At 70.8% G+C, this 56,092-nt stretch carries 55 protein-coding genes and 1 tRNA gene (1 of these 56 cut by a window edge); 28 read left to right on the top strand and 28 right to left on the bottom strand.

The features are described from left to right. From AC1Q49_RS04610 to AC1Q49_RS04595, 4 genes are all read left to right on the top strand, one after another. Positions 1-134, top strand: the 3' end of a protein-coding gene (locus AC1Q49_RS04610) for a VOC family protein (RefSeq protein WP_492491087.1). Its footprint begins 328 nt before the window's first position; the window shows 134 of its 462 coding nt (coding positions 329-462); the start codon falls outside the window, past its left edge; it ends in the stop codon at positions 132-134. A 40-nt stretch (positions 135-174) separates the two neighbouring features. After that, on the top strand, positions 175-1,071 hold the full coding sequence (locus AC1Q49_RS04605; RefSeq protein ID WP_060959925.1) for a LysR family transcriptional regulator: 897 nt from the start codon (positions 175-177) through the stop codon (positions 1,069-1,071). A gap of 147 nt (positions 1,072-1,218) precedes the next feature. Next, positions 1,219-2,628 carry an MFS transporter gene (locus AC1Q49_RS04600; RefSeq protein WP_082734171.1) on the top strand — a complete coding sequence of 470 codons (1,410 nt, stop codon included), beginning with the start codon at positions 1,219-1,221 and terminating at the stop codon, positions 2,626-2,628. Positions 2,629-2,701: 73 nt separating this feature from the next. Further along, the gene (locus AC1Q49_RS04595; RefSeq protein ID WP_492491086.1) at positions 2,702-3,565 is read left to right on the top strand and encodes a shikimate dehydrogenase; all 864 of its coding nucleotides are present in this window, start codon (positions 2,702-2,704) and stop codon (positions 3,563-3,565) included. On the opposite strand, the gene AC1Q49_RS04590 is transcribed toward AC1Q49_RS04595, so the two are convergent. Then, positions 3,559-4,299, bottom strand: a complete 741-nt coding sequence (locus tag AC1Q49_RS04590) for an SDR family NAD(P)-dependent oxidoreductase (protein WP_060959865.1) — start codon at positions 4,297-4,299, stop codon at positions 3,559-3,561. The genes AC1Q49_RS04595 and AC1Q49_RS04590 overlap by 7 nt on opposite strands. 122 nt (positions 4,300-4,421) lie before the next feature. On the opposite strand from AC1Q49_RS04590, the gene AC1Q49_RS04585 reads away from it, so the two are divergent. Genes AC1Q49_RS04585 through AC1Q49_RS04570 form a run of 4 tightly spaced genes read left to right on the top strand, consistent with a single transcriptional unit; the run spans position 4,422 to position 8,441 of the window. Next, positions 4,422-4,715 (top strand): YciI family protein, encoded by a 294-nt coding sequence (locus tag AC1Q49_RS04585; protein WP_492491085.1) that lies wholly within the window; start codon positions 4,422-4,424, stop codon positions 4,713-4,715. Beyond that, complete coding sequence (locus AC1Q49_RS04580) at positions 4,715-5,758, top strand: alcohol dehydrogenase catalytic domain-containing protein (RefSeq protein WP_492491084.1); 1,044 nt, start codon at positions 4,715-4,717, stop codon at positions 5,756-5,758. The genes AC1Q49_RS04585 and AC1Q49_RS04580 overlap by 1 nt, the downstream gene beginning before the upstream one ends. Further along, positions 5,755-7,398 carry an FAD-dependent oxidoreductase gene (locus AC1Q49_RS04575; protein WP_492491083.1) on the top strand — a complete coding sequence of 548 codons (1,644 nt, stop codon included), beginning with the start codon at positions 5,755-5,757 and terminating at the stop codon, positions 7,396-7,398. The genes AC1Q49_RS04580 and AC1Q49_RS04575 overlap by 4 nt, the downstream gene beginning before the upstream one ends. 11 nt (positions 7,399-7,409) lie before the next feature. After that, complete coding sequence (locus tag AC1Q49_RS04570) at positions 7,410-8,441, top strand: Gfo/Idh/MocA family protein (protein ID WP_492491082.1); 1,032 nt, start codon at positions 7,410-7,412, stop codon at positions 8,439-8,441. A gap of 10 nt (positions 8,442-8,451) precedes the next feature. Here AC1Q49_RS04570 and AC1Q49_RS04565 read toward each other — a convergent pair whose 3' ends face one another. Genes AC1Q49_RS04565 through AC1Q49_RS04535 form a run of 7 tightly spaced genes read right to left on the bottom strand, consistent with a single transcriptional unit; the run spans position 8,452 to position 15,137 of the window. Then, positions 8,452-9,159, bottom strand: a complete 708-nt coding sequence (locus tag AC1Q49_RS04565) for a molybdate ABC transporter substrate-binding protein (protein WP_492491081.1) — start codon at positions 9,157-9,159, stop codon at positions 8,452-8,454. Then, on the bottom strand, positions 9,156-10,130 hold the full coding sequence (locus tag AC1Q49_RS04560; RefSeq protein WP_223848869.1) for an aldo/keto reductase: 975 nt from the start codon (positions 10,128-10,130) through the stop codon (positions 9,156-9,158). The genes AC1Q49_RS04565 and AC1Q49_RS04560 overlap by 4 nt, the downstream gene beginning before the upstream one ends. Then, on the bottom strand, positions 10,127-11,083 hold the full coding sequence (locus AC1Q49_RS04555) for a Gfo/Idh/MocA family oxidoreductase (RefSeq protein ID WP_492491080.1): 957 nt from the start codon (positions 11,081-11,083) through the stop codon (positions 10,127-10,129). The genes AC1Q49_RS04560 and AC1Q49_RS04555 overlap by 4 nt, the downstream gene beginning before the upstream one ends. Next, entirely contained in the window at positions 11,080-12,432 is a 1,353-nt protein-coding gene (locus AC1Q49_RS04550; protein WP_060959871.1) for a protocatechuate 4,5-dioxygenase subunit alpha/beta, read from the bottom strand. Before AC1Q49_RS04550 ends, AC1Q49_RS04555 begins: the two co-directional genes overlap by 4 nt. A 1-nt stretch (position 12,433) precedes the next feature. After that, positions 12,434-13,402, bottom strand: a complete 969-nt coding sequence (locus AC1Q49_RS04545) for an amidohydrolase family protein (protein ID WP_492491079.1) — start codon at positions 13,400-13,402, stop codon at positions 12,434-12,436. Between the two features lie 3 nt (positions 13,403-13,405). Continuing rightward, positions 13,406-14,098, bottom strand: a complete 693-nt coding sequence (gene ligK, locus AC1Q49_RS04540; protein WP_060959873.1) for a 4-carboxy-4-hydroxy-2-oxoadipate aldolase/oxaloacetate decarboxylase — start codon at positions 14,096-14,098, stop codon at positions 13,406-13,408. A gap of 10 nt (positions 14,099-14,108) precedes the next feature. Beyond that, the gene (locus AC1Q49_RS04535; protein WP_492491078.1) at positions 14,109-15,137 is read right to left on the bottom strand and encodes an amidohydrolase family protein; all 1,029 of its coding nucleotides are present in this window, start codon (positions 15,135-15,137) and stop codon (positions 14,109-14,111) included. Between the two features lie 104 nt (positions 15,138-15,241). Between AC1Q49_RS04535 and AC1Q49_RS04530 the strand changes: the two genes are divergently transcribed. Continuing rightward, positions 15,242-16,186: a LysR family transcriptional regulator gene (locus AC1Q49_RS04530; RefSeq protein ID WP_191008198.1), complete on the top strand. Its 945-nt coding sequence runs from the start codon at positions 15,242-15,244 to the stop codon at positions 16,184-16,186. Here AC1Q49_RS04530 and AC1Q49_RS04525 read toward each other — a convergent pair. After that, a complete protein-coding gene (locus AC1Q49_RS04525; protein ID WP_061782267.1) occupies positions 16,183-16,839 on the bottom strand; it encodes a nucleotidyltransferase domain-containing protein in 657 nt (218 codons plus the stop codon). The genes AC1Q49_RS04530 and AC1Q49_RS04525 overlap by 4 nt on opposite strands. 398 nt (positions 16,840-17,237) lie before the next feature. Here AC1Q49_RS04525 and AC1Q49_RS04520 point away from each other — a divergent pair, with 398 nt between their 5' ends. The 4 genes from AC1Q49_RS04520 (at position 17,238) to AC1Q49_RS04505 (ending at position 20,703) form a co-directional block, all read left to right on the top strand. After that, complete coding sequence (locus AC1Q49_RS04520) at positions 17,238-18,497, top strand: calcium:cation antiporter family protein (protein ID WP_492491077.1); 1,260 nt, start codon at positions 17,238-17,240, stop codon at positions 18,495-18,497. Between the two features lie 10 nt (positions 18,498-18,507). Next, entirely contained in the window at positions 18,508-19,212 is a 705-nt protein-coding gene (locus tag AC1Q49_RS04515; protein WP_197425771.1) for a metal-dependent transcriptional regulator, read from the top strand. 319 nt (positions 19,213-19,531) lie between these two features. Next, positions 19,532-20,452: a hypothetical protein gene (locus AC1Q49_RS04510; protein ID WP_492491076.1), complete on the top strand. Its 921-nt coding sequence runs from the start codon at positions 19,532-19,534 to the stop codon at positions 20,450-20,452. 8 nt (positions 20,453-20,460) lie between these two features. Then, entirely contained in the window at positions 20,461-20,703 is a 243-nt protein-coding gene (locus tag AC1Q49_RS04505; protein WP_492491075.1) for a hypothetical protein, read from the top strand. A gap of 115 nt (positions 20,704-20,818) precedes the next feature. Here AC1Q49_RS04505 and AC1Q49_RS04500 read toward each other — a convergent pair whose 3' ends face one another. From AC1Q49_RS04500 to AC1Q49_RS04485, 4 genes are all read right to left on the bottom strand, one after another. Next, positions 20,819-21,361: a barstar family protein gene (locus AC1Q49_RS04500; protein ID WP_492491074.1), complete on the bottom strand. Its 543-nt coding sequence runs from the start codon at positions 21,359-21,361 to the stop codon at positions 20,819-20,821. 378 nt (positions 21,362-21,739) lie between these two features. Further along, a complete protein-coding gene (locus AC1Q49_RS04495; RefSeq protein ID WP_492491073.1) occupies positions 21,740-21,955 on the bottom strand; it encodes a hypothetical protein in 216 nt (71 codons plus the stop codon). A 104-nt stretch (positions 21,956-22,059) separates the two neighbouring features. Then, positions 22,060-22,132, bottom strand: a tRNA-Thr gene (locus tag AC1Q49_RS04490). 35 nt (positions 22,133-22,167) lie between these two features. Continuing rightward, on the bottom strand, positions 22,168-23,112 hold the full coding sequence (locus AC1Q49_RS04485; RefSeq protein WP_060959901.1) for a DsbA family protein: 945 nt from the start codon (positions 23,110-23,112) through the stop codon (positions 22,168-22,170). A gap of 246 nt (positions 23,113-23,358) precedes the next feature. On the opposite strand from AC1Q49_RS04485, the gene AC1Q49_RS04480 reads away from it, so the two are divergent. Together AC1Q49_RS04480 and AC1Q49_RS04475 are read left to right on the top strand one after the other, a co-directional pair. Continuing rightward, positions 23,359-24,459: an ABC transporter ATP-binding protein gene (locus tag AC1Q49_RS04480; protein ID WP_060959902.1), complete on the top strand. Its 1,101-nt coding sequence runs from the start codon at positions 23,359-23,361 to the stop codon at positions 24,457-24,459. Positions 24,460-24,546: 87 nt separating this feature from the next. Next, the gene (locus AC1Q49_RS04475; RefSeq protein WP_060959903.1) at positions 24,547-25,857 is read left to right on the top strand and encodes a DUF4032 domain-containing protein; all 1,311 of its coding nucleotides are present in this window, start codon (positions 24,547-24,549) and stop codon (positions 25,855-25,857) included. An 83-nt stretch (positions 25,858-25,940) separates the two neighbouring features. Here AC1Q49_RS04475 and AC1Q49_RS04470 read toward each other — a convergent pair whose 3' ends face one another. The 3 genes from AC1Q49_RS04470 to cysS are packed head-to-tail and all read right to left on the bottom strand — an operon-like array spanning position 25,941 to position 28,997. Further along, a complete protein-coding gene (locus tag AC1Q49_RS04470) occupies positions 25,941-26,579 on the bottom strand; it encodes an NAD(P)-dependent oxidoreductase (RefSeq protein WP_060959904.1) in 639 nt (212 codons plus the stop codon). 29 nt (positions 26,580-26,608) lie between these two features. Then, positions 26,609-27,601, bottom strand: a complete 993-nt coding sequence (gene rlmB, locus AC1Q49_RS04465) for a 23S rRNA (guanosine(2251)-2'-O)-methyltransferase RlmB (protein WP_060959905.1) — start codon at positions 27,599-27,601, stop codon at positions 26,609-26,611. Continuing rightward, complete coding sequence (gene cysS, locus AC1Q49_RS04460) at positions 27,594-28,997, bottom strand: cysteine--tRNA ligase (protein ID WP_492491072.1); 1,404 nt, start codon at positions 28,995-28,997, stop codon at positions 27,594-27,596. Before cysS ends, rlmB begins: the two co-directional genes overlap by 8 nt. A gap of 57 nt (positions 28,998-29,054) precedes the next feature. Between cysS and AC1Q49_RS04455 the strand changes: the two genes are divergently transcribed. Next, positions 29,055-29,528: a GNAT family N-acetyltransferase gene (locus AC1Q49_RS04455; RefSeq protein ID WP_492491071.1), complete on the top strand. Its 474-nt coding sequence runs from the start codon at positions 29,055-29,057 to the stop codon at positions 29,526-29,528. 28 nt (positions 29,529-29,556) lie between these two features. On the opposite strand, the gene ispD is transcribed toward AC1Q49_RS04455, so the two are convergent. Both ispD and AC1Q49_RS04445 read right to left on the bottom strand, forming a co-directional pair. Then, positions 29,557-30,747: a 2-C-methyl-D-erythritol 4-phosphate cytidylyltransferase gene (ispD, locus tag AC1Q49_RS04450; protein WP_492491070.1), complete on the bottom strand. Its 1,191-nt coding sequence runs from the start codon at positions 30,745-30,747 to the stop codon at positions 29,557-29,559. A 48-nt stretch (positions 30,748-30,795) separates the two neighbouring features. Continuing rightward, entirely contained in the window at positions 30,796-31,278 is a 483-nt protein-coding gene (locus AC1Q49_RS04445) for a CarD family transcriptional regulator (protein ID WP_023954865.1), read from the bottom strand. A gap of 145 nt (positions 31,279-31,423) precedes the next feature. On the opposite strand from AC1Q49_RS04445, the gene AC1Q49_RS04440 reads away from it, so the two are divergent. Then, on the top strand, positions 31,424-31,891 hold the full coding sequence (locus AC1Q49_RS04440) for a hypothetical protein (RefSeq protein ID WP_060959908.1): 468 nt from the start codon (positions 31,424-31,426) through the stop codon (positions 31,889-31,891). 28 nt (positions 31,892-31,919) lie between these two features. On the opposite strand, the gene AC1Q49_RS04435 is transcribed toward AC1Q49_RS04440, so the two are convergent. Continuing rightward, positions 31,920-32,603, bottom strand: a complete 684-nt coding sequence (locus tag AC1Q49_RS04435; protein ID WP_060959909.1) for a response regulator — start codon at positions 32,601-32,603, stop codon at positions 31,920-31,922. Then, entirely contained in the window at positions 32,600-33,793 is a 1,194-nt protein-coding gene (locus tag AC1Q49_RS04430) for a sensor histidine kinase (protein WP_223848862.1), read from the bottom strand. The genes AC1Q49_RS04435 and AC1Q49_RS04430 overlap by 4 nt, the downstream gene beginning before the upstream one ends. Positions 33,794-33,961: 168 nt before the next feature. On the opposite strand from AC1Q49_RS04430, the gene phoU reads away from it, so the two are divergent. Further along, entirely contained in the window at positions 33,962-34,663 is a 702-nt protein-coding gene (gene phoU / locus AC1Q49_RS04425) for a phosphate signaling complex protein PhoU (protein ID WP_060959911.1), read from the top strand. 84 nt (positions 34,664-34,747) lie between these two features. Here phoU and AC1Q49_RS04420 read toward each other — a convergent pair whose 3' ends face one another. Beyond that, positions 34,748-35,497: a phosphoglyceromutase gene (locus AC1Q49_RS04420; protein WP_492491069.1), complete on the bottom strand. Its 750-nt coding sequence runs from the start codon at positions 35,495-35,497 to the stop codon at positions 34,748-34,750. Positions 35,498-35,538: 41 nt separating this feature from the next. Here AC1Q49_RS04420 and AC1Q49_RS04415 point away from each other — a divergent pair, with 41 nt between their 5' ends. Further along, entirely contained in the window at positions 35,539-36,378 is an 840-nt protein-coding gene (locus AC1Q49_RS04415) for a class I SAM-dependent methyltransferase (RefSeq protein ID WP_492491068.1), read from the top strand. A 21-nt stretch (positions 36,379-36,399) separates the two neighbouring features. Here the strand turns inward: AC1Q49_RS04415 and AC1Q49_RS04410 are convergent, their stop codons facing one another. The 4 genes from AC1Q49_RS04410 to AC1Q49_RS04395 form a co-directional block, all read right to left on the bottom strand. After that, complete coding sequence (locus tag AC1Q49_RS04410; RefSeq protein ID WP_492491067.1) at positions 36,400-37,542, bottom strand: FUSC family protein; 1,143 nt, start codon at positions 37,540-37,542, stop codon at positions 36,400-36,402. Between the two features lie 5 nt (positions 37,543-37,547). Continuing rightward, a complete protein-coding gene (gene ygfZ / locus AC1Q49_RS04405; protein WP_492491066.1) occupies positions 37,548-38,645 on the bottom strand; it encodes a CAF17-like 4Fe-4S cluster assembly/insertion protein YgfZ in 1,098 nt (365 codons plus the stop codon). Between the two features lie 7 nt (positions 38,646-38,652). After that, positions 38,653-39,258, bottom strand: coding sequence for a nitrobindin family protein (locus AC1Q49_RS04400; RefSeq protein WP_061782263.1), 606 nt, complete (start codon positions 39,256-39,258; stop codon positions 38,653-38,655). 134 nt (positions 39,259-39,392) lie between these two features. Further along, positions 39,393-39,680 carry a hypothetical protein gene (locus tag AC1Q49_RS04395; RefSeq protein ID WP_061782262.1) on the bottom strand — a complete coding sequence of 96 codons (288 nt, stop codon included), beginning with the start codon at positions 39,678-39,680 and terminating at the stop codon, positions 39,393-39,395. Positions 39,681-39,804: 124 nt separating this feature from the next. On the opposite strand from AC1Q49_RS04395, the gene AC1Q49_RS04390 reads away from it, so the two are divergent. The 4 genes from AC1Q49_RS04390 (at position 39,805) to AC1Q49_RS04375 (ending at position 44,221) form a co-directional block, all read left to right on the top strand. Next, entirely contained in the window at positions 39,805-40,503 is a 699-nt protein-coding gene (locus tag AC1Q49_RS04390; RefSeq protein WP_060959915.1) for a response regulator transcription factor, read from the top strand. Positions 40,504-40,572: 69 nt separating this feature from the next. Continuing rightward, positions 40,573-42,741, top strand: a complete 2,169-nt coding sequence (locus tag AC1Q49_RS04385; RefSeq protein ID WP_492491065.1) for an RNA degradosome polyphosphate kinase — start codon at positions 40,573-40,575, stop codon at positions 42,739-42,741. Continuing rightward, positions 42,738-43,676, top strand: coding sequence for an NUDIX hydrolase (locus AC1Q49_RS04380; RefSeq protein ID WP_060959917.1), 939 nt, complete (start codon positions 42,738-42,740; stop codon positions 43,674-43,676). The genes AC1Q49_RS04385 and AC1Q49_RS04380 overlap by 4 nt, the downstream gene beginning before the upstream one ends. A 2-nt stretch (positions 43,677-43,678) precedes the next feature. Continuing rightward, entirely contained in the window at positions 43,679-44,221 is a 543-nt protein-coding gene (locus AC1Q49_RS04375) for a 4'-phosphopantetheinyl transferase family protein (protein WP_492491064.1), read from the top strand. A gap of 130 nt (positions 44,222-44,351) precedes the next feature. On the opposite strand, the gene AC1Q49_RS04370 is transcribed toward AC1Q49_RS04375, so the two are convergent. From AC1Q49_RS04370 to AC1Q49_RS04360, 3 genes are read right to left on the bottom strand one after another with little or no spacing between them, the layout of a single operon-like run. After that, positions 44,352-45,653, bottom strand: a complete 1,302-nt coding sequence (locus tag AC1Q49_RS04370; protein ID WP_492491063.1) for a M1 family metallopeptidase — start codon at positions 45,651-45,653, stop codon at positions 44,352-44,354. Further along, complete coding sequence (locus tag AC1Q49_RS04365) at positions 45,650-49,579, bottom strand: Pls/PosA family non-ribosomal peptide synthetase (RefSeq protein WP_492491062.1); 3,930 nt, start codon at positions 49,577-49,579, stop codon at positions 45,650-45,652. The genes AC1Q49_RS04370 and AC1Q49_RS04365 overlap by 4 nt, the downstream gene beginning before the upstream one ends. Before the next feature lies 1 nt (position 49,580). Next, positions 49,581-50,198, bottom strand: coding sequence for a hypothetical protein (locus AC1Q49_RS04360; protein ID WP_492491061.1), 618 nt, complete (start codon positions 50,196-50,198; stop codon positions 49,581-49,583). 192 nt (positions 50,199-50,390) lie between these two features. Here AC1Q49_RS04360 and AC1Q49_RS04355 point away from each other — a divergent pair, with 192 nt between their 5' ends. From AC1Q49_RS04355 to AC1Q49_RS04335, 5 genes are all read left to right on the top strand, one after another. Beyond that, on the top strand, positions 50,391-51,518 hold the full coding sequence (locus tag AC1Q49_RS04355) for a phosphate ABC transporter substrate-binding protein PstS (RefSeq protein ID WP_060960444.1): 1,128 nt from the start codon (positions 50,391-50,393) through the stop codon (positions 51,516-51,518). Between the two features lie 171 nt (positions 51,519-51,689). Next, entirely contained in the window at positions 51,690-52,691 is a 1,002-nt protein-coding gene (pstC, locus tag AC1Q49_RS04350; RefSeq protein WP_060960445.1) for a phosphate ABC transporter permease subunit PstC, read from the top strand. Continuing rightward, positions 52,688-53,788: a phosphate ABC transporter permease PstA gene (gene pstA, locus AC1Q49_RS04345; RefSeq protein WP_060960446.1), complete on the top strand. Its 1,101-nt coding sequence runs from the start codon at positions 52,688-52,690 to the stop codon at positions 53,786-53,788. The genes pstC and pstA overlap by 4 nt, the downstream gene beginning before the upstream one ends. Positions 53,789-53,803: 15 nt before the next feature. Continuing rightward, a complete protein-coding gene (gene pstB, locus AC1Q49_RS04340) occupies positions 53,804-54,583 on the top strand; it encodes a phosphate ABC transporter ATP-binding protein PstB (protein WP_060960447.1) in 780 nt (259 codons plus the stop codon). A gap of 632 nt (positions 54,584-55,215) precedes the next feature. Continuing rightward, a complete protein-coding gene (locus tag AC1Q49_RS04335; RefSeq protein ID WP_492491060.1) occupies positions 55,216-56,052 on the top strand; it encodes a type IV toxin-antitoxin system AbiEi family antitoxin domain-containing protein in 837 nt (278 codons plus the stop codon). Positions 56,053-56,092 lie beyond the last annotated feature (40 nt).

The following is a 56,092-nucleotide window of genomic DNA, read 5'->3' as shown; positions in this document are numbered from 1 at the left end:
CGGCGATGGCCGCGGCGGGCATGCCCGTCCATCAGGAGGGGGACTCGGTGCGCGGCGGCGGCGTCCGCTACGCCTACTTCGACGCGCGCCCGACGCTGGGCTTCTTCCTCGAGATCCTGTCCACGCCCGGGTGAGCGCTCCGACATGGACATCGGCAGCCGTTATGCTCGCGAGGTGGAGATCCGCTGGCTCGAAGCCTTCGTCGTCGTCGCCGAGGAGCTGCACTTCGGACGCGCGGCCCAACGCCTGCACGTCGCGCAGTCGCCGCTGAGTCAGACCATCCGCCGACTCGAGGCGAGCATCGGCACCGAGCTCTTCGAGCGCAACACGCGCAGCGTCGCGCTGACGCCGGCCGGGCGGGCGCTGCTGCCGATGGCCTACCGCGTGATCCAGGATCTCGCCCTGGCCACCGAGGCCGCGCGCGCGGCCTCCGGCGCCATCCGCGGCACCGTGCGCATCGGGTTCTCGGGCGCGTTCAACCACTTGACCCTGCCGGCGCTGGCGCGCGCGGCCCGGCGGGAGCTGCCGGAGGTGGACCTGCAGCTGGTCAGTCGCGTCCGCACCCGCGATGGGCTCGCCAAGCTGCGCAGCGGCACCCTCGACCTGGCGTTCGTCGGGCTGCCGGTCGCCGCCGAGGGCATCGACTCCCGCATGATCGCCCGCACGCGTCTGGGCGCGGCCCTGCCGATCGATCATCCCCTGGCCGATGAGCCGGCACTCCACGCGCGTCAGCTGGCCGAGGACGACTTCCTCTCGATGCCGACGGACGGCTCGTCCGCCATGGCCGAGGGGCTCATCCGCTGCTGCGTCGCCGCGGGATTCCGCCCGAACATCGTGCAGGAGGTGGCGGACCCCTACATGATGCTGACCCTCGTCGCGGCGGGCATCGGCGTGACGATCACCGCCGAGGATCTGGCGCCGATCATGCCGCAGGGGGCCCGCTGGGTGGAGCTTCTCGACGAGCCGCAGTACATGCGGCACGGCATCGCCTGGCTCAAGGACGACCAGAGCGCCGCCCTCCGGGCGGTGCTCGACCTCGCGGAGCGCATCCTGCCGACACCGGAGGATTAAGCGCAGAATCCTCTTTGTTTCAGACAAACCTAGTTCTGGACGCGACACAATAGGGATGCCACGCTGTCGGGAGCGCATCGCACACGCGACCGCACCCCACAGAACAACGGCGTCTGGCCTCAGCGCCCTCGAACGAAGGCAGAGCACATGTCAACGACGACATCTCCTCCCCGGAAGAAGAACAACGCGCGCATCGCCGCCGTCTCAGGATTCATCGGCAGCGCACTGGAGTACTACGACTTCTTCATCTACGCGTCCGCCGCCGCGTTGATCTTCCCGCACCTGTTCTTCCCCGCCGGCGAGCCCGGCGTGGCGACGCTGCTGTCGTTCGCCACGGTCGGCGTCGCCTACGTCGCCCGCCCGTTCGGTGCCGTGCTGTGGGGACACGTCGGAGACCGGTGGGGACGCAAGAAGGCGCTGCTGGCCTGCCTGTCCATCATGGGCGTGGCGACCTTCCTCGTCGGCTGCCTGCCGACGTGGGACGCGATCGGGGTCGCCGCGCCGATCATCATCGTCGCGCTGCGCCTGATCCAGGGCGTGTCGGCCGGCGGTGAGTCCCCGGGCTCGAGCGCACTGACGCTGGAGCACGCCCCCGACCGTCACCGCGGCTTCTTCACGAGCTGGACGATGTCCGGCATCATGTTCGGCATCGTGATCTCGAGCCTCGTGTTCATCCCGATCGCGGCCCTCCCCGAGGACGCGCTGCTCAGCTGGGGCTGGCGTGTGCCGTTCTGGGCATCGCTCGCCGTGACCGTCGTCGCGATCGTCCTGCGCCGCATGCTGGACGAGCCGGAGGTGTTCGAAGAGGTGAAGGAGACCGAGGAGGTCGCGAAGATCCCGCTGGTCACCCTCTTCCGCTACAACGGCGGCACCGTCCTGCGCGTGACGCTGATGTCGCTGTTCACCGTCGTCAACACGATGTTCAACGTGTTCGTCCTGGCCTACGGCACGACCGTCGCCGGCATCCCGCGGGCGAACATGCTCATCATCATCACCGTCGCCAACTTCGCCGCGGTCTGCTTCGGCCCGATCGCCGGGGCACTGTCGGACCGGATCGGACGAAAGCCCGTCTTCCTCGTCGGCCTCGTGCTGCAGTCGATCACGATCTACGCCGTGCTGGCCGCCGTCGACGCCGCGAACATGCCGCTGGTGTGGGCGCTGAGCATCTTCCTCATCGGCATCGCCTACACCCTGTCCAATTCGGTGTACCCGGCCTACTTCCCGGAGCAGTTCCCGGCGCGCGTGCGCTACACCGGCATGGCGGTCAGCCTGATGCTCGGGCTCGTCCTGGCCGGCTTCACGCCCGCGATCGCGCAGGGCTTCGTGACGGGCGAGGGCAACGAGCAGAACTGGCCCGCGGTCGCGTTCTTCACGATCGGCATCGTCCTGATCTCGGGAATCGCGACCGTGTTCGCCCCCGAGACCTCGCGGACGCCCACGGCGCACCTCGGTCTGAGCCGGCGTCAGCTCGCGGAGATCGATCGCCGCACCGAGACCGGCGAGGCGCTCACGCAGTCGGTGCGCACGACGCCCTACGACCGCTTCAGCCGCCGCTGAACACCAGGATGCCGGGCGCCGCCGCCGTCACCGGCGCGGCTCCCGGCATCCGCGTCCCCAGAAACGGAACCCCATGACACGCTCCTACCTCGTCGGACTCATCGGCTCGGGGATCGGGTCGTCGTCGACGCCCGCCCTGCACGAGAGCGAGGCCGACGCGCACGGCGTGCGCTACCTCTACCGCACGATCGACATCGACGCCCTCGGCCGGACGGCCGCCGACGGCGCCGAACTGGTGCGGCAGGCGCAGGAACTCGGCTACGACGCACTGAACATCACCCACCCCTGCAAGCAGACCATCCTGTCGGCGCTCGACGAGCTCTCCCCCGACGCCGAGCTGTTGGGCGCCGTGAACACGGTGGTGTTCCGCGACGGCCGCGCGATCGGCGCGAACACCGACCATTCGGGCTTCGCCCAGGGCCTGCGCGACGGGCTGGACTCCCCCGCGCTCGACCGCGTCGTCCTCCTCGGCTCGGGCGGAGCGGGCTCGGCCATCGCCTTCGCCCTCCTGAACGCCGGCACGCGGGTGCTGTCGGTCTTCGACCCCGTCGTCGAACGCGCCCGGGCGGTGCGCACGGCGCTGGGCCCGGCCTTCCCGGGAACGGAGATCGTGGCGATCGGCGCCGACGAGCTCGCGGCGGCGATCGGAGCGGCCGACGGACTGGTCAACGCGACCCCCATCGGCATGGTGGGTCACCCCGGCATCCCTGTCGACCCGTCGCTGCTGCACTCCGGCCTTTGGGTCGCCGACGCGATCTACCGGCCGCTGCGCACGGAGCTGATCGAGACGGCGCAGGCCCTCGGGTGCGCGGTTCTCGACGGCGGGCGGATGGTGGTCGGCCAGGCCGCCGACACCTTCCGGCTGATCACGGGACGGGACGCGGATCCGGAGCGGATGCGGGCCCGCTTCCTCGCGCTGACGGGCGCGACTCAGTAGTCGGCGCGGCCGCCGGAGAGATCGAAGGTGGCTCCGGTCGTGAAGCCGCACTGATCGCTCGCGATCCAGGCGACGGTCGCCGCCACCTCCTCCACCGTCAGGAAGCGCCCCATCGGGATGAGGGCGCGCGTGCGCTCGATGAACTCGTCGGTCAGCTGCGAGAACAGCTCCGTTCGCACCATGACGGGCGCGATGGCGTTCACGGTCACGCCGTCGGCGATCAGCTCGCGCGCCAACACCTTGGTCATGCCGACGACGCCGTGCTTCGCGGCGGTGTAGGCCGACAGCGAGGCGGTCGCCTCTTTGCCGGCGATCGAGGCGACCGTGATGACGCGTCCGTAGCCGCGTTCGCGCAGGTGCGGCACGACGGTCTTGGCCGTCAGGAAGGCGCCAGTGAGGTCGAGATCGACCACCCGTCGCCACGCGTCCGCGTCGTAGTCCCAGAGGGGTCCGACCGGGCCGGTGATCCCCGCGGAGGAGACCACGACGTCGACCTTGCCCACGCGGCGCAGCGTCTGGTCCATCGCGTCGCGCAACGACCGCTCGTCCGTGACGTCCGCCGTCAGCAGCGCGGCGGGCTCCCACGATCCGGCGAAGGCGGCGGGCTCGCGATCCCACACGGACACGTCGGCACCGGATGCCGCGAACAGCGCCCCGATGCCGGCGCCGATCCCGCGCGCACCTCCCGTGATGACGACGGACGTGTCTCGGAAGTCGAAAGTCACCTGTGACATGCCCGCCACGGTAGCGCGCCCATTTGAACGGGATCAAGCATAAACAATGACTGATTCAGTCGTTCTGTTCACACTATCTTCGTCACATACTGGAGTCCGTGAGCCCAGACGAAGGAGTCATCATGCCGACGTTCGCCGTGTCATACGCCTACGCGCCCGGCAGCGAGGAGGCCCGCGCCGCGCACCGCCCGGCCCACCTCGCCTTCCTGCAGGGACTGCACCGTGCGGGCATCCTGTACATGAGCGGCCCGCTCGCCGATACCGACCCGAGCGCGCTGCTGATCCTCCAGGACACCGACCGCGTCACGCTGAGCGCCCGCCTGGACGAGGACCCGTTCTTCACCGAGGGCCTCATCGCGCAGCGCACCGTCGCCGAGTGGAACGTGTTCTTCGATCCGCGGAACACGGTCTCCTGATGCGCACCGCCCTCACCGTCGCCCGCGGAACGCTCTCGTTCGACGAGATCGCCGAGCCGCAGCCGCGCGCCGGCCACGCCCGTGTGCGCATCCACGCCGTGAGCCTGTGCGGCACCGACCTGCACATTTTCGACGATGACTTCCCCACGCAGCTGCCCCTCGTGCAGGGGCACGAGATGTCGGGCACCGTGATCGACGCCGACCCGGCCGCCGCATTCTCCCGCGGCGAGCGCGTCGCGATCGATCCGCTGGTCGCGTGCGGCGACTGCCCCGCCTGCCGGCGCGGGCGCTCTCACGTCTGCCCGCACCTGTCGGTGCGCGGATGCTACGAGGACGGCGGATTCGCCGAGGTCGTGAGCGTCCCGGTCGACCGGCTGCACCGGGTGCCCGACGACCTCGCGCTCGATGCGGCGGCCCTCGGAGAACCGGCGTCGATCTCCCTGCAGGCCGTCGCACGCGCCGGAGCCCAGCCCGGCGAGACGGCGCTCGTCCTCGGATGCGGGCCGATCGGGCTGCTGGCGACGCTCGGACTGACCGAACGCGGCGTGACGGTGATCGCGGCCGACACCGACGCCGAGCGCGTCGCCCTCGCGCGGGAGTTCGGCGCGGCTCACGCGCTCCGCGTGGCCGACGGGTTCCCCGACGACGAGCAGCGAGCGCTGCTGTCCGCCCTCACCGACGACGCCGGACCCGATGTCGTCATCGAAGCGACGGGGGTGCCCGCGTCGCTGGAGAACGCCGTCCGCCTGATCGCGGCCGGCGGGCGCATCGTGCAGGTCGGGATCTCGCCCCGCCCCGCCCGCATCACGGTCAAAGACCTCACCGACAAGGAGATCGAGCTGCACGGCAGCCGCAACAGCCGCGGCCTGATCCCGGACGGTCTCGCGATGCTCGCGCGCCACCCCGCGGCCACCGCGGCGCTCCTCACCCACCGTTTCCCCTTCAGCGACCTCCCGGAGGCGTTCCGCACGATGGCCGACCCGTCCATTCCCACCGGCAAGATCCTCGTCCTGCTCTCTGCGGAGACGGAGGCCACGGCGTGAGCGGCGTCCTCGCGGGAGTCGAGCAGCTGCCGCCCGCCGTCGACGTGCTCGTGCTGGGCTCGGGGGCGGCCGGTCTGGTCGCGGCCCTGCGGGCGGCGGATGCCGGCGCCGTCGTCTGCGTCGCCGAGAAGGCCGACCGCCTGGGCGGCACCACGTGCGCCGGCGGCGGTGTCATCTGGGCCCCCGCCACCGAGATCGCGGCCGCGGCGGGCTTCGCCGACAGCCCCCGTGCGGGGCGCGACTACCTCGCCGCCGCCTCCGGGCACGTCATGGATGCCGAGACGATCGAGTGGTATGTGGAGACGATCCGGGAGGCGATCGCCTATCTCGACACCGCGACGCGCGTCCGTCTCGCTCCCCTGGCCCGTCCCGACTATCGCGGCGAATGGCCGGGAGCGGCCGCGGGCGGACGCTCGCTGGACAACGAGCCGTTCGACCCCGCGCCCTTCCCCGGGCTCGCGGAGGCGCTTCGTCCGCCGTCCTACTTCCCGCTGCTGACGATGGCCGAGCGCGACGACCTGGACGGTCGGGCCGCCGATCCGACCCTGCTGGCCGACCGCGCCGCCCGCGGCGTGCGCACGATGGGAGGAGCCCTCGTCGGGTCTCTCGTCGCGAGTGCGCTGGACCGCGGCATCCGGGTGGTGCGCGGCGTCCGCGCCGACGGACTGGAACGTGCGGGCGGCCGGTGGCGGGTCTGCTTCGCCGAGACGACCGTCACCGCCGGCGCGGTCGTGGTCGCGACCGGGGGTTTCGAGTGGAACGCGCACCTGCGGGCCGCTTTCCTCCCCTTCGACGTCACCCCGATCAGTGCCCCGTCGAACGAGGGCGACGGGCTCGAGCTGGGGCTGGCGCTCGGCGTCGCGGTCGCGGACATGACCGAGATCTGGGGCGTGCCGGTGCTCACCCCTCCGGAGCAGGTCTACGACGGCGCACCGTCGGGACGGATGGGCAACGTCGAGATGACGCTGCCGGGTTCGCTCACGGTCAACGCGGCCGGCGAGCGCTTCGTCAACGAGGCCCTCGCGTACGCCGACACGTGCCGCATGTTCGGCGACACCGATCCCGTGACCGGCCGGCCGCGCAACAGCCCGGCGTGGCTGGTGTTCGACGCGGCGTTCGCCCAGCGTTACCCGATCGCCGGGTCGGCGACGGGCGCGGCCCCGGACTGGGCGGTGACCGCGCCGTCGGTGCGCGAGCTCGGCATCGCCATCGGCGTCGATCCCGACGGGCTGGAGACGACGGTGGCCCGCTTCAACCGGGATGCCGCCGCCGGCGTGGACACGGTGTTCGGACGGGGCGCGAGCGCCCAGGACCGGTTCCTCGGCGACGCGACGCACACCCCGAACCCGTGCCTGGCCCCCCTGTCCACGCCGCCGTACGCCGCCGTCCCCGTGCGGGCCGGGGCACTCGGCACCTCGGGAGGCCTTCTGACCGATCGCGACAGCCGCGTGCTCTCGTGGAGCGGCACCCCGATCACGGGTCTGTTCGCCGCGGGCAACGTCTCCGCCGGCGTCTTCCGGGGCACCTATCCGGGAGGGGGTGCGACGCTCGGCTCCGCCGTGGCACGCGCCTTCGTCGCCGGTCCTGCGGCCGCGGCCGCGGCGCGCGCCGCGCGCACACTCGTGGGGGCCGGGCGATGAGGGTCGCGCTCGTGGGAGCAGGCGCGATCGGGCGCACGCACGCCGACACGATCGCCGCGACCGCCGGGTTCGACCTCGCCGGCATCGCCGACCCGTTCGACGCGGCCGTGCTCGTCGCCGAGCGGTACGGGACGCGGCACCACCGCGACCATCGGACGCTGATCGAAGCGGAACGACCCGACGCCGCCATCATCGGCACGCCGAACGAGCTGCACGTTCCCCAGGCGCTGGACTTCATCGCCGCGGGCATCCCCGTCCTCGTCGAGAAGCCGGTCGCCGTCGACCTGGCCGACGCCCTGACCCTCGTCGCGGCGTCCGATGCCGCCGACGTGCCGGTCCTCGTCGGGCATCACCGGCGCCATCATCCGGTCGCCGCGAGGGCGAAGCAGATCATCTCGGCAGGAACCCTGGGACGCCTCGTCGCCGTGAGCGTCACCTCGTTCCTCGCCAAGCCCGACGACTACTTCGACATCGCCTGGCACCGCACGGCCGGCATCGGCGGAACGTTCCTGATCAACCTGATCCACGAGATCGATCTGCTCCGCTACCTCGTCGGCGAGATCACCTCGGTGACGGCCCTCGCCTCCACCGCGACGCGCGGCCTGGAGGTCGAGGACACCGGTGCGCTCGCGTTCGCGTTCGACTCGGGGGCACTGGGCACCCTCATCGTCTCCGACACCGTCGCGGGGCCGTGGAGCTGGGATCTGACGGCCGGCGACTCGCCGCGCTTCCCCGCCCATCCGGTCGATTCGCACCGTGTCGGCGGCGTCGAGGCGTCGCTGACGCTGCCGACCCTGGAGGTGTGGCGCCACGACGGCGAGCGCACCTGGACGAACCGGATGCACCCGCAGCCCGCCGATCGGGGCGTCGAGGACGGCGACACGAGCCCGTACGTCCGGCAGCTGCGCCATTTCGGCGAGGTCGTCGCACGCCGGACGGAGCCTCTCGTCAGTGCGCGCGAAGGCGCCCGGAACCTCGCGGTGATGGATGCCGTCGCGCGGGCCGTCGCGACCGGGACGACCGCGACGGTGCGCGCGGTGTGAGGCGCGCCGCTCAGTGCCCGCCGGGGACGTCGAAGGCGTGCGACACGATGAGGGCGGCGGCGGTGTCATCGCCGAAGGCGGCCAGCACCGCGGCGGCGTCCTCGGGGGCGGTCGCGGCGGTCGCGACCGCCCCGGAGAACACGGTGTCGATGGCGACGGCGGCGGGCAGGGCGCCGAGCAGACGCACTCCCCGCTCGCCGACGAGCTCGCTCGCCTGCTGGAAGCCGAGGTCGACGCTGCGTTCGCGCAGCAGGCGGGCGACGGGGATGCCGGGCGGCGCCTGGACGAGGCGATCGCGCAGCTCGTCGTCGAGTCCCAGTTCGGCGATCAGCGCCACGAGGGCCGCCCCGCTCGGACCGGTCGAGTAGCCGATCCGCCGCGCCCCGCGCAGCGCGTCACGCAGCGCCGCGACGTCGTCGAAGGCGGGCTGACCGGTCGCGACGGCGACGGCATCCTCGGGTGCGGGGACGGCCACCGCCACGTGGGACAGCAGCAGCGGCGTCACCGTGTCGGCGCGCACATGGCCGTCCCGCGCGAGTGCGCGCAACGCGTCGTCCGCCAGGAACACGAGGTCGACCCTCTCCCCCGCCGCGACGCGGCGACCGGCATCCACTCCGCCGACGGACTCGAGCTCCACGGCCGGCAGACCGGCCGCCTCCGCCGCGGCGGCGAGGTCGGCGAGCACGTGCCGGGTCGCCATCGACGAGATCGCCTTCACGCGGCATCCTCGAACGTCTCGGCATCCACCTCTGCCGCGCCGCGGTCGTTGTACCGCGCCCCCGCGACGGTCGCGGTGTCGATCAGCGCGCTCGCACGGTCGAGGATGTCGGGGGCGATGCGGAGGTCGGCCGCATCGAGGTTGTCGCGCAGATGGTCCGCACGCGTCGTCCCCGGGATCGCCACGACGTGCGGGCCGCGCGAGAGCACCCACGCCAGCGCGAGCTGGGCCGGCGTGTATCCGCTCTCGGCGGCGAGGCGCCGCCACGCCGGCAGGAGCGCGGCGTTGGCCGACCAGTTCTCTCCCTGGAAGCGGGGCATCGCGCGGCGGATGTCGCCGTCGGGCAGGAGGTCGGGGTCGCGGATCGCATCGGCGAGGAAGCCGCGAGCGACCGGCGAGAAGGCCACCAGGACGATCCCGTCCTCCTGTGTGGCCTGCAGCATCCCGAGCTCCGGGTTGCGGCTCCACAGCGAGTACTCGTTCTGCACCGCGGCGATGGGCGCCGCCTGCTGCGCTTCGCGCAGCCGCGCGACCGACACCTCCGACAGCCCGATGGCGCCGATCTTGCCGCTCGCGACGGCGCCGGCGAGGGCGTGCACGCTCTCCCCGATCGGCACCGATTTGTCCCACCGATGCAGGTAGTACAGGTCGATGTGATCGACCCCGAGCCGGCGCAGCGACGCATCCACCTGGGCGCGGAGGGTCTCGGGGCGTCCGTCGATCCGCTTCACGCCGTCGACGATCGCCATGCCCCCCTTGCTCGCCAGCAGCACCTCGTCGCGACGTCCCGCGATGGCGCGACCGACGAGCTCCTCGTTGCGTCCGCCGCCGTAGAGCGTCGCGGTGTCGAGGAAGGCGGCCCCGGCATCCAGCGCGCGCCGCACGAACGCGACGCCGTCCTCCACGGGCGGCGCGACCCCGTAGGCGTGGCTGAGCGGCATGCAGCCGAGACCGACGCGGGCGAGGGTCACGCGAGCTGCTCCTCGAGCATCCCCAGCACGCGATAGCAGTCGAACACCTGACGCAGCGACGAGTTCGGCTCGCGCCCCTCCCCGATCGCCGCGATGAACTCCCGGTCCTGCAGTTCGATGCCGTTCATGCTCACCGCGACGTGCGAGACGTCGATCGGCGTCTCGTTGCCGTCGACGAGATCGTCATAGCGGGCGACGTAGGTGCCGGTGTCGCCGATGTAGCGGAAGAAGGTGCCGAACGGCCCGTCGTTGTTGAACGACAGCGACAGCGTGCAGATCGCGCCGGATTCCGCCTTGAGCTGGATCGACATGTCCATCGCGATCCCGAGCTCCGGGTGCAACGGCCCCTGGATCGCGTGGGCCTGCACGATCCTGCCCGCCTGATAGCCGAACAGATCCACCGTATGGGCCGCGTGATGCCACAGGAGGTGGTCGGTCCAGCTGCGCGGCTCGCCCTTCGCGTTGGTGTTCGTGCGCCGGAAGAAGTAGGTCTGCACGTCCATCTGCTGGATGTCGTACTCCCCGGCGGCGATCCGCTGGTGGATCCACTGGTGCGACGGGTTGAAGCGCCGCGTGTGCCCCACCATCGACACCCGGTCCGAGGCGAGCGCCGCCGCGAGCGTCTCCTCGGCATCGGCCAACGAGTCGGCGAGCGGGATCTCGACCTGGACGTGCTTGCCGGCCGCCAGCACCGCCTGCGTCTGCGCCGCGTGCAGACCCGTGGGGGTGGCGAGGATGACGGCGTCGACGTCGTCGCGCTCCAGCACGGCGTCCAGGCCGGTCACGGCCGTGGCGACGTCGTACTGACGCGCGACCGCCTCGGTCGCCCCGGGGTCGGTGCCGCTGACGACCGTGACCTCGGCGTCGGGGATGTTCATGAGGCCGTCGAGGTGCTTCCTCCCGAAGGCGCCGGCGGCACCCACGACGGCGATACGGATCTTCTCGGTGCTCACGCGGGTACCTCTTCGACGGGACGGCTCTCGCTCTGAGACAGTACCGGTGCGGGCGCCGTCGGGTTCGAGATGACGAGGTGGCCGACGGCGGTGTTGGATGCCGGGACGTGGTAGAACCGGTGCTGCACGTCCGGCGCACCGCCGCCGAACTGGTCATCCATCGCGCCGCGCGCGATGAGCCAGTCGACGAGCTCGATGCCCTCCGACCCCGCCTCGTCGACGTACTCCATGTGCGACCACTCCGTCAGACCCAGCGGGTCGGCGATGAGGTGGTCGAGGAAGGCGTTGTCCCATTCCTCGTTGATCAGCCCTGCGCGCGGGCCCTGCAGCTGGTGGCTCATGCCGCCGGTGCCCCAGATCTGCACGTTCAGCGGCTCACCGTCCCACTTGTCCAGGGCGCGGCGGATGGCCTTGCCCAGCTCGTAACACCGGCGCCCGGACGGCACCGGGTACTGGACGACGTTGACCGGCAGCGGGATGACGCGGCACGGCCACTCGTCGACGTCGCCGAAGACGAGCGACAGCGGGACGGTCAGGCCGTGGTCGACGACCATCTCGTTGACGAGGGTGAGGTCGAAATCGTCCTGGATGACCGACTGGGCGATGTGCGCGGCGAGCTCGGGATAGCCCTTCACGTCGGGCACCGGCCGGGGGCCGTAGCCCTCGTCCGCCACCGGATAGTGGGCGCCGGTGCCGAGCACGAAGGTCGGGATGATGTTCGAGTCGAACGCGGTGGCGTGGTCGTTGTACACCAGGATGATCACGTCGGGCGTGTTCTCCTTCGCCCAGCGCCGCGTCCACTCGTACCCGGCGAACACCTTCTTCCAGTACGGCTCCTCGGTCTTGCCGTGGTCCATGGCCGCACCGATCGCCGGGACGTGGGAGGTGAACAGGGCCGAGGTGAACCTCGCGGGCGCGTCCTCGCGCATCGTCTCGGCCTTCTCGGTCGACGGCGGCGTCCACCCGTCGAGATCCTTCAGCCGCGCCCCCTCGGGGCGCCGGCCGCCGCCGACCATCATGTCGCGGTAGGCCGCTTCGCTCATGCCGGTCATCGAGCCGGCCATCTGCTGGAAGCTCATGCCGTGCGTGGCGCCGATCTTGCTGAGGAAGTAGATGTTGCCGCCCTCGGCCATCATCGCGTTGAGGTCGAGGTCGAGCACGGCCTGGCGCTGGGCGGGCGACAGCGGCCACTCGTCAAGGTACGCCTCGCGGTCGGCGAGGTAGCGCTCGCGGTTCTCGGGCTTCATCAGCGACATGGAGAACTGGTTGAGGTGATAACCCTTGCGCGCCTGATCGGCGTCGAAGATGATCGTGCCGGGGATCTTCTGGTAGGGCTTGTCGAGTGCCATGTCATGCTCCTTCGCGTGAGAGTTCGGGCCAGTAGAGCCGCAGCGGGTTGTCGACGAGCAGCTTGCGCTGCAGGTCGGCGGTGGTCGCGATCTGCGGGATGTAGTCGACCAGCAGTCCGTCGTCGGGCATGTGGTCCTTCAGGTTGGGATGGGGCCAGTCGGTGCCCCACAGCACGCGGTCGGGGAACTCCTCGACGACGCGACGGGCGAAGGGGACGACATCGGTGTAGGCGTACTGCTCGCCGTCGAGGGCACGGGGGCCGGTGACGCTCAGCCGCTCCGGGCAGCTGACCTTCGTCCACACGTTGGCGTTCTCGCGCAGAAAGCGCAGGAACAGCCCGAACTCCTCGCCGTCGACGTCCTTCGTGACATCGGGGCGGCCCATGTGGTCGACGACGACGTCCGTCGGAATGGCGCTGAAGAAGTCGTACAGGTCCGGGAGGTCCTGGGCTTCGAAGTAGATCACCACATGCCACCCCCACGGCGCGACCTTCTCGACGATGCGCGAGAGCGCGTCGGTGGGAACGGTGTCGACGAGCCGCTTGACGAAGTTGAAGCGCACGCCGCGCACGCCCGCGGCGTGCAGGGCGGCGAGCTCGTCGTCGCCGACGTCGGCCCGCACCGTCGCGACACCGCGCGCCCGGTCGCCGGCCCGCTCGAGCGCGTCGACGAGAGCACGGTTGTCGGCGCCGTGACAGGTGGCCTGGACGATGACGTTGCGCGCGAAACCGAGGTGGTCGCGCAGGGCGAAGAGCTGATCGGCCGAGGCGTCGCACGGGGTGTACTTGCGCTGCGGCGCGTACGGGAACTGCGCACCGGGGCCGAACACGTGGCAGTGCGCGTCGACGGCACCGGCGGGCAGGACGAAGGCGGGGGTGCGGGGACCGTCGAACCAGTCGAGCCAGCCGGGGGTCTTCTCGAACCCGCCGGTGGTCTGTCCGTGCCGCACGGCCGCGTCGGATGCCGTCATCTCTCAGTCCTCCACGTATTCCAGGCCGGCCGCGGCCAGCGGCTCGCGCATCCCGTACAGGTCGAGCCCCAGGACGCCGTCGCGGAACCGCTGCCGCTTGCTCTCCTCGTTGGCCTCGCGGGCGGCCGCGGCGTCGGCCACCGCGCCGACCAGCGCCCGCGGGACGACGACGACGCCGTCGACGTCCGCGACGATGACGTCGCCCGGATTGACGAGGGCGTTGGCGACGACCACCGGGACGTTGACGGAGCCCAGCGTCGCCTTCACGGTGCCCTTCGCGTTGATGGCGCGGGAGAAGACCGGGAAGTCCATCCGCTCGAGGTCGGCGACGTCGCGCACGCCGCCATCGATCACCAGGCCCGCGCAGCCGCGGGCGGCGAGCGAGGTCGCCAGCAGCTCGCCGAAGAACCCGTCCTCGCTCTCGGTGGTGCAGCCGGCGGCGATGACGTCACCGGGCCGCACCTGCTCGGCGGCGACGTGGAACATCCAGTTGTCGCCCGGTTGCAGCAGCACGGTGACCGCCGGACCGCACAGCGTCGCGCCCGTGTAGACGGGGCGGATGTAGGGGCGCAGCAGCCCGACCCGCCCCATCGCCTCGTGGACGGTCGCGACGCCGAAGTGCGAGAGCCGCTCGACGTCGGCGGGATCGGGGCGATCGATGACGGTGCGGACCAGTCCGAGATCGTTCAGACGCATGGGGTGCCTTTCAGAGACCGCGGGCTGCGAGGGCCCGATCGATGCGGGGGTAGACGCGGCGCGCGTTGCCCTCGAAGACCTGCTGCCGCTGCGGCGCGGTCAGGTTGGGCGTGGCATCCACGTAGCGCCGGGTGTCGTCGAAGTAGTGGCCCGTGCGCGGGTCGACGTCGCGGACGGCGCCGATCATCTCGCTCGCGAAGAGGATGTTCTCGGTCGGCACGACGCGGGTGAGCAGGTCGATGCCGGGCTGGTGGTAGACGCACGTGTCGAAGAGCACGTTGCCGAGGAGGTGCTCCTCGAGCTCGGGCTTGCCCAGCGCCATGGCGAGGCCCCGGAAACGGCCCCAGTGATAGGGCACGGCGCCGCCGCCGTGAGGGATCACGAAGGTGAGGTCGGGGAAGTCGCGGAAGAGGTCGCCCTTCAGCAGCTGCATGAACGCCGTCGTGTCGGCGCCGAGGTAGTGGTCTCCGGTCGTGTGGAACTGGGGCTTGCACGACGTGGACACGTGGATCATCGCCGGGATCTCGAACTCGACGAGCTTCTCGTACAGCGGATACCAGGAGCGGTCGGTGAGCGGCGGCGCGTCCCACCGTCCGCCCGACGGATCGGGATTGAGGTTGACGGTCACCGCGCCGAGCTCTTCCACGGCCCTGGTGAGCTCGTCGATCGTCGTCGCCGGGTCGACCCCGGGCGACTGCGGCAGCATGGCCCCCATCAGGAACCGGTCGGGGAAGAGCGCGCTCACGCGCGCGCAGAGGTCGTTGCAGATGCGCGCCCACGTGGCGCTCACCGTCGCGTCGCCGATGTGGTGCGCCATGAACGACGCCCGCGGGCTGAACACCGTGACGTCGCTGCCGCGCTCGTCCATGAGCCGCAGCTGGTTCGCCTCGATCGTCTCGCGGATGTCGTCGTCGGAGATCCGCAGCGCGGCCGGGTCCGGCTCCGCCCCCTCGCCGGCCGCGAAGGCGATCTGCAGGTCTCGCCAGGCGCCCAGCTGTGCCGGTGCCGTCGTGTAGTGGCCGTGGATGTCGATGATCAACGCTGGTCCTCGCCGTTCGGATGTTGCCTTACAGCGACGGTAGTCAGCGCCGTCACTGCGGTCCAATAGATTCTGCGTAAGACATCTATCGATATCCTCTATAGATGTCGCTTCCCGACCTGAACCAGTTGCGCACGTTCGTCGTGCTGTACGAGCTGCGCAGTCTGACGGCCACCGCCGACCGGCTGCACGTGACGCAGCCGACGGTCAGCTACACGCTCGCCCGCCTGCGCGAGCGCTTCGGCGATGTGCTCTTCCGACGCGAGGCGAACGCGATGGTGCCCACCGCGCGTGCGACCGCGTTGTTCGCGCCGCTGCACGAGGCGCTGGCGCAGATCGACGCGGCCGTGAGCGAGGCCGACGTGTTCGATCCGGCATCCTTCAGCGGAGAACTGGCATTGGGGCTCACCTCGATCGGTGAGCAGACGTTCCTGCCGCCGATCATGGCGAGCCTCGAGCGGGCCGCCGCTCATCCGCGGCTGCGCGTGGAGCGCGTCGACGCCGACCACGTCGAGCACGAGCTGGTGCGGGGCACCGTCGACGTCGCCATCTCCGTCTCGCACCTCGTGAGCGCGCGGCTGTGGCGCTCGCGGGTGCGCAGCGTCGAGTACGTCGCCCTCTCCTCGCACGCCCACCCGCTCCCCGAGACGGGTGCGGACATGTTCGCCGGGCGACGCTTCGTGCAGGTCTCCTCGCGCGGCGGGCACATCTTCCCCGAGCAGTCGCTGGCCGAGCAGGGCCTGATCGACCAGGTCGCGCTCAGCGTCGTCGAGTACGCCACCGTCCCGGCGGTGCTCTCCGCCACCGACCTCGTCGTGCTGCTGCCCCGACACGTCGCCGAGGTCTTCTGCGGCTGGTTCCCCGAGCTGCGGATCGCCGAGTTGCCGTGGCCTGCGCAGAGCTCGCCGGTCGCCCTCTACAGCCGGCGCGAGGCGAGCCTCACGCCCGCGCAGCGCTGGTTCCGCTCACTCGTGCTCACCGCCGTGACCTCCGGCGAGTACGAGCCGGGTCACCCCGCAGAGCCCGACCGGCGACCGCTCGAGGACTAGACGGCCCGCCCCCGGTTCCAGCTGGATTTGGCCGGGGTCAGCGGACTGCGCACGTGGATCGCCCAGGTGGAGTGGGGATGGATGGTGAGGATGGCCCGCTGCCACCAGGACCGTTTCTCCTCCGACAGGTGGGGCAGCACGGCATCCTTGTCGAGGTCGTCCTCCGGCCGCGGACGCAGCGCCTTCCACACGAGCTGCACCTCCGGAGCTCCCGTGGGGATGCCGTCCAGGTCGAGGACCGCCGCATCCCACGGCAGCTGCAGGCGCGAGTCGCGACGGTACAGCCACGCCCGGTCCGAGCCGTCCTCCACGTTGAGTCGCAGCAGCCACTGCCCCCGCGCGTCATCGTGCACGAGCACCCGCTGCACGTCCGCATCCGCGGCGATCCGCTCCCACGGCACGAACTCGCCCTCGTCGCCCGACACCCACACGCTGTGGCCGTCGGGAAGCGCGGCGATCAGGGCCGGGAGCTCGCGCGCCGTCGTGCTCGCGTCGAGGTTCGTGCGCGGGCGAATGGTCTCTCCGAGCCAGCGGTCGAGTGCCGCCCCGCCCGAGAGCCACCACCGCGCGGACGTCTGCGCGAGCACGTCCGCCACCCGCTCGGGCGACGAGGTCGCCCATGCGGTCGCGGGCGTGGGTTGCGGCTGAGACACGTGCCGGCGACAGGATTCGAACCTGAAACCCCCGCACGACGGGAGCCACCTCTGGGCCGGGCCGTCGCACCGCGATGCGCGGTGTCGACGCCCCCACACTATCGACTGCGGCCCACCGCCGACCACCCGCCGACGCCGCGCGGGCGTCACACCCGCACCCCGTGCGAACGTGTGTGACGCGTCCAACTCTCAGGTGCCCGTAGACACACCCGCGGCGCGACGGGAAGGCTCAGGGGCGAAGGGGAGTAGTTCCGCCCGGCTCTGCGGGCGCGTCTGCGTCGACATGCTGACGATCACGATGATCCGTCCGGCGCAGCACCTCGACTCTCGAGGCGAACGAGACCTTCGGCCCTTTGTCGCGGCCGTGGTCCTTCCTCGGTCGCCCCGACGGAAAGACGATGATGCCCCCTGCCCTCATCCTGCGGATCACGGTATGCCTCGCGATCGCCGCCCCGGCCATCGGCTTGCGCATGACCGGCATCCACACCGTGCCCGTGCTCGACATGCTCATCTTCGGCTCTGCCGTGGTCGCCGCCGCATTCCTTCTCGCGTGGGCCGCCGAAGCGGCGCAGAAGGACATCTCCGGAGCGCTCGCCATCGCCATCCTCGCCCTCATCGCGGTGCTGCCCGAATACGCGGTGGACCTCTACTACGCGTTCCGCTCCGGGTCGGATGCCGCCTACCTTCCGTTCGCCGCCGCGAACATGACCGGATCGAACCGGCTGCTGCTCGGCTTCGGGTGGCCGCTCGTGGTCATCGTCGGGATCGTCGTCGCGAGCCGGGCCGCGCGCAGGACCGGCTCCCGGGCGCCGCGATTCCTCGCGTTGCCGTCGGAGAGTCGCCTCGACATCGGCTTCCTCGCACTCCTCGCCCTCACGGCTTTCGCGATTCCGCTCCGGGGCGCCATCCCGATCTGGTTCGGCGTCGTCCTGATCGCCGTGTTCATCGCGTACCTCTGGCGCGCCGGGCAGGTCCCGTCCGACGGCGAGGAGGAGTTCGTCGGCGCGGCCGCGCTCATCGTCGATCTGCCGAGGCGAGCTCGGCGCGCCAGCGTCGTCGGATTGTTCGTCGTGTCGGCGGCGATCATCCTCGCCTGCGCCGAGCCGTTCGCCGAGGCGCTCGTCGCGTCGGGCAGCACGCTCGGAATCGACAGCTACTTCCTCGTCCAGTGGCTTGCTCCCCTCGCTTCGGAAGCGCCGGAGTTCATCATCGCCGTGATGTTCGCTCTTCGCGGCATGGGGGCAGCCGCGATCGGCACGTTGATCGCGTCGAAGGTGAACCAATGGAGCCTGCTGGTCGGATCGCTCCCCATCGCCCACTTCTTCGGCGGCGGAGACCTCGCCCTCGCCCTCGATGCCCGCCAGGTCGAAGAGTTCGTCCTGACGGCGACCCAGACCCTCCTCGGCGTCGCGATCATCCTCGCGCTGCGCTTCCACCTCTGGTCGGCCCTGTCTTTGGCGGCGCTGTTCGCGGTGCAGTTCTTCGTGACCGACACCGGCGGCCGCTACGTGCTGAGCGCGATCCAGGCGTCCGCCGCGATCGTGGTGCTGTTCGTGCACCGCCGACACCTCCTGGTCACGCTCTCGGCTCCGTTCCGTCGACCGTCGGCGCGCACGTCGGATGCGGCATCCCTCCCCCCGCAACGCGCGACTGCCTAGGATGACGGGAATGTCGAAACCCGTCGTGAGCCGCATGGCCGAGGACTATCTGACCCTCATCTGGAAGGCCCACGAGTGGCCGGGAACGTCCGCATCCACGACGGAGATGGCCGCCGCCCTGGGCGTCACCGCGTCGACCGTGTCGGCGAACCTGAAGAAGCTCGCCCGCGACGGCCTCATCGCCTACGAGCCCTACGGCTCGATCGCCCTCAGCGACGCGGGTCGCACGGTCGCCGTCGAGATCGTACGTCGGCACCGCATCATCGAGACCTACCTGACCGAACGGCTCGGGCTCACCTGGGACCAGGTGCACGACGAGGCCAACCGCCTCGAGCACGCGGTGTCCGACCTCGTCCTGGATCGCATGGACGAGGTGCTCGGCCACCCGAGGTTCGATCCGCACGGCGACCCGATACCGGCCCGCGACGGATCCGTCGCCACCGTGGACTCGCGGCTTCTCACGCAGGTCGCGACGGGAGAACGCGTCACGGTGATCCGCATCTCCGACCGCCATGCCGACGTGCTGCGCTACCTCACCGACAAACGCATCGTCCTTGGTACGACCCTGACCGTCATCCACCACTCGCCCGCCGCCGGCGCCCTCGTCGTCACGATCGGAGACGACCGGCGCGAGCTGACGGCCGAAGCCGCCGCACACGTACGAGTCGTTGCGGCCGACAGCGGCGAGGCCGAAGAGCGCGACCGGCCACGCTGAGCCCTTCTCGACGTGACACTGCGCCGATAGGGCGGGGCATCGGTGGGTACATCAGATCAGGCCGCACCCACCGGTCGCACGTGCGGACCATACTCGGGGCGACCGAGTCAGAATGGTCAGATGTCACGTCAGAGGCCCGCGCTCGCACGGGCAAGAATTCGCCCATGATGCCTCCGTCATCGTGCGAGTTTACGAAAGCCGCTCAGCGCCCGAGAGACCCGAAATTTGACACGAAAGAATCACAATTACACCCGGGCGGGACGCACGAGTAGACCAAAGTCGCTGTCACTGTGAGCAGCACCCCGGATACGTTGCCCAGATGAAGAAAAAAATCCTCCTGTTTATCCCGGCCGCGATGATTCTGATCAGCGCGGGCATGGCAGCGCCCGCAAATGCGGCGGAGGGGGACATCTCTTCAACAGACGGCACGGCGGCGGCGCTGGCTGGAATCGACGGGAGCCTCAAGCTCACGCCCGCCGACGGAGCCGGCCTGGGCACCACCGATCTCACGGCGGCGACGGTGCATATCCCGGCTGACCCTGCGGACGGAGTGACTGTCGCGATCGAGGGCGTCGATCTGAAGATCGGGCTTCCGGGGGCGAGCGCGGCTGAAGACGGCGTTCCTCTCGCTGACGGAACCGTCACCTACACGGCCCGAGCGTTCAGCAACTCCGTCATCGCTTCGGAACAGGGCGTCCAGATGCTCACCACGATCGCGGGCCCGAATGCGCCGGCCCGGTACGAGTACTCGATAGACGTCCCCGCGGGCGGAGCCCTCAAGGAAGTCGGCGGAGGAGCGGCGGCTGTCTTCAATGAGGACGGCAATCCCGTGGTGATGATCCTTCCAGCCTGGGCGAAAGACTCGAACGGCTTGGATGTACCGACTCACTACGCCGTAGAGGGCGACAAGCTGGTCCAATACGTGGACCACTCAGGCCCGGGTATCGCCTACCCCGTGGTGGCCGACCCGCAGTTCGCCTGGATGGGTATCGTCCCCACCGTGAAACTCAACCGGAGCGAGACATACAACATGCGCTACGGGTCCCTGCCCTCAAAGCTCGCGCTGTGCGGGACCATCGGCGGAGTTGCCGGCATTGCCGTTGCGGGGCCTTGCGCGGTAAGCCTTGCCGTCTTGACCGCAAAGGCTGGAGCCTTCTACGGTAATGGCAACTGCCTCCAGGTCCTTATCGGTCCGGGTATCCTGGGCGGCGTTGAGTACAAAGACAGCTACTGCAGGTAAGGACGAGAATGAGAAGAGTTCTCAGCCTCCAGGCAGCACAAGCGCTGTTCAAGACCGTTCCCCGCATCCTGATATTCGTAGGGATTTGGCTCGCGTTCTATCTGTTCACGATCCTCACCGAGCAGTTCGTACCGTGGTGGGTGTTCCCTATCCTCGGAATCGGGATCTTCGGTTTCGTCGTCTACCTCGGCTCCGTCTGGCTGGACCGCGACATCATGCGCGGAGCCCAACGAGACGCCGTCGATGACTAGGGCACCATCCCACCCCTGAGAAGCAACACGCGGGCGCCGCCTTGAGGCGGCGCCCGTGAAAATGGTCCGCTGCCTCCTGACTCAACAGCGATGCACGCGACAACGCCGCTGGACATCACAACGAGCTGATCTCTCCAGTCGCATCCACCGTACCGGGACGCGAGAGACCGGCCGCCTCCCATCGTGAGGTCGAGTCCGCGATTGTGGGATCGTCACCGGCGAGAACTACGTGAAAGGGAAGAGCCGGTCGGTCCCACCATTCTCCCAATGCGATCGGCATTCCCCACTCCAGAGCAGCAGCCTCTAGCGTCCAAATCAACCAGCTCAGAGACTCCACCGGCTCATCGGCCAGTATCTGATCCGGCTCCGTTAGGAGAACGACTAGCCCCGCATCACGAGAAAACTCGTCCGCCTCACGGATGCACTCGTCGAACGCGGCTTTGTTCTCTCCAAAGTACGTCGGAAATTGTAGCGCGGCCGCGAACTCGTTGAACACGCCCGCCAATACTCTCATCTTCCGCCCGCGCACGACTCGCACCGCGAGCCCCAATTCCGTGTTCCAGTTCCACCTGGCCTTCGCGACTTCTTTACGCTGACCAGCAAGTGTCACGAATGCGGTGCCAGCGCCCTCGTGGACCGGTTCCGCAAGACTTGTCACTCCGCCACTCCTCGAGCGTGATCCGCCGACACCGGACTTCCAGATCCGCCGTTGGCGCTCAGACATCCCCGGAGTCGCCGCCGCGCCGAGTCATGAAGACCCCGATCGAGATCCAGACGATTGACGCCACGGAGGCGCCCATGATGAACGAGGCGGCATCCATACCCCAGCCCCTACATCTCGAGCACGGTAGGGCGAAGGAGTCAGCCGGTCAGGGCTTATAAAAGCGCAGGCCGCAGGATGTGAGCCTGCAACCCCCGAATTACCGTGGCGGTCTTCTGATCAACTGACTTTCTGCACCGAACCGAAGTTCGAGACATGCTGACACTCGGTCAGAGGTCGAAAACGGGATGGCGCCGGATCGGGGGGTAACGCCGATCACGCATCCGGGTCCTCATCATCGTCGTGACCGCCCGATCCTCTCGCCAAGGTGACAGCGCCGAACAGAATGAGCACCGGGGCGATCCATCCGAACCAAAGGGCGTAAAGGGGACCGTATGAAGGATTGAAACCGGCGAGAATGGCGATCAGGAGGACGCCGAAGCCGCCGAGCATCGTCAGCCACGCGCCGCGCCTTCTCCTCGTCCTTGCCACGACAACAACCTAGCCATCTCGAACAGGCGAGCAGGCGAACCCGCCAACCACACCCACCCGCGAGGATCGCGGAAGAGTCAGCTGGTCAGGGTGTCAGAGAACGGTGCCGGCTACAGGACTTGAACCTGCAACCCCCGTATTACAAGTACGGTGCGCTACCAATTGCGCCAAGCCGGCGGGGCCGCTCCAGTCTAGCCAGCGGTCCGGGCCGCTTACGGCGCCTTCGTCGGCGTGAGGGAGGGCGTCGGGGTCGCTGTCTGCGACTTGTAGTACGACCCGCTCGCGCTCGTGAGGACGAACTGGGAGAACTCGGCGGCATCCGACATGTCGCCGACGTACTGCTGGCCGTTGACGACGACCATCGGCGTGCCCGTCAGCGTGAGACCGTCGGTGCCCGGGATGCTGCTGATCGCACGCTCCGTCGCGCCCTTCACCCACGCCGAGTACGACTCCGTCTCGATGCACTCGCGCAGCTTCTTGGGGTCGTCCGACCCGTTGGCCTGCGCGATGTCGGCGAGTTCCTTGTTGGAGAACCCGTCCGAGTCGACGGCGGGCTGGCGGGTGAGCAGCTCATTGTTGAAGCTGAAGAACTTCGAGGGGTCGAGGGTTGCGACGCACGCGGCGGCGCTCGCGGCGCGCAGCGAGTACTTGGTCCCGTTCGACTTCGCGGTGAGCATCGACACCGGGTGGTAGGTCAGCGTCGCGGCACCGTCCGAGACCCACGACGACAGCTGCTGGGCGTTCGCGAGCTGCCACTGGCGCGCGGCGGGCGCGAGGTAGTCGACGTAGACGTGGATGTTGACGACGGATGCCGAGGCACTCGGTGCCGGCGTCGCGCCCGGCTCGGCCGCAGCGGTGGGCTCGGGGGTGGCGCCGTCGATCTCGTCACCCGACGATGTCACCGAGACGGACGTGACCGCGAAGCCGTCTGCGGTCGCATCGGCGGGCTGGAGCTGCGGACGGTCGTCGTTGGACCGGATCGCCCACGACACGGCCACCGCGACGACGACCACCGCGGCCGCGACTCCGACCGCCAGCGCGAACCGCTGGACGAGTCGGACACGCGACTGCTTGGCGTGCACGAGCTGCGCCTTCTCGCGGACCGCATCGCGGCGGCCGGCAGGCGTGGGCTCGTTCGGAGTGTCGTCGTGGGACATGGGACCTTCTGAGAGAAGCAGCTCGGGGTGCGTGCCGCCACACGTCGCGATCGTCGCGGACGGGGCTGGGCGATGCCTCGATGCTAGTCAGCCAGCCTGGGAAATGCCCAGACGGAGCCTCCTCCTCGCCCGCGAGAACGTGCGATACTGAGAGCGCGTCCACCGAAGGGCGTGCGGGTCAAGCCCCCGCTCATTCCATCACTACGGATCGTCCGGCACGTACCTGCCGGTGAAGGAGAAGAAAACATGGCGTCCGTCACCTTTGACAACGCAACCCGCCTCTACCCCGGCGGCACCCGCCCCGCGGTCGACAAGCTGAACCTCGAGGTCGCCGACGGCGAGTTCCTGGTCCTGGTCGGCCCCTCCGGTTGCGGTAAGTCCACCTCGCTGCGCATGCTGGCCGGCCTCGAAGAGGTCAACTCGGGCCGCATCCTCATCGGCGACCGCGATGTCACCGACATCCCGCCGAAGGACCGCGACATCGCGATGGTCTTCCAGAACTACGCGCTGTACCCGCACATGACGGTCGCCGAGAACATGGGCTTCGCCCTGAAGATCGCCGGCGTCGGCAAGGAAGAGCGCGCCCAGCGCGTGCTCGAGGCCGCCAAGCTGCTCGACCTCGAGGAGTACCTGACGCGCAAGCCGAAGGCGCTCTCGGGTGGTCAGCGTCAGCGCGTCGCGATGGGTCGCGCCATCGTCCGCCAGCCCCAGGTCTTCCTCATGGACGAGCCGCTGTCGAACCTCGACGCCAAGCTGCGCGTGCAGACGCGCACGCAGATCGCGTCGCTGCAGCGCCGGCTCGGCGTCACCACGGTGTACGTCACGCACGACCAGACCGAGGCCCTCACGATGGGTGACCGCATCGCCGTGCTCAAGGACGGCCTCCTGCAGCAGGTCGGCACGCCGCGCGACCTCTACGAGAAGCCGAACAACGTGTTCGTCGCCGGCTTCATCGGCTCGCCCGCGATGAACCTGTTCCCGGTCGACCTCGCGAGCGCGGGCGGCATCCAGTTCGGCACCGCCGTCGTCGACGCCGACATCGACCGCCCGACGAGCGCGACGCAGGTCACGGCCGGCATCCGCCCCGAGGACATCATCGTGAACCCCGCCGACGGCCTCGGCCTGTCGGTGACGGTGGACCTCGTCGAGGAGCTCGGCGCGGACGGCTACCTCTACGGCCACACCGACATCGCCGGCAAGCGCACCGACATCGTCGCGCGCGTCGACGGTCGCAGCCACCCGAACGCCGGCGAGACGGTCGTCCTCGCCCCCGTGCCGCACCACGTGCACGCGTTCGACATCGAGTCCGGCGAGCGCCTCACCAAGAAGGCCATCGCCTCGGCCTGATCCGACGACGACGCGGCGCGGGTGGCTCCGGTTCAGCGAACCGGCCCCCGCGCCGCGTCGTATCCCCCGACGAAAGCGAAGACCGGCGTGGTCCACTCCCTCACGATCACTGCGAGCAGCGTCGACGCGGGCCTGCTCGCCCTGCCCTGGTCCACTCCTCTCGACGAGTGGGGCAAAGACACGATCGTCTCGCTCCCGAAGGGCCTGTCCCGCCACCTCGTCCGCTTCGCCGACCTGTCCGGACGTGTGGTGGCCGTCAAGGAGACCACGGGAGAGATGGCCCGTCGTGAGTACGACATGCTCGGCTCACTCGGCCGCCTCGACGTCCCCTGCGTCGAACGCGTCGCGGTCATCGACGGCCGCCGCACACCGAAGGGCGAGCCGCTGCCGGCGGCCCTGGTGACGGCCCACCTCAAGTTCTCCCTCCCCTACCGCGCGCTGTTCACCCAGGTGCTGCGCCCCGACACGGCCGGACGTCTCGTCGACGCCCTCGCGGCTCTGCTCGTGCGCCTGCACACGATCGGCTTCTTCTGGGGCGACGTCTCGCTCTCCAACACCCTGTTCCGCCGGGATGCCGGGGCCTTCGCCGCCTACCTCGTCGACGCCGAGACCGGCGAGCTGCACGAGGGCGGCCTCACGCGCGGCCAGCGCGAGCACGACCTCGATGTCGCGCGCACGAACATCGCCGGCGAGATCATGGACCTCGAAGCCGGCGGACGGCTCGAGGGCGGGGTGGATGCCGTGGCCATCGCCGACGGCATCATGTCGTCGTATCACTCGCTGTGGGCGGCCCTCACCGACAAGGAGAGCTTCGCGGCGGGCGAGGCCTGGCACATCACTGAGCGCGTGAAGCGCCTGAACGACCTCGGCTTCGACATCGGCGAGATGTCGATCCGCACCACGTCCGACGGCACGAGCGTGTCGATCCAGCCCAAGGTGGTCGACGCGGGGCACCATCAGCGCCGCCTTCTGCGCCTGACCGGGCTGGACGTCGAGGAGAACCAGGCGCGGCGGCTCCTGAACGACATGGACGAGTTCCGCGCACGCGTGTCGCGGCTGGGCTCGGACGAGGAGATGGTCGCGCACGAGTGGCTGACCCGCGTCTTCGAGCCCGTCATCAAGGCGATCCCGTGGGATCTGCGGGCGAAGCTCGAGCCGGCCGAGGTGTTCCATCAGGTGCTCGAGCACCGCTGGTACATGTCGCAGGCGCGCGGACAGTCGGTTCCCATCGCGGAGGTCGTCTCGTCCTACATCGACGACGTGCTGCGTCACCGCCGCGACGAGGCCACCGTCATGGGTCCGCCGACGGAAACGATGGCCATTCCGGTGATCACCGCCGCGATCGGCACGATCGACGACGACGAGGATGACGACGTCGACTGGCGCGATCTCGTCTGACGCGGCGTTTCGTCGAACGCCCGCCCGTCGAACCCCGTCCGTTGAGCGAGGCGCGCAGCGCCGAGTCGAAACGCCGCCGCCCGTCAGTAGCCGACGGTGAAGCGCTCGCGGACGTGCTTCGGGTTCTCGATCTCGTCGAGGATGGCGACGGCGAGGTCGGCTCCGGAGATGAACGACTCCCCCTCGGCATCCGTGACGAGGACGTCGCCGCCGTCGCGGTAGCGTCCGGTCCGCTCACCCGGGTTGAACGCGCCGAAGCCGCCGGCCGGGTGGATGAAGAACCAGTCGCGGCCGGTCTGCTCGGCCTGCAGGTCTTCCAGCACGCCGATCATCTCCAGGGCCTCGGCCTTGAACTCCTCGGGGAAGCCCAGGTCGATCACGCGCTGACCGCCCGGTGCCACGAGGCTTCCGCCCGCGCCGCCGACGACGCCCAGCCGCACGCTCTCCGGCAGCACCGTGTTGAGGGCCTCGAGGTTGGGGCGCACGAGTCCCTCCATCGCACCGCGCGGAGCGACCGTGCTGACCACGACGTCGACGCCTTCCAGCTGCGCGACGAGGCCGGGGATGTCCAGCAGGGTGCCCTCGATGTAGGTGGCGCCCGGAACGCGGTCGGCGGCGACGGAGCGCGACACCGACAGGACGGTGTGCCCGCGGTCGACGGCCTCCGAGACGATGTGACGGCCGGCGAAGCCGGTGCCTCCCAGAACAGCGATGATGGCCATGTGGAGCGGTCCTTTCGTTCGACTCCGCGTCACTCGGACGCGGCGCGGATGGTGGCGACCTGGTAGAGCGCGACGGATGCCGCGATGCCGGCGTTGAGCGACTCGGTGGCCGAAGAGATCGGGATCGAGACGATCTGGTCGCAGGTCTCCGTCACCAGGCGGGACAGGCCCTTGCCCTCGGAGCCGACGACGATGACGACGGGGCGGTCGGCGAGCTCGAGCTGCGGCAGGGCGACGTCTCCGCCGCCGTCGAGACCGAGGACGAACACGCCCTGCTTCTTGAACTCCTTCAGGGTCGTCGTGAGGTTCGGTGCCATGGCGACCGGAACGCGGGCGGCGGCTCCGGCGCTCGTCTTCCACGCCGCCGAGTTGACGCCCGCGGAGCGGCGCTGCGGGATGATCAGGCCCTGGCCGCCGAAGGCCGCCGTGGAGCGGATGATCGCGCCGAGGTTGCGCGGGTCGGTCACGCCGTCGAGCGCAACCAGCAGCGGGGTCTGGCCCGTGGCGATCACCTGCTCGAGAAGGTCCTGCGGGTGCGCGTACTCGTACGGCGGCACCTTGAGGGCGACGCCCTGGTGCACGCCGTCGAAGCCGGCCATGCGGTCCAGCTCGGGCCGCGTGACCTCCATGACCGGGATGCCGCGCTGGGTCGCGATAGACAGCATCTCCTTGACGCGGTCGTCCATCTCGACGCGCTGCGCGATGTAGAAGGCGGTGGCCGGGATGCGCGCCCGCAGCGCCTCCAGCACGGAGTTGCGCCCGGTGACGTTCTCGGTGTCGTCGCCCGCCTTCGCCTTCGGGGCGCGCGACGGCCCCGGCTTCTGTCCCGGCCGTCCCTTGCCGCCCGCGGCCGCGTAGCGCTCGGCCGCGGCCTTGCGCTTGCCGGCGACGTGCCAGCTGCGGTCCTCGGCCTTGGGGGTCGGCCCCTTGCCCTCGAGCGCCTTGCGCCCGTGACCGCCCGTGCCCTTGAGCGGGCCCTTCTTCTTGCCCTTGCCCGCGGAGGGGTTGCCCGGCTTAGCCATCGTTCAGACTCCAATGGGTCCCGTCGGGACCGTCTTCGAGGACGACGCCGGCCGCCGCGATCGCATCGCGGAGGCGGTCGGCGCTCGCCCAGTCCTTGTTCGCGCGCGCCTCGGCGCGCTGGGTGATCATCGCCTGCAGCAGGCTGTCGAGCGCACGGCCCTGTGCGTCGTCGGTGTCGCCGCGCCAGCGCGGGTCCGCGGGGTTCATGCCGAGCACGCCGGTCATCCGCCCGACCTCGACGAGCGTGCGCGCGGCGGCATCCCGATCGCCGGCGTCGAGGGCCGCATTGCCCGCCCGCACGGTCTCGTGCACGACGGCCAGCGCCTGCGGAACGCCGAGGTCGTCGTCCATCGCGGCGGCGAAGGCCTCCGGCAGGTCGGCGACGACGAGCGGGGTCGGGGTCCCGAGCACGCGGGTCGCGCGCTGCTGGAAGGTACGGATCCGATCGAGGGCCGCCTCGGCGTCGTCGAACGACGCGGAGGTGAGATCGAGCGTGGAGCGGTAGTGGGCGGCGCCCAGCGCGTAGCGGACGACGAGCGGATCGCGTTCGGCGAGGACATCGGCCGCCAGCAGATGGTTTCCGAGCGACTTCGACATCTTCTGGTCGCCGACGGTGACGAGCCCGTTGTGCACCCAGTAGCGGGCGAACGCGTCGCCGGCCGCCGTGGACTGGGCGAGCTCGTTCTCGTGGTGCGGGAAGCGCAGGTCGATGCCGCCGCCGTGGATGTCGAACGATGCGCCGAGGTAGCGCCTGCTCATCGCGGAGCATTCGATGTGCCAGCCGGGACGACCGGGCCCCCAGGGACTGTGCCAGACGGCATCCGCAGGCTCGCCCTGCTTGGCGCCCTTCCAGAGCGCGAAGTCGCGCGGGTCGCGCTTGCCGCGCGCATCCGCGTCGGCGGCGGGCTCCATCGCGTCGATGCTCTGATGCGTGAGCGCCCCGTAGGACGGCCACGATCGCACGTCGAAGTAGACGTCGCCGGCGGCGGCGTAGGCGTGCCCACGCGCGATGAGGGTCTCGATGAGCTCCTGCATCTGCGGGATCGACCCGGTCGCCCGCGGCTCGTAGGTCGGCGCCAGGATGCCGATGGCGGAATACGCCTGGCCGAACTCGCGCTCCATGCGGTAGGCGAGGGCCCACCACGGCTCGTCGTCCGTCGCGTTCTGCAGCACCTTGTCGTCGATGTCGGTGACGTTGCGCACGAAGGTGACCCGGCCGAACCGTCGCCCCAGCCAGCGCCGCAGCAGATCGAACGCGAGAGCGGCACGCAGATGATGGATGCCGGGACCCGACTGCACCGTCGGACCGCAGACGTACATGGTGACGTTCGCCGGATCCTGCGGGGCGAAGTCGCGCAACGCCTGCACCTGGGTGTCGTAGAGCCGGACCGTCACCGCTCCAGCCTACCGGCGCGGGCGCCGACGGACGGCGGCGTGGGACACTGGCGGACGATGAACGCCCCCGACGACATCCTCATCCGCCCCGACGACCTCACCGGGCAGGCCACGCGCGCTCTGGTCGCGGCCCACCTCAGCGGGATGCACGCCGCGTCGCCCGCCTGCAGCGTCCACGCGCTCGACATCGACGCGCTGCGCGATCCGTCCGTCTCGTTCTGGTCGGCGTGGATCGCCGGCGAGATCGCCGGGATCGGCGCACTGAAGCGGCGCGACGCGCACCGCGGGGAGCTGAAGTCGATGCGCACCGCCGAGCGTTCCCTGGGCCGCGGGGTCGGTCGCGCGCTCCTCCGCCACATCATGGCCGAGGCGGCCGCAGCGGGGATGTCGAGCCTGTGGCTGGAGACGGGCACGACCGAGGAGTTCGCCGCGGCGCGGCACCTCTACGCCAGCGAGGGCTTCGTCGCGTGCGGCCCGTTCGACGACTACGTGCCCGACCCGTTCTCGACGTTCATGACGCGGGAGCTCTAGCACCGCGGGAACCGCGCCCGTCCACCCCTCAGCGGGGGACGACGACCGCGACGGCGAACGCCGCGACGCCCTCGCCCGTGCCCGTGAATCCCAGTCCGTCGGTCGTCGTCGCCGACACCGTGACAGGGGCGCCGAGCGCCGCCGACAGCACGCTCTCCGCCTCCGCCCGACGTGCGGACAAGCGCGGCCGGCGCGCTTGCACCTGCACCGAGACGTTACCCACCGCGTAGCCGGCCTCGGCGACGAGCGCGCGGGTCCGTGCGAGGAAGACCGCCGCGTGGGCACCCGCGTACTCCGGCTGATCGGTGCCGAAGTGGGTGCCGATGTCGTCCAGGCCGGCGGCGGCGAGCACGGCGTCGACGATCGCGTGGGCCACGGCATCCCCGTCGGAATGACCCTGCAGTCCGGGCTCGCCCGGCCAGGCGAGTCCCGCCAGCCAGAGCTCGCCCTCGCCGCCGACGGCGTGCACGTCGGTGCCGATCCCGACGCGGGGCAGCGCCGCCGCCACGGTGCCGGCAGGACGGGCGCCGAGGAGTGCGCGAGCACGGTCGAGGTCTGCCGGCGTCGTGATCTTGAAGCCCCGTTCGTCGCCGGCCACGGTCCAGACGGCGGTGCCGGCGCTCTGGACGAGCGCGGCGTCGTCGGTGTGATCGGCGGATGCCGCGGCGTAAGCCGCATCGATGACGGTGCGCGAGAAGCCCTGCGGGGTCTGCGCGGTCGCGAGGTCAGACCGGTCGACGGCTTCGCGCACGGCCTGGCCCGCGACCCGTTTGACGGTGTCGACCATCGGCAGCACCGGCAGGACGGCGTCCTTCCCGTGCTCGAGCGCGTCGATCACGCGGGAGAAGACCTCCGGCGGCGTGAGCGCGCGGGCTGCGTCGTGCACGAGCACCCGCTCGACGTCGGGCCACACGGCGTGCAGACCGGCCGCCACCGAGGCCTGCCGCGTCGGGCCGCCGGCCACCACCGAGACCAGGTCACGGCGGGGGCCGGCCGCGGCGAGAGCGTCCGTGAGCGCATCGCCGACACGGTCGGCGGGTGCGACCACGATCACCTGAGCGGCCGGCGCCGCGAAGACGCCGTCGAGGGCATGACGCAGCACGGTGTGCTCATCGAGTCCGACGAAGGCCTTCGGCACACCGACGCCGAGACGCTGGCCGGAGCCCGCGGCGACGACGATGACGGCGACGTGCGGGACGGGAAGAAATTCGGAACTCACATCGCGACCCTACCGAGCCGCGTCCGCGCGGGCGAGCCCGCGCGGCGGTCAGCTCGCGAGGACCTCGTCGAGCACGCCCGAGGCGTGGTCCTCGTCGGCCTTCAGCGCGAGAGCGATCTCCGAGACGAGGATCTGACGTGCCTTGGCGAGCATGCGCTTCTCACCCGCCGAGAGGCCGCGGTCCTGATCGCGGCGCCACAGGTCGCGCACCACTTCGCTCACCTTGATCACATCGCCGGAGGCGAGCTTCTCGAGGTTCGCCTTGTACCGGCGGGACCAGTTGGTGGGCTCCTCGGTGAACGGCGCGCGCAACACGTCGAAGACCCGCTCGAGACCGTCCTTGCCGATCACGTCACGAACGCCGACCAGGTCGACGTTGTCGGCAGGGACCTCGATGATGAGGTCTCCCTGCGTCACGTTCAGCTTCAGGTACTTCTTGGTCTCGCCCTTGATGATCCGGTCCTTGACCTCGATGATCGTCGCGGCCCCGTGGTGCGGATAGACGACCGTCTCGCCAACCTCAAAAAGCATGCAGTTATGTCCTTTCGGCAAAGTCCAGAATACCACAGGCGACATACGCTAAGGTTCGCCGGTTCGGGGCCGAGCCGCCGGGCGGCGGGGGCGGCGCCGGCTCCCGGCATAGAATGAGGACACACCGACTCGTCCAGGAGGATCCGTGAACACGCGCCGTCTCGCGTCCGTCGCCCTCGCCGCCGTTGTGGTCCTCTCCACGGCCGGCTGCAGCATGATCTCGCCGCAGGCCACCACCATCACCTACTCCCCCGCGGAGGGCGTCAACATCGCCCACTCGGAGCCGCTGAAGGTGCGCAACGCCCTCTTCGTCGCGAACGAGGACGGCACCGAAGCCAACTTCCTCGCGGCGATCGTCAACGACACCGACAGCGCCGAGAGCCTGCTCGTCGGCGTCGACGGCACCACGCAGCGCGTGCGCGTGCCCGCGCGCTCCACCGTGAGCCTGGGCTTCGACGGCGCCGACCCGCTGCTGTTCACCGGGCTGTCCTCGAAGCCCGGCACCGACGTGAAGGTGTCCTTCCAGTCCGGCACCGGTGAAGCGGTCGAGGATCGCGTGCCCGTCCTCGACGGCACGCTCTCCTACCTCGCCGACTTCGTCCCCGCGAGCTGATCGCCGCGGGCCGGGCGCCCGGAGGCGCTCAGGCCTCGAACCGGTATCCCAGCCCGCGCACCGTCAGCAGCATGACCGGCTCGCTCGGGTTGCGCTCGATGCGGGACCGGATCCGCTTGATGTGCACGTCGAGCGTCTTCGTGTCGCCGAAGTAGTCGCTGCCCCACACCCGGTCGATGAGCTGGCCGCGGGTGAGCACCCGGCCGGCGTTGCGCATCAGCACCTCGAGCAGCTCGAACTCCTTCAGGGGCATCGGGATCGTCTCCCCGTCGACCGACACCGTGTGCCGGTCGATGTCGAGCACGACGCGGCCGCCGTCGACGATGCTGTCGTCCAGGCCGAGATCGGGCCCCTCGCTGCGGCGCAGGACGGCGCGCATGCGCGCGAGGAGCTCGCGCGACGAGTATGGCTTGGTGACGTAGTCGTCGGCGCCCAGCTCCAGGCCGACGACGATGTCCACCTCGGAGTCCTTCGCGGTCAGCATGATGATGGGCACCTTCGAGCTCGTCCGCACCACGCGGCACACCTCGGTGCCCGGCATCCCGGGGAGCATGAGGTCGAGCAGGATGATGTCCGCCCCGCGCGCCGCGAACGCCTCGAGGGCGGCGGGGCCGTCCTCGGCGATCTCCACCTCGAAGCCCTCCCGACGCAGCAGGTAGGCGAGCGGGTCGGCCAGGTCGGGCTCATCCTCGACGATCAGGACGCGGGTCATCGCTTCTTGTCTCCTTTCGCCCGCGAGACGTCGCGGGCGGCTTTCTTCTTGCGTTTCTTCTTGACCGGGAGGTCGTCGGGCGGAGCGACCGCGGGAAGGCGGACCGTGAAGGTCGAACCCCGACCGGGACGCGACCAGACCTCGACCTCGCCGCCGTGCCGCTGCACCGCGTGCTTCACGATCGACAGGCCCAGCCCCGTGCCGCCCGTGCGGCGGGAACGGGCCTGATCGGCGCGATAGAAGCGCTCGAAGACGCGCTCCTGCTCGTCTTCGGGGATGCCGATGCCACGGTCGGTGACCGCGATCTCCACGATCTCCCCGTCGGTCTTGACGCCGACACCCACCTGGCCGCCCTGCGGGGAGTACGCGATGGCGTTGGCCACGAGATTGGCGATCGCCTCGGTGAGCACCTGCACGTCGCCGCGCACGTAGGCGTGACGCGCACCGCCGCGGGCGACGGAGATCGCAGCGGAGTCGGCGGCGACGGACTGCGACTCGATGGCGGCGGCGACCACCTCGTCGACCGAGACGTCGCGCAGCTCGGTGAGGTCATCGGCGGACTGCAGCCGCGACAGGTTCATGATCCGCGAGGTCAGCTGGCTCAACCGCGCCGCCTCCGCGCTCAGACGGCCGGCGAAGTGGCGCACCTGGTCCGGGTCGTCGGCGGCCGACTCGACGGCCTCCGCGAGCAGGCTGACCGCGCCGACCGGCGTCTTCAGCTCGTGACTGGTGTTGGCCACGAAGTCGCGGCGCATCTCCTCGACGCGCTCGCGCTCGGTGATGTCGCGGATGACGATGAGGATCAGGCGCGGGGTGATCACGCTCGCCCGCGCCGACACCAGACGCGGCTCGACCCCGCGGCGCAGCCGCATCGTCTGCGTCTCGGGCATCTCGCTGCGCCGTACCGACCGGGCGAGCGCGCGCAGGTCGTCGTCCGGCAGGGCGAAGTCCTCGTGCATGCCGAAGAGCGCGGCCGGAGCGGAGACCGCGACGATCTGCAGGGAGGTGTCGACGACGACCGCGACCTCGTCCATCCCCTGCAGGACGGCGGCGGTGCCGTCGGGCAGCGCCGTCGACGCGGCCACGCGCGCACGGTCGCGCGCACGCAGCGCGATGAGCACGAGCGTCGCCACACCGCCGCCGAGAACGAGGCCGAGGATCAGGGCGATCACCGGCTGCAGGGAGTCCATGCCTCCCAGCGTAGGGTGGACGGACACCGCAGATTCACGTTGCGGATCACCGCCCGACACCCCGGCCGCAACGTTCATCGCTGCGGCACCGATCGTTAACCTTGGCCCGCGATGATCGCCGGGTCAGCGGAAGGCACCGTGCCTGCCCGCCGGAAGAGAGGCACCCTGATGCGCGAAGTTTTCCACCAGTCGCTCGAGGACGTGCAGTCGCGTCTCGTGGAGATCGCCGAACTCGTCACGGAGGCCATCGACAAGGCCACGCGCGCCTTCGGCACGAGCGACGTCGCTCTCGCGGAGGAGGTCATCGAGGCCGATCAGGTCATCGATGAGAAGGCGGTCGCCCTCGACGAGCTCGCCATCCAGATCCTCGCGCGCCAGCAGCCGGTCGCCCGCGATCTGCGCATCGTCGTGGCGGCGCTGCGCGTGTCGGCCTCCCTCGAGCGCATGGGCGACATCGCCGAGCACATCGCCCAGCTCACCCGGATGCGCTTCCCGGAGCGCGCGATCCCGAAGGGCCTCAAGGGCACGTTCACCAAGATGGGCGAGCTCGACGTCGAGGTCGCGCAGACGCTCACCGAGCTGCTGCGCACCGAGGACCTCTCCTTCGTCGAGACGCTGCGCACGCTGGACGACAAGGTCGACGACCACCACCTCTCCGTGTTCGAGAAGGTGCTCAGCGAGAACTGGCAGGGCGAGGCCGGCGCGACCGTCGACGCGACCCTGGCCAGCCGCTACCTGGAGCGTTTCGCCGATCACGCCGTCTCGGTCGCCAAGAAGGTCGCCTACCTCGCGACCGGGGACTGGACGCCGGACACCGACACCATCGCGGTCATCATCGCCGAGGGCGAGGCGCTCGACGACGTCGAGTGAGGCTCCGCCCCGCCGGGGCGCACACGAAGAGGGGGGATGCCGGTCGGCATCCCCCCTCTTCGTCGTTGCGCTCGCGCGCCGCGCTCAGCCCTTGCCCTGGCTCGCGACGGCAGCGGCACCGGCGGCCGCGGCCTCGGGGTCGAGGTACTCCCCCGGTGCGACGGGCATGAGGTCTGCGCCGAGGCGGTACACCAGCGGGATGCCGGTCGGGATGTTGAGCTCGGCGATGTCGGCGTCGCTGATGCCGTCGAGGTGCTTGACCAGGCCGCGCAGCGAGTTGCCGTGTGCCGTGACGAGCACGGTCTTACCGGCCTTCAGGTCGGGGACGATCTCGTTCTCCCAGTACGGGAGCAGACGGTCGATGACGATCTTCAGCGACTCGGTGCGCGGCACGTCGCCGTCGATGCCGGCGTAGCGCGGGTCTCCGACCTGGCTGTAGGGCGAGTCGTCGGCGAGCTCCGGCGGCGGCACGTCGAACGAGCGGCGCCACAGCATGAACTGCTCCTCGCCGAACTCCTCGAGCGTCTGCGCCTTGTCCTTGCCCTGCAGGTCGCCGTAGTGACGCTCGTTGAGGCGCCACGAGCGCTTCACGGGGATCCACAGACGGTCGGCGGTGTCGAGGGCGATGTTCGCGGTCTGGATGGCCCGGCTCAGCAGCGAGGTGTGCAGCACGTCGGGCAGGATGCCGGACTCCTTGAGCAGCTCACCACCGCGCGCGGCCTCGCCGCGACCCTGCTCGGTGAGGCGGACGTCCACCCATCCGGTGAACTGGTTGGTCTTGTTCCACTCGCTCTGCCCGTGGCGGAGGAGGATCAGCGTGTACGGCGCGGTCATGCTCGTCATCCTACCGGCGCGGGCGCTGGCATCATGGGGGGATGCCGCCGGAGAAAGCCCCCGCCCGCGGCGTCGTCGGTCAGATCACGCGAGGCACGACCAACACCAACCGGCTGCGCCGCATCGACCGCTGGATCGCGCGGCATCCGGTGCTGCGCCGCGCCGCGGATCCGTTCGTCGTCGACCTGGGCTACGGGGCGAGCGCCGTGACGGTGCTGGAGCTCGAGCAGCGGCTGCGGCGCGTGCGTCCCGATGTCGACGTGCTCGGACTGGAGATCGATCCCGGCCGCGTCGAACGGGCGCGCGCCCAACTCGACGGCGTGCGCGCGGGCCGCGCCCCGTTCGCCCCCGACGCGCGGGTCGCGTTCGCCCGTGGCGGGTTCGAGGTGCCCGCGCCGCACGATCGGCGTCCCGCCGTGCTGCGGGCGTTCAACGTGCTGCGGCAGTACGACGAGACCGACGTGCCGGCGGCCTGGTCGCGCATGGCGCGACGACTTCAGCCCGACGGCATCCTCGTGGAAGGCACGTGCGACGAGCAGGGGCGGGTGTGCACCTGGCTCGAGATCGGCGCCGACGCCGTGCCGCGCACCCTGACGCTGTCGCTGCGCCTGTCCGCGCTCGAAGCGCCCGCGATCGCCGCCGAGCGGCTGCCGAAGGCCCTCATCCACCACAACGTCCCGGGCGAGCCCGTGCACGGCTTCCTGCGGGCGCTCGACGAGGAGTGGACGCGCGCCGTCGCGACCGCGTCGTTCGGTCCCGTCCATCGGTGGCGCACCGCCCTGCTCGCGCTGCACGGCGCCGGCTGGCCCGTCGGCGGACGCGCACGCTGGCGCCTCGGCGAGGTCACCGTGCCGTGGACGCTGGTCGCCCCGGCCTCCTGACCGACCGCTCGGCGATCCCGCTCAGACCCGCGGGATGGCGGCACGCGCCTCGTCCGCGGGCATGCCCGCCGCGGTCATGAGGTCGACGGCGAGGGGGCGCATCGCCCCGATGAGGGTCTGGTCGACGGCCGAGCTGCGGTCCGCGAGCACCCCGGGATCGAGGCGGCCCGCGACCGCGCGGACGGCCTCCCGCGCCGCCGGCTCGTACGAGATGTCGCCGAGCGCGTCGGCGATCAGCCGCGCACCCGCGCCGAGCTCGTTGAGCAGGTCGGCGGCGATCGGCCGCGCGGTGCGGTCGTCGCACAGGTAGACGATGCGCCGCGCGATCACACGGAGGTTGCGGGTTGCGAGGTCGACGTGCACGCGCACCCGTTCCTGACGCTCGAACTCCGGACGCTGCGCACGCAGGAACGGCGAGATGCGTGCGATCTCCGAGCCCGACTCGATGCCCGCGCGCCACTGGTCGACGAGCCCCTGCAGCGCCCGCGCCTTCCTGAGCCCGCGCTCGGCCCGACCGGGGTCACCGCGCCGCAGCGCCTGCACGAGGGTCGCGAGGGCGCCGTCGAACGCCGCGAACAGCTCCGCGCCCTCCCGCGTCACGGCACGCAGCGGACTGCGCGGCAGCAGCGCCGTGACCAGCAGGGCCGTGACGCCGCCGACCACGCCGTCGATCATCCGCAGGAACGGCACGCTCACGGGGATCACCATGACGATCGCCGACTGGATCGCCGCCGCGATGGCGAAGGCCGGCTGCGGCGACAGGAAGCGGGCGATGACGAGGGATGCCGCGAGGGTGAGACCCAGCTGCCACCAGCCGATGCCGGCGACCAGCACGATGATCTCGGCGACGAGGATGCCGACGATCATGCCGATGACCGTCTCCAGCACGCGGCGCGGGCGCGCGTCGCGCACCAACCCCAGACTCGAGACGGTGACGGTGGCCGCCAGCAGCGGCGCGGCGTGGCCGAGCACGTAGTGGGCGAACGAGAAGGAGACCGTCGCCGCGACGACGATCTGGACGATCGCGGGGGCCGACGCGACGACGCGGTCCACGCCGACGCGGGGATGCCAGCGCGCGCGCCATCCGGTCGCGATCGCCGCGGTCGGCGGCGACGCGGAGGGCCGGGGCTTCCCGGGCGGCTCGGGAGGGGGGACGGCGGCCACCGCGGTCAGCGACGCCGGGACAGCCGCGGCATGCGGGGCACGGCGGCCGTGCGGCCCGCGTCGGGCGGCACGATGACCTCCTGCGCGGCGGCGACGACACCGCCGTCGACGGCGACGGTGAGCTCGGCATCCGTCGGCGTCGTCCGCTTGACGTACGCGAGCGCGATCGGCCCCTCCTCGTGGTGGCGCGCGACCGAGGTGACGGCGCCCACGGCATCCTCGCCGAAGAACACCTCCGCTCCCCGTTCGGGAAGCCGCGCGTCGCTCCCGTCGAGCTGCAGCGACACCAGACGCCGGGGCGGATGCCCCAGGTTGTGCACCTTCGCGACGGTCTCCTGCCCGCGGTAGCAGCCCTTGTCCAGATGGACGGCACTGCGCAGCCAGTCGGCCTCGTGCGGCAGCGCGCGGCCGTCGGCCTCGGTGTCGGCGCGCGGGCGCCAGGCGGCGACACGCACCGCGTCGACGGCCATCCACCCGGCCACCGCCTGCGATCCGGAGGCCGCGGCGGCGGCGATGTCGGCGGCGGTGTCGACCGTGACGACGGCCTCGGACCAGTCGTAGGCGGTGCCGGGATGCGGGGTCGCGGGCGCGTAGCCCCACCCGCCGACGCCGACCTCGGGCCAGGGATCGCGCCAGACGGCGAGCGCCGGAAGCGCCGCGACGGCGTCACCGGTACCGCCGATGACCGCCATCCGGTCGGACAGGTCGTGCAGCTCGACGCGCAGGCGGAAGCGCATGCGCGTGAGCCACGTCAGCAGCGCGTCGGCGTGCGAGCGGTCGACGATGAGCCAGGTCCGCTCACCGTCGTCGACGACGGATGCAGCGTGCTCCACGTGCCCCTGCGGATCGAGAACCAGCAGCTCGGTGCTCACGCCGGGGGCGAGCGCGGCGAGGGCCTGAGACGTGATGGAGTCCAGCCAGGTGAGCCGGTCGACCCCGTCGACGGCGAGCACGACCCGGTCATCGAGGGGCGCCAGCGCACGACCCGCGATCAGATCGCGCTGTTCACGGGTGGGGGCGGCGACGTGCGCCAGTCCGCGCTCGTCGACGACCGCGCCGGGAACGCGGGCGAAGGGGCTGGAGGATGCGGTGTCGTCGGTCACGGCGCGATCACTCGACCCGCGCCAGTCGCGCCGAGGCGTGCGAGGCGAGCTCTCCGCCGAGCGCGGCGATGTCCCAGGCCCACAGCAGATGGCCGTCGACGAGGCCGTACATGCGGGTCGCGGCGGTGTACGCCTTGGCACTGGCCGGACGCACCACCGCATCCGTCGCGATGTCGATCCGCGGCCCGCGCACCTGTCCGACGTACAGCTCGCTGACCCCGTCGGAGTGGACGAGCGCCACCTCGAGGTCGAATCCGCCCTCCGCGTTGCGCAGCAGCTCGACGTCGTCCGCGGTGCGCGGCGTCGCGCGCGCGACGGATGCCGGCAGCAGCGCCGGCCCCGCGTCGCCGCCGTCGGCGGGCCGGGCGAGGCGCCAGTAGCCGGTCTCGGCCACGAGCGGCGTGCGCGCGCCGTCGTCGGCGAGGAGCCAGGCGCTCGCGGAGTAGTTCACGTAGTCGCCGCCGTCGTGGCTGAAGCTCACGCGATGGGCGAACTCGCCGCCGAACGAGACGTCGTCGGCCTCGTAGTCGATGACCCCGGTGCCCTCCCAGACGCCCAGGAGCCACGAGAGCGGGACGAGATCCGCCGGCAGGTCGGTCGGCAGGTCCAACATGGTCGTCAGCGCTGGCCGCGGTAGAGGTTCTTGATCACGACACCCGACACGAAGACGATCGCGAGCGAGGCGAGCGCGAGCAACCCGACGAAGAAGAGTTCGAGCGCAACGAGGTCCATACCCTCACTCTACCTTCACGAGAACATGCTGGAGAGTCCGAGGCCGAGCCCGATCAGCCCCATCACCACGAACGCGCCCAGCGCACTCGCGGCCACGCGGCGGAGGAAGCCCTGCGAGTGCCCCTGCACCAGTTGCACCACGAACGCGAGGATGAGGCAGGCGGCCATGCCGACCGGCATCCATGCGGCGCGCCATTCGTCGGGGGCGAGGATGCCGATCGCGATCGCGATCACGGCGCCGGCGACCCAGACCCCGACGATGCCGCCGTATCCGGCGCGGGGCGCCAATCCGGGAAGCGTCATGGGTCCATTGTCACCGACGCGCCGCGTCCGCGCACTCACCGCGTCCGCACGTGCGCACGTCGCCGCCGCGCCCGGGTTCTAAGATGGGGGCACGGTTCGGGCATCAGGACCGGAAGGGACCCCATTGGCTCAGCTGCTCGTCTTGAGTTCCGCCCCGGGCGGCAGTCCCGTCCTGCCCGCGCTCGAGCTGCTCAGTCATCGCGTGCGGCAGATCCCGGCCGAGCCCGCCCAGCTCGTGAACGCGCCGAGCTCCGATGTGATCTTCGTCGACGCGCGCACCGACCTGGTGGGCGCCAAGTCGCTGTGCAAGATCCTCAACACGACGGGGCTCGACGCCCCCCTGGTGCTCGTCGTCACCGAGGGCGGACTGACGGCCGTGTCGACCGACTGGGGCATCGACGACGTCATCCTCGTCGGCGCGGGCCCCGCCGAGGTCGACGCGCGCATCCGGCTCGCGGTGGGGCGGCAGTCGGCGGCGCAGGTGTCCAGCCGCATCCAGACCTCCGGCATCACGATCGACGAGTCGTCCTACTCGGCGAAGGTGCACGGCAAGCCGCTGGATCTCACCTACAAGGAGTTCCAGCTCCTCCACTTCTTCGCGACGCACCCCTCGCGCGTCTTCACGCGCGAGCAGCTGCTGAGCGAGGTATGGGGATACGACTACTTCGGCGGCACGCGCACGGTCGACGTACACGTGCGGCGTCTGCGCGCCAAGCTCGGCGACCTCGAGCAGCTCATCGGCACCGTCCGCAACGTCGGGTACCGGTTCAACGTCTACGAGGACGACCAGATCCCCTCGCCCCGCGAGGCCTCCCAGGCCTGATCTCGTCGCGGGCGCACGATCGACCACGCGGTTAACGCGGCGGTCACCTGGCCCTGACATGATGAGGTAATGATCGACACCGACGTTCTGGACACCGGGCTGGGCGACGAGGACGACGACGACTTCGACGAGATGGTCGAAGACGGCGACGCGCAGCTCCCCGAGCACCGCTACATGGACCGCGAGCTCAGCTGGCTCGCGTTCAACCAGCGCGTGCTGGAGCTCGCGGAGGATCCCTCGCTGCCGGTCCTGGAGCGCGCGAACTTCCTCGCGATCTTCGCCAGCAACCTCGACGAGTTCTTCATGGTCCGCGTCGCGGGGCTCAAGCGACGCATCGTCACGGGGCTCGCCGTGCCGACCAACGTGGGCCGCGCTCCTCAGGACGTGCTCGCCGACATCTCGGATGCCGCCCACGCGCTGCAGCTCCGTCAAGCGGCCGTCTGGCTCGACATGGTGCAGCCGGCCCTGTCCGACGCCGGCATCGACGTGATCTCCTGGGACGATCTGACCGCCGCCGACCGCGACGAGCTCTCCGACTACTTCCAGTCGCAGGTGTTCCCGGTGCTCATGCCGCTGGCCGTCGACCCGGCGCACCCCTTCCCGTACATCTCGGGCCTGTCACTGAACCTCGCGATCCGCATCCGCAACGCCAAGACGGGCCGTCAGGAGTTCGCGCGTCTGAAGGTTCCGCCGATGCTGCCCCGTTTCGTCGCCGTCCCCGGCGAGCCCGGGCGGGCGCGTTACCTGCCGCTGGAGCAGCTCATCGCCAACCACCTCGGCGACCTCTTCCCGGGCATGGAGATCCTCGAGCACCACACGTTCCGTCTGACGCGCAACGAGGACGTCGTGATCGAGGAGGACGAGACCGAGAACCTCATCCAGGCCCTCGAAGCGGAGCTCCTGCGCCGACGCTTCGGTCCCCCGATCCGCCTCGAGGTCACCGAGGACATGGACGACGTCACGCTCGACCTCCTGATCGCCGAGCTCGACATCACCGAGCAGGAGGTGTACCGCCTGCCGGGCCACCTCGACCTGCGGGGCCTGTTCGACCTCTCCCGCATCGATCGGCCCGAACTGCACTACCCGGCCCACGTGCCGACGACGGCGCCGGCGTTCCAGCCGCTCGAGCAGAACGGCCGTGCCGACTTCTTCGCGGCGATCCGCAAGGGCGACGTGCTCGTGCACCACCCGTACGAGTCGTTCACGACGAGCGTCGTGAGCTTCCTCGAGCAGGCGGCGCGCGACCCGCACGTACTCGCCATCAAGCAGACGCTGTACCGCACCTCGGGCGACAGCCCGATCGTCCAGGCGCTCATCGACGCGGCCGAACGCGGCAAGCAGGTGCTCGCACTGGTCGAGGTCAAGGCGCGCTTCGACGAGGCGGCGAACATCGTCTGGGCCCGAAAGCTCGAGAAGGCCGGCGTGCACGTCGTGTACGGCCTCGTCGGGCTGAAGACGCACTGCAAGCTCCTGCACGTCATCCGCGAGGAAGACGGGATGCTGCGCAGCTACAGCCACATCGGCACCGGCAACTACAACCCGAAGACCAGCCGCATCTACGAGGACTTCGGGCTCTTCACCGCCGACGAGCAGGTGGGCCGTGACCTCACGCGCCTGTTCAACGAGCTCAGCGGCTACGCGATCGAGAAGAAGTTCAAGCGCCTGCTCGTCGCCCCGTTGCACCTGCGCAAGGGGCTGCTGCGCCAGATCGAGAACGAGCGGCGCCACGCCCTCGAGGGCAAGCCGGCCCACATCCGCATCAAGGTCAACTCGATGGTCGACGAGCAGATCATCGACGCCCTGTACCGCGCCAGCCAGGCCGGGGTGCGCGTCGACGTCTGGGTGCGCGGCATCTGCTCGCTCAAGGTGGGGCTGCCCGGCGTGAGCGACAACATCACGGTCCGATCGATCCTCGGCCGCTACCTCGAGCACTCGCGCATCTTCGCGTTCGCCGGGGCCGGCGAACCGCAGGTGTTCATCGGCAGCGCCGACATGATGCACCGCAACCTCGACCGCCGCGTCGAGGCCCTGGTCCGCGTCGTGGCGCCGGCCCAGATCAAGGAGCTCGTCGACCTGTTCGATCTGGCGATGAGCGACGACACGAGCTCCTGGCACCTCCAGGACAGCGGCGAGTGGCAGCGCCACAGCACGGATGCCGAGGGCAGGCCGCTCATCGATCTGCAGGACCGCACGATGACGCAGGTGCAGCGTCGGCGGCGGGCCCGGGCGGTGCGATGACCGACACCGCCGTCTACGCCGCCGGCGGAGTGGTCTGGCGCGTCGTCGACGGCAAGCTCCGCGTCCTCGTGATCCACCGCACGGCCTACGCCGACGTGACCATCCCGAAGGGCAAGGTCGATCCCGGCGAGAGCCTGGCCGAGACCGCCGTCCGCGAGATCTTCGAGGAGACCGGCATCCGGGTCGCGCTCGGCATCCCGGTCGGCGTCTCGCGCTACCGCATGCCCAACAAGCGGCAGAAGATCGTGCACTACTGGTCGGCGGAGGCGACGGATGCCGCGATCCGCGCGTCCGCGTTCGTGCCCAACAAGGAGATCGCCGCGATCGAGTGGCTGTCGCCGCGCAAGGCGCTCGCGAAGCTCTCGTACCCGGTCGACGTGGAGATCCTCGAGGAGTTCCTGCGCTACGTCGACGACGGTGTGCTCGCGACGTTCCCGATCGTCGTGCTGCGCCACGCCAAAGCGCTCCCCCGCGAGGACTGGGACGGTGCGGATGCGGCGCGTCCCCTCACCGCTCGCGGGGCGAAGCAGGCGGCGGCCGCCGTCGGCCCGCTCCGCGCGTTCGGTGTGCGCAAGATCGTCTCGAGCGACGCGGTCCGCTGCGTCACGACCGTGACGCCGCTGGCCGCGAGCCTCGGCAAGGAGATCCACCGCACGAGTGCGCTCAGCCAGGACGCCTGGGAGGACGGCACCTCCGACGTGCGCGCCGTCATCGGCCGGCGCGTGCGCTCGCGCAAGCCCGCGGTGCTGTGCAGTCACGGACCGGTGCTTCCCGGCATCCTGTCGGAGCTCGCCCTCGCGACCGGCACCCTGCACGGGTCGTACCTGGGCAGCGCCTCGGCGCTGGACACGGGAGCGTTCTCCGTCGTGCACCTGTCGGCGACCAATCCGGGATCCGGCATCATCGCGATCGAGACGCACGAGCCGAAGCTGTAGCGGTGGAGGGCCTGCGTCTCGCGTGGGGTCCGGTGCCGCCCGGGCGGATCGCTCGGCGCGAGGCCGCGTGGGCGCTGCTGCGGACGCTGCTGGCGGAGGCCGGGGCGCCCGAGGTCGTGCTGACCAACCCGTGCCCCCGGTGCGGGGGTGCGCACGGCCCGGTGCAGCTCCGCGGTGCGCCCTGGTGGGCGGCGGTGACCTACGCCGGGGCGACGGCGGTCGTCGGCATCCTCCCCCGTGACGCCGCCGACGGGTTCGCCCTCGACGCCGAGCCGTTGCACGATCCGGTGCGCGAGGCGGCGGGCGGCATCCCGGGAGGGCTGCGGCGGTGGGTTCGCGCCGAGGCCGCGCTGAAGGCCGACGGCCGCGGACTGGCGGTGGACGCGGCATCCGTCGCGATCGCCGGCGACGGCGACGATCGCTGGGTCGCCCGGCTGCCGGGCACCGCGCGGGTCGTGCACGGGGCGGAGGTCGAGGGTCCCCCCGGGGTCCTCGTCTGCGCCGCTGTTCTCACCGACGCGGGACGAGTCGCCGCGGGCGCGTGACGATCGTCGGAGATTCGTGCCGAAAGCGCTCGCGACACGCGGCCATCGGCGTCGGCGCGATCACAACTCCGACGTTCGTCACGGGCTACCGGCGCGGGCGTAAGCGCGGCCGCAGGCGCAGGCGGCGGGCCTACGGCCGCGGCAGCGGCGGCAGCTCTGTGCGGTCGAGCCACGGCGTGAACACGTCGTCGAGGTCGCGGCCGGCGACGCGCTCGGCGAGCGCGCGGAAGTCGTCGGTCGTCGCGAGTGCGTGCCGATACGTCTCGACCCAGTCGTGGAGCACCCGCGCGAACGCCGGAGGACCGATGCGGCACCGCAGGGCGTAGAGGGTGAGCGCGCCCCGCTTGTAGACGCGGTCGTCGAACATGAGATCGGGTCCGGGGTCGCTGAGCAGCAGATCCTGCGGCAGCGCCCGCAGACGGGCGTGGTGCTTCGCCGCCTTCTCCGCCACCGTCGCCGCGCCGGACCGCTCGAACCACAGCCACTCCGCGAAGCAGGCGAAGCCCTCGTTGAGCCAGATGTCGCTCCAGCGCCCGATGCCGACACTGTTGCCGAACCACTGGTGGGCGAGCTCGTGGGCGATCAGCCGCTGCTCCTCGGGCACGAGGTGGTTGCTGCCGAAGACCGCCAGGCCCTGGGCCTCCAGCGGGATCTCGAGCTCGTCGGGCGTCACGACGAGCGTGCACGCCTCCTGCGGATACGGGCCGAAGGACTCCTCGAACAACGCGAGCATGCGCGGGACGTCCGCGAACGCCCGCGTCACCTCACGGCGGAGCCCGGCGGGGGCGAACACCCGCATCCCGTCGCCGTCGTCGCGGGATCCGAGCAGGGTCTGCTCGTACGGGCCGATGTGCACAGCGACGAGGTAGGTGGCCACCGGCACGGCGGACACCGACGTGACCGTCACCCGTCCGCCGGCCGTCGCCTGCGCGGCCGGTCGTCCCGTGAGCACGGGGAGGTAGCCGGCATCCGTCGTCACCGCCAGTCGCATCGGCGCCCGCGCGTCGGGACGGTCGTTGCAGGGGAACCACGTGGGCGCCCCGGTGGGCTGCGAGGCCACGAGCGCGCCGTCCTCGAGCTCCTCCCACCCGATCGTGCCCCAGCGGGAGCGCCGCGGGGCGGGGGCGCCGGCGTAGACCACCTCGATCGAGAACCGCTCCCCGGGCTGCATGCGGTGCGGCAGCGTGACGCGGAGCTTGCGCGGACCCTGCGCGAACCGCGTGCGACGGTCGCCGTCGACGCGCACCCGCGAGGCCCGCAGCCCCACGAGGTCGATGCTGACTGCCGACACCGGTGCGGCGGCGACCGCGTTGATCGTCGCGCGCCCCTCCAGCCGGTTGGTGCGCACGCGGTAGTCGATCGCCACGTCGTAGGACTCGACGTCGAAGCCCGGATCGCCGCTCTCGGGGGCGTAGGGGTCGTGCCCGCTCACGAGGTGGACTGGTACGCGCGCACCGTGACGGCGTTCCAGGGACCGATGGGATTGCCGCTCCAGCGCGATCCCACCGGCACGGTCTCGCCGCGCATGACCAGGGATGCCGGGCCCACCGTGGCGTGGGCGCCGATACTGGCCGCCGGGAGGATGACGCTGTGGGGTCCGAGGGTCGCCCCGGCCGCGAGTTCGACGGTGTCCATGCTCATGATTCGATCATGGAAAAGGTGCGTCTGCACGACGCATCCCCGGTTCACGGTGGATCCGTCCCCGAGAGTCACCAGGTCGGGCTCGGGCAGCCAGTAGCTGTCGCACCAGACGCCGCGGCCGATGCGCGAGCCGAGCGAGCGCAGCCAGACCGCGAGCGCCGGAGTGCCGGTGGCGGCCCGCGCGAACCACGGCGCGGCCACCATCTCGGTGAAGGTGTCCGACACCTCGGTGCGCCACACGAAGCTCGACCACAACGGCTGCTCGCCGGCGCGGATCGGGCCCACGATCAGCCACTTCGCGGCCGTGGACACGCCCGCGGCGACGGCGCCCGCGCACAGCAGGACGACGCCGGAGAGCAGGATCGCGACGCCGAGTCCGGCGACCTCGATGAGGGCCGCCAGCACGAAGACGACCAGCAGCCCGATCGCGCAGGTGACGACGACGGGGACGAACCTGCACAGCTCCCAGAGCGTGCGCGCGACCCGCAGCCGCACGGGCGGCCGGTAGGTGCGCGACTCGTCGCCCTCCGCCGAGCGCCGCCGCAGCCGGACGGCGGGCGAGCCCAGCCACGACGATCCCGGCTTGGCCTTCACCGGCGCGGCCGACAGGACGGCGACGAGGCCGTCGCGCGGCACGCGGTGCCCCGGCGCGGCCATGCCGGAGTTGCCGAGGAACGCGCGCTTGCCGATGCGCACGGGCCCGAGCCGCATCCAGCCGCCGTGCAGCTCGTAGGAGGCGACCATCGTGTCGTCGGCGAGGAAGGCACCGTCCTCGATGCGGGTGAGGGAGGGGATCAGCAGCACGGTGGATGCTTCGACGTCACGGCCCACCCGGGCCCCGAGCAGACGCAGCCAGACCGGCGTGAACAGGCTCGAGTACAGCGGGAACAGGATGGTGCGGGCGGAGTCGAGCAGGCGCTCGATCGTCCACGCCTGCCACCCGATGCGGCTGCGGACGGGATGGACGCCCTCCCGCAGCCCGACGGACAGCAGGCGCACCGCGAGCACCACGACGGCGGCGAAGACCAGCCCCGCGACGATGACGCCGGGCACGAGCCACACCAGCGCACCGCCGAGCGCCGCCGCCAGCGACGAGGCGCCCACCATGCCGCGGGCGACGACGAGCCCGCCCGCCGCGAAGGCGACCAGCGGCAGCAGGGCAAGACCCAGCGCCGACGCGGCGTAGGCCCACAGCCAGCGGTTCGGCGCGGGCGCCCGCTCGACCGGCCATTGCGCCGACGTGCCGCCGACGCGCACCGCCGGCGAGCCGGCCCAGGTCTGGTCGGCGCGGACGCGGCCGAACACGGCGGAGCCCGGAGCGATCTCGGCTCGGCGGCCGATGCGCGTTCCCGGAGCGAGCGTGCTGCGCGAGCCGACGGTGGCTCCGGCGCCGATGCGGATGCCGCCGATGCGCACGACATCGCCGTCGATCCAGTACCCCGACAGGTCGACCTCGGGCTCGATGGCCGCGCCGTCCCCGATGTCGAGCATGCCGGTGATCGGCGGCAGGGCGTGCAGATCGACGCCGCTGCCGATGCGGGCACCGAGCGCCCGTGCGTAGTAGCTCACCCACGGCGCTCCGGCGAGCCCGACGGCATCCACCTGGTCGGCGATCTGCTCGGCCAGCCAGAGTCGGATGTGCACCCAGCCGCCGCGCGGGTAGTCGCCGGGGCGGACGCCGGCGAGCAGCAGTCGAGCGGATGCCGCGGCGATCGCCATGCGACCGAACGGCGTCGCGAAGACGACGAGGCCGACCACCAGCAGCCACAGCGGCGCATCGGGCAGGACGTCGAAGCCGGGGACCAGCTGCAGCAGGGCCGCAGCGGTGAGCAGGTACAGCATCCATCGGATGCCGGAGAGGATGAACAGCGGGACGGCGAGCACGGTCTGCGCCCACTGCGCGCGGCGCGGCGTGGGCTCGGGGCGGTGGAACGTGGTCGACGCCTCCTCCTGCAGGCCCGATCCGAGCGCCTTCGCCATCGCCCCGAGACGGGGCACGTCGTAGATGTCGGCGACCGAGAACTCCGGCACACGCGTGCGCAGCCGCGACACGAGCTGCGCCGCGGCGAGCGAACCGCCGCCCAGGTCGAAGAAGTCCGCCTTGCGATCGACGACCGGCATCCCGAGGACGGCGAGCCACTGCTGCGCGAGCCAGGCCTCGCCCGGGGAGAGGTCGGAGGCCGGCAGCTCGACGTTCGGCAGCGGCCACGGCAGCGCGGCACGGTCGACCTTGCCGGAGGTGCGCACCGGCAGCTCGTCGACCACCGCGAGGAGCGGGACCATGGGCGCGGGCAGACGTGCGGCGAGGTCGGCGCGCGCCGCCAGGCGGTCGAAGTCGGGCGGCGCCGCGAGGTAGCCGACGAGCACGGGGACCCCGGCCTCGGTCGTGCGCACGGCGGCCGCGGCGCCGGTGACACCGGGCAGGTCCTGCAACGCCGCCTCGACCTCGCCGAGCTCGATGCGACGTCCGCCGACCTTCACCTGGTCGTCGGCGCGCCCCTGGAAGACGAGGCCTTCGGACTCGTAACGGACGAGGTCGCCGGAGCGGTAGGCGCGGTCCCATCCGAGCGTCGGCAGGGGGGCGTACTTCTCGGCATCCTTGGCGGGGTCGAGGTAGCGCGCGAGACCGACGCCGCCGATGATGAGCTCACCGACACCGCCCTCGGCGACCGGCTGCCCGTCGGCGTCGACGACCGCGAGCTTCCACCCGTCCAGCGGCAGGCCGATGCGCACCGGCACCGAGCCGTCGAGAGGCGCGGCGCACGCGACGACCGTCGCCTCGGTGGGGCCGTAGGTGTTCCACACCTCCCGGCCGTCGGCGACGAGACGCGCGGCCAGCTCGGGCGGACAGGCCTCGCCGCCGAAGATGAGCAGACGCACGTTCTCGATCGCATCGGCCGGCCACATCGCGGCGAGGGTCGGCACCGTGGAGACCACCGTGATGCCCTGCCGCAGCAGCCACGGCGCGAGATCCTCCCCCGAGCGCACGAGCGACCGCGGCGCCGGCACCAGGCACGCACCGTGACGCCACGCCAGCCACATCTCCTCGCACGACGCGTCGAAGGCCACCGACAGCCCGGCCAGCACGCGGTCCTGCGGCCCGAGCGGCGCATCGGGCACGAACAGGCGCGCCTCGGCATCCACGAACGCGGCCGCGGAGCGGTGACTGACCGCGACACCCTTGGGCACGCCCGTCGACCCCGACGTGAAGATGACCCAGGCGTCGTCGTCGACGCTCGGCGGCGGCACGGCGATGATCGCCTGCGTCGCCGGGTGCGGCGCCGCCCCGTCGAACAGGCCGCGGCCGACGGCCGTGTCGCCGGATGCCGGGGAGTACTCCCCCGCTCCCGAGACGACGCCGCTCACGCCGGCCTCCCCGAAGACGAGCTGGGCGCGCTCGTCGGGGTCGTCCGCGTCGACGGGCACGTAGGCGGCGCCCGCGGCGATGATCCCCAGGATCGCGATGTAGAGCTCCTTCGACCCCGACGGCATCCGCACGCCCACGCGATCGCCGCGGCGCACCCCCGCGTCGTGCAGACGGGCGGCCGTCGCCCCGACCCGCGCAATCAGCTCGCGGTAGCTCAGCGCACCCGAGCCGTCGTCGATCGCGGACGCCTCGGGGAAGGCGAGCGTGGTCGCCCGGAGGACGTCCAGAAGGGTCCGGGCCGGCGGCGCGGCGGCCGACCGGTCCAGTGCCGTCTGCGCAGAGCCCGTCACGTCAGGAGAGCAGATCGATCAGCTGCGCCTTGGTCAGACGCGAGTACCCGGAGCGGCCGTCGGTGCGGGCGCGATCGCGCAGCTGCGCGACCGTGAGCGCCGCGAGCTCCGACGCTGGTCCGCCCGGGTCCGCGGCGGTGTTCGCGGCGGCGGTGGCGCCCGGAGCGGCCAGCTCGGACGCGAGTGCGTCGGATGCCGCGACGGCCTCGGCATCCGCGCGCGCCGCGGCCCGCTCCGCACGGCGGGCCGCCTTCTTCAACGCCTTGGCTTCCGCGGCCTCGGCGGCAGCCCGGGCGGCGGCCCGCTCGGCCTCCGCCGCGCTCTGGCGGGCTTCGGCGCGAAGCCGCGCCTTGCGGTCGGCCGCCGAGACGGCCTTCGCGACCGCGCGCTCCAGCCGGCGCACGGCGCGTTCGGCCTCGCGGGTCACGGCGCGTGGTTTGCGGCGCAGACGCTTCTTCGACACGTCCGCGGCGTCGCGCGCCTCCTCGATGTACTCCTCCAGTCCGGCGGCGAGCTTCTTGGGAAGGCTCTTCGCCGTCTTGGCCGCTGTCTTCGCTGCCGCGGATGCATCGGTGACGGCGTCGCGCGCCGCGCGCTCGGAGGTGCTCTTGGTGCCCATGGCGCTCATCGTAGGCGTGCCAGGTGAACCGTCGGAGAACCGGTGCCGCGCCGCGACGGCGGGAGCACGCGATCGCACGGCATCGTTAACCCGTCGTTCACCTCCACAGCGCCGGCCGGTAAGAGTCGCTGTCTAGCGTCGGGGCGTGCCCTGCACCGGGCCGCATCTCCCGAACAACGTGAAGGATTCACAGTGAAGCTCACCCGTATCTCCCAGCTGGGCGCTCTCGCGGCCGTCGCCGCCCTCGCCCTGACGGGCTGCGCGTCGTCCGGCGGCAACACGCCGGCCGAGAGCGCGAGCCCGACGGCGACCAGCTCGGACGTCGCCTTCCAGATCGACCCGAACCTGAGCGGCACGATCACCGCCGGCGGCTCGAGCGCTCAGTCCAACGCGCAGCAGGCCTGGACGACCGCCTACAACGCGACCGCCAAGAACGTGACGATCAACTACGACAAGTCGCAGGGCTCCGGCGGCGGCGTCACCAACTTCCTGAGCGGCGCGTACGACTTCGCCGGCTCCGACTCGCCGCTGAACGCCGACCAGACGGCGCAGTCGAAGGCGCTGTGCACCGAGGGCGGGATCAACATCCCGATCTACCTCGACGGCGTCGCGATCATCTTCAACATCCCCGGCGTCACCAAGCTGCAGCTGAGCGGCGAGACGATCGCGAAGATCTTCGCCCTCCAGATCACCGACTGGTCCGACCCGGCCATCACGAAGGACAACGGCACCGCTCTGGCCGCCGGCGCGATCACCACGGTCGCCCGCTCGGACGGCTCCGGCACGACCCAGAACTTCACCAACTACCTCGCCGCGACCCAGTCGTCGGTGTGGACCTTCCCCGCGGGCAAGGACTGGCCGGTCGAGGGCAACGTCTCGAAGCAGAAGGGCGGCTCCGGCGTCGTCGAGGCCGTCAAGGCGGGCTCGGGCACCATCGGCTACGCCGACCACTCCGCGATCGGCACGCTGAACGCCGCCTCGATCGTCACCGACGGCACCGCGGTCGCGTACAGCGGCGAGGCCGTCTCGAAGACCTTCGAGGCCGCCGCGGTCGACAACTCCAACGGCGTCGCCGGCGACCTGTCGAAGAAGTTCGACTACAGCAAGCTGACCCCGGAGTCGTACCCGATCCCGCTGGTCTCGTACGCTGTCGTCTGCTCCACCTTCAAGGACGCCGCGCAGGCGGAGCTCGTGAAGTCGTACCTCGGCTTCGTCACCAGCTCGCTCGGCCAGTCGGTCGCGGAGAAGAACGCCGGATCGGCGCCGCTTCCCGAGTCGGTGCTGGCCGACGCCGCGAAGACGCTCGCGGCGATCAAGTAACACCTCGTCCCGGTCCGGTCTGCGCGGCTCACGCTGCGCAGACCGGACCTGGCTGAGCAGGGTCGTCGATCCCCGGATCGACGGTCCTGCTGAGCCGGACAGCACAGCCCGACTCTGCGATCTTCCCGACCCGAGGAGAACACATGACCCTGCCCGACCTGGGGGTTCGTCGTGGCTGACGTCAAGACCGCACCCGCGCAGAAACCGGCATCCAACATCGTCGGAAAGCGTCGCGCCGGGGACTCCGTCTTCCTCGGCCTGTCGACCACCGCGGCCGTGTCGATCATGATCATCCTGGCCGGTGTCGCCATCTTCCTGATCCTCAAGGGTCTGCCGGCGATCACGGCCAACTGGAGCGAGGGCGACCTCGCCGGGTACCAGAACAAGGACTGGACCAGCTTCTGGGACTACGTCGCCCCGCTGCTCTGGGGAAGCATCTGGGCAGCTCTGATCGCCATGGTCCTCGGCACCCCTGTGGCGATCGGCATCGCGCTGTTCATCTCGCACTACGCCCCGCGGCGTATCGCCGGCTTCCTCGGCTACATCATCGACCTGCTGGCCGCCGTCCCCTCCATCGTGTTCGGCCTCTGGGGCATCATCGTGATGCGGCCGCTGCTGCTGCCGCTCGCGGACTTCCTCAACCAGTACCTGGGGTGGATCCCGCTGTTCCAGGGTCCGGTCTCGAGCACGGGATCGACGATGCTCGCCGGCGGTGTCGTGCTCGCCGTGATGATCCTGCCCATCGTCACCTCGATCACCCGCGAGATCTTCCTGCAGACGCCGCGCCTGCACGAGGAGGCCGCCCTCGCCCTCGGGGCCACCCGCTGGGAGATGGTGCGCCTGGCCGTCATCCCCTATGCCCGCAGCGGCATGGTCTCGGCCACGCTGCTGGGCCTCGGGCGCGCCCTCGGCGAGACGATGGCCATCGCGCTCATCATCTCGCCCAGCCTGATCTTCTCCGTCGCGCTGCTCACGGACGGCTACAACTCGCAGACGATCGCGGCGAACATCGCCCTCAACTTCCCCATCGCCACCGATCTGCAGCGCTCCGCCCTCATCGGCACCGGCCTGATGCTGTTCGTCGTCTCGCTCGCCGTGAACATGCTCGCCCGCTACATCATCGGGGCGACCGGTCCAGGCTCGAAGGGCCGCAAGAGAGGAAAGCGCTCGTGACCGAGCTCAGCACGCCCGTCGCAACGACCTCGACGCCGCCGCTGTCGCTGACCAGCGGCCAGCTGCCCCGCTTCATCGAGCCGATCGTCCTCGCCGTCTCGCTCGCGGTGATCGCGGCGCTGCAGCTCGTGCTCGGCGGGTTCAACGTCGCGACGTGGCTCATCTTCAGCGCCCTGGTCTACCTGCTGGCGATCGGGGTGTTCTCCGCCATCGTCGAGGGCCGGCGCAAGTCGACCGACCGCGTCGTGCGCGGCCTGGTCACGGCGGCCTTCGTGCTCGCCGTCGCACCGCTGATCTCCACGCTGTGGACCGTCGTGTCCAAGGGTATGGGCGTCATGTCGTGGGACTTCGTGACGAAGGTCGGCGGCACGACGTTCGACCCCGACACGCTGGCGGTCGTCTCGACCCCGGGCGCGCTCCAGGCCATCGTCGGCACCCTCATCATCACGGGGATCGCCGCCCTGATCTCCGTGCCGATCGGCATCCTGGCGGCCGTCTACCTCGTCGAGTACGCCCAACCGAACAATCCGCTGCGACGCGCCATCACGTTCCTGGTCGACGTGATGACCGGCATCCCGTCGATCGTCGCCGGTCTGTTCGCGTTCTCGCTGTTCGCCCTGATCGTCGGACCCAAGGCGTTCAGTGGCTTCTCGGCATCCATCGCCCTGTGCGTGCTCATGATCCCGATCGTGATCCGCTCGACGGAGGAGATGCTGCGCCTCGTACCCGCCGACCTGCGCGAGGCGTCGTTCGCCCTCGGCGTGCCGCGGTCGACCACGATCATCAAGGTCGTGCTGCGGACGGCGGCGAGCGGCATCATCACCGGTGTCGTGCTGGCCGTCGCCCGCGTCATCGGCGAGACCGCGCCGATCTTCATCGCGGCCAGCTTTACCGACAACTTCAACTCCGACCCGTTCAACGGACCCATGCAGACCCTTCCGGTCATGGCCTACACGGCCTACAGCTTCCCCGGACAGGACATCGACGCCTCCCAGGCCCAGGCCTGGGGTGCCGCGCTGCTGCTGGTCATCCTCGTCGTCATCTTCAACCTGATCGCCCGGATCGTCGCGAAGGTCTTCGCGCCGAAGGCACGCTAAGCAAGGAAGGCACCAGTGTCCAAGCGCATCGAAGTCGAGAACCTCAACGTCTACTACGGCGATTTCCTCGCCGTGGAGGGCGTGTCGATGGATATCGAGCCCCGCGCCGTCACGGCGTTCATCGGCCCGTCGGGCTGCGGGAAGTCCACGTTCCTGCGCACGCTCAACCGCATGCACGAGGTGATCCCCGGCGCCCACGTCGAGGGCAAGGTGCTCGTCGACGGCGACGACCTGTACGGTCCCGGCGTCGACCCGGTGCTCGTGCGCCGCCACGTCGGCATGGTGTTCCAGCGGCCGAACCCCTTCCCCACGATGTCGATCAAGGAGAACGTGCTGGCGGGCGTGAAGCTCAACAACAAGCGCATCTCCAAGAGCGACGCGGATGCCCTCGTCGAGCGCTCCCTGCAGGGCGCGAACCTGTGGAACGAGGTCAAGGACCGCCTCGACAAGCCCGGTGCGGGCCTGTCGGGCGGCCAGCAGCAGCGTCTGTGCATCGCGCGCGCGATCGCCGTCTCCCCCGACGTGCTCCTCATGGACGAGCCCTGCTCCGCCCTCGACCCGATCTCGACGTTCGCGATCGAGGAGCTCATCCAGGAGCTGAAGTCCGACTACACGATCGTCATCGTCACGCACAACATGCAGCAGGCCTCCCGCGTCTCCGACAAGACGGCGTTCTTCAACATCGCCGGCACGGGCAAGCCCGGAAAGCTCATCGAGTACGACAACACCGACACGATCTTCACGGCCCCGTCCGTTCAGGCCACGGAGGACTACGTCTCCGGCCGCTTCGGGTGAGCGACCGCTGATCGCTGTCCGGCCCTGCCGCGCTCCGTGCGCCGCGGGGCCGCGTCGGTCGTGGGGGGGCTGAGGTCGTGGAGCGGGCTGGGGTCGTGTCCCGGCTCGGTTCGGGTGCGAACTGCAAGGGCTCCCCCGCGACACGCCGGCACCACAGCATCCACCCCGGCGTGTCTCTCGCCCGACCTTGCAGTCGCGTCCCCCGGATGCCGCCGCACCTGTCACCACCCCACGCACCCGCCCGCGCCGCCCGGAACGCCCGGGACACCCGGCCGCTGGGTTTTGGAACCGAACTGCAAGGGCTCCCCCACGACACGCCGGCACCACAGCATCCACCCCGGCGTGTCCCTCGCCCGACCTTGCAGTTCGGTCCCCCGAGCTATGACCACCCCAGGCACCCACCTGCGCCGCCGGGCCGCTCGGCTACTCGGGCGCCGAACCGAACTGCAAGGGATCCGACCCGACACGACGCCACGCCGGCATCCACCCCGGCGTGTCCCTCCCCCGACCTTGCAGTTCGGGTCGGGCATGAGCCGGCCACAGGCTCCTCCACAGACGGCCGACACACGACTCCGTCCACGGATGCCGGGACTTCGCCCGTCACCGTCACGCAGACTGGCGACGATGTCGGCATGTGCGATGTCCGACCGGCCGTGATGACGACCGCGATGCTGCGGCGGTCGGGCCTGTCGCGCACCCAGCTGCGAGAGCAACTGCGAGCCGGCATCCTCGAACGCCGACGCCGGGGCGTGTACGTCATCGCCGATGCGTGCGATGCCGCGCGTGCGGTGGCCGGGCACGGAGGGCGACTCGCCTGCATCACGGCCGCTAAGCACCTCGGGCTCTGGGTGCTGACCGCCGACCCGCGGGCGCACGTCTGGCTCTGCGACGGGCAGCGCACGTATCACCCCAACGGATGCGGGTGCGTCGAACACTGGGACGACGGGCCGCTCGGCCCGCCGGGGAGCACGCCGTCGATCCCGCGGCTGCTGCTGCAGATCGCGCGGTGCCACGGCGTCGAGGAGTTCTTCGTCGTGCTCGAGTCGGCGTTGCGGCTCGGTCAGCTCGACGACAGCGGCCGTCGGTGGCTGCGACGGCGCAGCACCGCCGCGATGCGCGAAGCGCTCGACCTCGCACGGGATGACGCGGACAGCGGCCTCGAGTCGTTGCTGCGGTGGCGGCTTCGTCACCTCGGCCTTCGCGTACGGACCCAACGGCGCATCGCGGGGATCGGCGTCGTCGACGCGCTCATCGGCGACCGGCTGCTCGTCGAGGCCGACGGCGTCGACAACCACGATGGCGCGCCGCACCGCCACAAGGACCTCGTCCGCGATGCCACCGCCGCCATCTGGGGCTTCATGACGCTGCGGTTCGACTACGCCATGATCGTGCACGACTGGGACCTCGTCGAAGCCGCGATCGTCGGCGCCCTCGCGACCCTCGGCCGCGCCGAGCAGCATCACCTCTGACCGCACTGCCACGCCCGCGCCCCCGCCGCCACCCCGCACC

It is taken from the genome of Microbacterium sp. MPR-TSA4, from assembly GCF_058792815.1.
This window is presented reverse-complemented; position numbering and strand designations above follow the sequence as displayed.

Bases quoted from the DNA above. Each gene is read 5' to 3' on its own strand.
- AC1Q49_RS04420 (WP_492491069.1), bottom strand. From the start codon at position 35,497: ATGACCGCGCCGTACACGCTGATCCTCCTCCGCCACGGGCAGAGCGAG.
- AC1Q49_RS04455 (WP_492491071.1), top strand. From the start codon at position 29,055: ATGAACGCCCCCGACGACATCCTCATCCGCCCCGACGACCTCACCGGG.
- AC1Q49_RS04385 (WP_492491065.1), top strand. From the start codon at position 40,573: ATGATCGACACCGACGTTCTGGACACCGGGCTGGGCGACGAGGACGAC.
- phoU (WP_060959911.1), top strand. From the start codon at position 33,962: ATGCGCGAAGTTTTCCACCAGTCGCTCGAGGACGTGCAGTCGCGTCTC.
- AC1Q49_RS04435 (WP_060959909.1), bottom strand. From the start codon at position 32,603: ATGACCCGCGTCCTGATCGTCGAGGATGAGCCCGACCTGGCCGACCCG.
- AC1Q49_RS04485 (WP_060959901.1), bottom strand. From the start codon at position 23,112: ATGTCCCACGACGACACTCCGAACGAGCCCACGCCTGCCGGCCGCCGC.
- AC1Q49_RS04415 (WP_492491068.1), top strand. From the start codon at position 35,539: ATGCCGCCGGAGAAAGCCCCCGCCCGCGGCGTCGTCGGTCAGATCACG.
- AC1Q49_RS04600 (WP_082734171.1), top strand. From the start codon at position 1,219: ATGTCAACGACGACATCTCCTCCCCGGAAGAAGAACAACGCGCGCATC.
- AC1Q49_RS04585 (WP_492491085.1), top strand. From the start codon at position 4,422: ATGCCGACGTTCGCCGTGTCATACGCCTACGCGCCCGGCAGCGAGGAG.
- AC1Q49_RS04395 (WP_061782262.1), bottom strand. From the start codon at position 39,680: ATGACGCTTCCCGGATTGGCGCCCCGCGCCGGATACGGCGGCATCGTC.
- AC1Q49_RS04520 (WP_492491077.1), top strand. From the start codon at position 17,238: ATGATGCCCCCTGCCCTCATCCTGCGGATCACGGTATGCCTCGCGATC.
- rlmB (WP_060959905.1), bottom strand. From the start codon at position 27,601: ATGGCTAAGCCGGGCAACCCCTCCGCGGGCAAGGGCAAGAAGAAGGGC.
- AC1Q49_RS04530 (WP_191008198.1), top strand. From the start codon at position 15,242: ATGTCGCTTCCCGACCTGAACCAGTTGCGCACGTTCGTCGTGCTGTAC.
- AC1Q49_RS04505 (WP_492491075.1), top strand. From the start codon at position 20,461: ATGAGAAGAGTTCTCAGCCTCCAGGCAGCACAAGCGCTGTTCAAGACC.
- AC1Q49_RS04545 (WP_492491079.1), bottom strand. From the start codon at position 13,402: ATGACGGCATCCGACGCGGCCGTGCGGCACGGACAGACCACCGGCGGG.
- AC1Q49_RS04515 (WP_197425771.1), top strand. From the start codon at position 18,508: ATGTCGAAACCCGTCGTGAGCCGCATGGCCGAGGACTATCTGACCCTC.
- AC1Q49_RS04430 (WP_223848862.1), bottom strand. From the start codon at position 33,793: ATGGACTCCCTGCAGCCGGTGATCGCCCTGATCCTCGGCCTCGTTCTC.
- AC1Q49_RS04590 (WP_060959865.1), bottom strand. From the start codon at position 4,299: ATGTCACAGGTGACTTTCGACTTCCGAGACACGTCCGTCGTCATCACG.
- AC1Q49_RS04510 (WP_492491076.1), top strand. From the start codon at position 19,532: ATGAAGAAAAAAATCCTCCTGTTTATCCCGGCCGCGATGATTCTGATC.
- AC1Q49_RS04445 (WP_023954865.1), bottom strand. From the start codon at position 31,278: ATGCTTTTTGAGGTTGGCGAGACGGTCGTCTATCCGCACCACGGGGCC.
- AC1Q49_RS04550 (WP_060959871.1), bottom strand. From the start codon at position 12,432: ATGGCACTCGACAAGCCCTACCAGAAGATCCCCGGCACGATCATCTTC.
- AC1Q49_RS04595 (WP_492491086.1), top strand. From the start codon at position 2,702: ATGACACGCTCCTACCTCGTCGGACTCATCGGCTCGGGGATCGGGTCG.
- AC1Q49_RS04380 (WP_060959917.1), top strand. From the start codon at position 42,738: ATGACCGACACCGCCGTCTACGCCGCCGGCGGAGTGGTCTGGCGCGTC.
- AC1Q49_RS04335 (WP_492491060.1), top strand. From the start codon at position 55,216: ATGTGCGATGTCCGACCGGCCGTGATGACGACCGCGATGCTGCGGCGG.
- AC1Q49_RS04400 (WP_061782263.1), bottom strand. From the start codon at position 39,258: ATGTTGGACCTGCCGACCGACCTGCCGGCGGATCTCGTCCCGCTCTCG.
- AC1Q49_RS04480 (WP_060959902.1), top strand. From the start codon at position 23,359: ATGGCGTCCGTCACCTTTGACAACGCAACCCGCCTCTACCCCGGCGGC.
- AC1Q49_RS04580 (WP_492491084.1), top strand. From the start codon at position 4,715: ATGCGCACCGCCCTCACCGTCGCCCGCGGAACGCTCTCGTTCGACGAG.
- AC1Q49_RS04360 (WP_492491061.1), bottom strand. From the start codon at position 50,198: ATGGGCACCAAGAGCACCTCCGAGCGCGCGGCGCGCGACGCCGTCACC.
- ligK (WP_060959873.1), bottom strand. From the start codon at position 14,098: ATGCGTCTGAACGATCTCGGACTGGTCCGCACCGTCATCGATCGCCCC.
- AC1Q49_RS04470 (WP_060959904.1), bottom strand. From the start codon at position 26,579: ATGGCCATCATCGCTGTTCTGGGAGGCACCGGCTTCGCCGGCCGTCAC.